The organism is Neobacillus niacini (genome assembly GCF_031457145.1).
Lineage (GTDB): Bacteria > Bacillota > Bacilli > Bacillales > Cytobacillaceae > Neobacillus > Neobacillus niacini_J.
In genome coordinates, this window is sequence record NZ_JAVDVZ010000001.1 from 576716 (window position 1) to 634386 (window position 57671).

The following is a 57671-nucleotide window of genomic DNA, read 5'->3' on the forward strand; positions in this document are numbered from 1 at the left end:
GCGTCGAAATCTGCTCTGAGACCAATTGTTTTTCCTGGTTTCCCGCCTTTAATGGTGACAATAATTCCATAGCCTCCGCCTACCTTTGTCTCAACCTGTACATCTTTGCCTTGATAAAAATCCTCAATATATTTGCTTGTTTTTTCTTCTTTAAAAGAAAGTTCAGGATTTTCATGAAGATGACGGCGTATCTGAATGATTTCATCTTTACGATCTTCAAGCATTTGCATTAATTTACTTTTCATTGTCATTTCCTCCATTCAAACTTATGCGGCATGATCTTCCGTTGCTTCGTCATCTTCTTTCCCTGCATTTTTAGGAACCATAAACATAATAGAAAGAAGTGCTAATACTCCAAAAAGAACATTCGTAATAATACCCCATGTTGCACCAATCTCTAGGCTATTTTTTGACATGATGCCATAAATAGTAGCTGAAATCGCCACCCCAAATGCGCTGCCCAGTGAACTTGCCATTTTATAAATACCAGCCGCTTCACCCACTTTATTTGATGGAGCGTTTGATACTGACGTATCAGTTGATGGTGTGGCATAAATCCCTAGTCCGAGACCGAATAAGGCGTATCCAATAAATACAACAACTGTATATGGTAAATCTGGTAAGAACGTCAAGCCCATGATGGCGACACCAATGGTCGTAATAATGGTTCCCCATATCATCGGTTTTTTAGCACCAATTTTTTGTAAAATCTTCTCTCCTACACGAATCATCGCTAAAACGGCTACTAAGTAACCAAGTGATAACATACCCGATTGGAAGGCACTAAATCCTCGACCTACTTGTACATACGTATTGGCTACAACCATTGTACCTGCAATGGCATTGAGCAAGAAGTTTGAGAAAGTTGCACCTGCATAGGGCTTATTTTTAAATAAAGAGAAATCGATTAGTACCACTTTTTTACTTTTTTCTACTTTCATGAAGGTTATTGCTCCAACAATGGTCACGACTGCCAAAATAATGGTATAGGGACTTGTCCAACCTAAATCAGAGCCGTAGTTAATTAAAACGTTTAATGCCAGCATGACAACAATAAAGATACTTAATCCGGCATAGTCGAATTTGAATTTTCCTGAAGTTTCTGCCTTGCTCTCTGGAGTATCTTTAATTAAAAACAAACCGAGAAGGGCAAAAACAATCGAGAAAATGAAAATCCATCTCCAACCTAAGTAGGTAGCAATTAAACCACCAGCAAATGAACAAACACCAGATCCACCCCAAGACCCGATTGACCAGTAACTAAGTGCACGTTGACGATCTGCACCTTCATAATACGTTTTTACTAATGCAATCGTTGCAGGCATAATACATGCTGCTGAGAAACCTTGGATAATACGGCCAATAATGAGCAGAGCAGCCCCATGTGCTAAAACTAAACATAATGAACCGATGATACTTAAAATCAGCCCAATATTGGTAATCTTTTTTCGCCCTATTTTGTCGGCTAAACCACCCATTGCTACAATAAATATACCTGAGAATAATGCTGTTAAACTGATACCTATATTTAATGTCCCAAGGGAAATTCCCAAATCCTTTTGGACTGCTGGGACGACATTCACTAAAGATTGAGCAAATAGCCAAAACGTGATAACACCAAAGACAATTCCTGTGATTAATTTATTTGTTCCTTTATAACTGTTTTCCATGTTTCCTACCTCCTGAGTAGAACGTATCGGTTATTTTATAATTCCAAATATGAGTAGATATTAGACCATGAAAAGATTGGGAAATTACCGGTGATTTTTCTGTTCGTTAATTATTATAAAAATATGCCTTTTTTGCGAAAACAGCCATTCCTAAAGAGCAGTTACACCTATAGTCATGTCCATTAAATTGATAAATGTTTATTTTTAGAAAGGAATTTCTTCATATTAATGGGATAGAAAGTCACATGGATTTACAAATGAAAGCTTCTTTTGTGTATCAATCTACATTGGATTTTATCCAAACTGAAATGGCTATAAAGCAAGTAGAGGATCATTTTGTAAGGAACTAACATAATTAAACTTGTTTAGGAAATTTTAGTAGTAGGTTACAATTTAAAAAAGAGGGCGGTGATCATATGGCTGGTAGAAAAATAACGGTAATTGGAAGTATTAACATGGATTTAGTGACAAGTACCAACCAAATACCCAAGGTTGGTGAAACGGTGTTAGGTCAATCATTTCATACCATACCGGGTGGAAAGGGTGCTAATCAAGCGGTTGCTGCAGCTAGGCTTGGTGGAGATGTAACAATGATTGGTGCTGTGGGGGATGATTCTTTTGGTAACACGCTAGTAAATCATTTAACGAATCAAGGAATAAATACTGAAAATATCATGAAAGTGAAGGATACTTCCACAGGAATTGCTTCTATTATAGTATCGGAAGGAGACAACAGTATTATTGTCGTATCTGGAGCAAATAGCCATATAACTCCGGAGGTAATTGAAAAAAATGAAGATAAAATATTTGATAGCTATATTCTTTTGGTACAATTAGAAATTCCCCTTGAGAGTGTCATGAGAGCTGTAGAGCTTGCGAAAAAGCATGGGGTCCTGACGATTTTAAATCCGGCACCGATTCAAAAGCTTCCTAATGAATTAATAGAGATGGTGGATTATCTGACACCGAATGAACATGAACAGGCACTATTGTTTGCTTCACTAGAAGGGACGGAACAAGAATTAGAAAAGTTAAAGGAAAAGTGTATTGTAACAAAAGGGTCCAAAGGAGTTATGATTTATAAAAACGGCGGTAAAATAGAAATTCCAAGTATCCGCGTTGAAGCTGTGGATACAACAGGTGCGGGTGATTCATTCAATGGTGCATTGGCCTTTTCTTTGTGTGAAGGGGCAGAAATCGAAGAAGCCTGTCGGTTTGCCAATGTTGTTGGGGCAATCTCCGTTACGAAGCTAGGGGCACAAAGTGGAATGCCAACCAAAAAGGAAGTTAAAGAATTTTTACAAATACATAAAATGGAGTGAGCTTGAATGAAGCCAGTTATATTGGATGTGGATACGGGTATTGATGATGCACTGGCGATTGCCTATGCTTTGAACTCACCGGAGTTAGAGGTCATCGGTTTAACGACATGCTTTGGGAATGCCCCGATTGAATATACCACCCGTAATACATTAGTTGTTTTAGAGAAGCTTGGAAAAATGGTTCCTGTTTATGCTGGAGCAGATAAACAGTTAAAAGGTGGTTTAAAAAAATTCCCCACACATGTTCATGGGGAAGATGGTCTGGGTAACCAATATGATCGAGCTCCTGCCAGTGAAGCGGAGTCTGAGGGGGCAGTGGATTATATCATTCGCCAGGTGAAACAGCGCCCGCACGAGATGACGATTATTGCAGTTGGGCCGCTTACGAATCTTGCGCTTGCTGTTAAAAAGGATCCTGAAATCGTCTCTCTTGTAAAAGAGGTAGTCATCATGGGTGGTGCTGTCTTTACAGCTGGTAATGTCACCCCCTATAGCGAAGCAAATATAATAACCGACCCCGAAGCAGCGGATGTTGTGTTTTCATCAGGTCTGCCAGTAACGATTGTAGGGCTTGATGTTACGATGAAAACACTATTACCGAGTGCAAATTTAGATGATTGGCGGACCTTAGGTACCGATAATGCACATTTTTTTGCAGATATGACCAGTTTTTATATGAAATCATATGAAAGGTTCCACCCAGGTATTGGTGGCTGTGCCCTGCATGACCCACTAGCTGTAGGAGTCGTGATAGATCCTAGTTTCGTTAAGAAAGAAGAATGGAGTGTTAAGGTTGTCTTAGAAGGAGACGAGATTGGGAGAACAATTGCGCACGCTAAAGGTGGTCCGAAAATTCAAGTCTGCACTCAAGTAGAAGCAGAAAATTTTTTAAACCATTTTCTAAGTAGGATTTTTTAGAAGGCCAGCAGCCTAACTACCCATTCACCTTTGTTTTATTCATCGCTTTCTCATATAATAAAAATAAGACTTGGTTTGAAAAATGGTTCTGAAGTCGATGTAGAGACCTTATTTAAATAATGAAGAAGAAAAAGCCGGTCTAATTGATTGGCTTTTTAAGCATTTGCTAAATATTGGGGGATTGGTGCTCCAATAAAATACTAAAGCATGATTAGATAAAAAAGCAGGCTAGGTAGTTATAATGAAGTGTTATGAATTTTTAGAGAGGAAAGTGAAAACAATGGATTTCAATTTAGTAATGAAAGAACTAGAAGCGCTCGGCAAGGAACGAATCAAAAAGACATACATAAGCAATGGAGCAAATGAGCCGCTTTTTGGAGTGGCTACAGGCGCAATGAAGCCACTCTCAAAGATAATTAAGAAAGATCAGCCTTTGGCTGAGCAGCTTTACGCCACTGGGAACTACGATGCCATGTATTTTGCCGGTATTATTGCGGACCCAATGGCTATGTCGGAGGAAGATTTTGAGCGTTGGATCGATGGAGCGTATTTTTATATGCTGTCCGATTATGTGGTTGCCGTAACGTTGGCAGAAGCCGATATTGCACAAGTGGTAGCCGATAAATGGATCGCAAGCGGTGAAGAACTTAAAATGTCAGCAGGCTGGAGCTGTTACTGCTGGCTGTTGGGGAACCGTAAGGACAGTGAATTTAATGCAGACAAGCTTGCCAGTATGCTTAATCAGGTAGAAAATACGATTCACGAATCTCCAGAACGAACGAAATCCGCTATGAATAATTTCATCTACACAGTCGCGATTTCATATGTGCCACTCCATGAAATGGCAGTTGAAACGGCTAAAGCAGTTGGCCCAGTTGAAATGAAGCGGGGCAAGAAAAAAAGCAGCATTCTGCAAGCCTTCGAAAATATTCAAAAGGAACTAGATAGAGGAAAGCTTGGTTTCAAACGCAAATATGTAAGGTGTTAGTATTGATTTCTTCAAAGAAAGAAACATGATAAATTGAAGAAAACGTATAGGTTTAGGAGAGGGATGGAATGAATCTGTATAGAAATGAGTCAATGACCATAGATGATTATTTTAAATTCGAGAGAAGTCAGAACATCGTTTAAAGTATATTGAAGGTTAGGTCCATATTTCACCATCTCCCTCGACAAAACATCAAAGAATTTCTAGAACTTCTTATTAAACTTGGAAATTTTCTTGAAGGAAATTAGCCTATGCAATGAACCAGGTGGAAACGGTGTGGAACTTTATGGGGACCCTGGATACCTTATCTTTAATCCAGATTGGAAACCAGTTAAGTGGACGAAAGATGAAGTAGAGAAAGCCATCATGTTCTTTGGTCTCCCTTACTGAATCTTTCTTTAAAAAAGGAACTCCAGAAGGTAAAACCTTCTTTTTCAACAAAATACGATTGCTAAACTAAAGGCACATTCCAAACGAGAGGATTATTTTAAAAACTCACAAATGTTGGTATATCAATATTTGTGAGTTTTTTTGTATGGATCGTCCTACGTAATCTGGAAATTTTCCTGCCCCTTAAGTTAATAAATTGCTCTCACGTAAATATTTTCCCTCTCTCGGATTTTTAAGCTATTTGAGCAACTTAATTCAAAATAGAATGTTTTTGTTTTATTAATAATTAAACAAAAGTTAAATATTTTATTAAATAAAATTAAGTTTTTATTTAATATTATTAAAGAATATGTTAAACTAATATTAATTAAAGTGAAAGGAGGGGTGACTGTGGATATTAACAATATTCCAAACTGGATTTTAGCTCTGGAAAATGAAGATTTAGAGTTTGTTAAAAACTTAGTACTTCATTCAGGTTCTTTAAAAGAGATTGCAAAGGTTTATGAGGTATCATACCCAACAGTAAGACTTAAACTTGATCGATTAATCGATAAAATAAAAATGAATGATGTCGTAGAAAATGAGGAATTTATTAAATTTATCAAGGGCCTGTCAATTGATGATCGCATAAGTGTAGAAGATGCAAAATTGATTATTGAAAAATATAAAAAAGAAAGGGATGAGAAGTAATGTCATTTGATTTTTATGGGGTTTTTATTAGTGCTGCTATTTTAGCTGTTCAATTCTTCTTTTCTACAAGGAACAATATCTTTTGGGGAGCAATTTTACCAGTAGCGTATATTGTATTTTTGACATGGCAGTTTGTAATGAATCGTATTGAAAGTACTATGGGCTTTATCCTCTATCTATTTTTAGGGGTACTTTTCCTATGTGCAGAATGGAATGGAGGTAGAAAGTATCTTCGTGAGAAAAGAAAAAAGGAATTGGATAAAATGAGAACCCACGACATGAAATAAATGGACTGAAAGCCGTCGGAAAATAAGATATGGACTTTCCTCATACTCAAAGATTGCTCAAAAACCTGTATTAATATTGGCTATAGGGACACTACTCGACAGCATCCACTTTAACCCTGACCCAATTTATGTTTCAATCCCTGAATAAATTCTCTTGTTACAATGGGTACATGCTTTGTTTTTGGCAAGACACTGATTAAATACGAAGTACTATAATCAGTGTCTGTATCCACATATGGAATTGGGACAATATTTCCGTTTAGCACCATTGCGTCATTCCTTATCCAATATTCTGTAAAGATTCCCGTTGCGATGTTGCTAGCAATTAGTTGTTTGATAACGTCGTGATTATTTGAATATAAAACCACGTTGCCTTCGCCGTAATCTAAAAATAATTTGTTCCAAAATCTTTCTGCAAATTTTTCATTTCGAATCACTAATGGTTGTCGTATCAATTCATCAGGACCTATTGTCTTGTTATATGCTAATGTGGAATGTTTGCTAACACAAACCATTACGTTTGATTGCAAGAGCACTTCCAGCGAGATTCTAGGATCATCCACCCTAAGCGTTTCATCCGTTCCTAAAACGAGACCAATATCAAAAAGGTTATTTTTCATTGCTTCAATAATATTATGAGTTTCGTTTTCTTGGATTTCAATTTGTACTTTAGGAAAATCCTTTCTAAAAGAATGAATAAGGTCTGGAAGAAAGGTTGAAAAATAAATCGAAGAAGCTGCTATTTTTAATTCCCCTTTAAGCATTGTATGCTCCTGTCCAAGGTTTCTCATTTCGATTAATTTGCTTACTATCTCAAGAGACAGTTTAATGACTGCTTTTCCCTCTTCAGTACATATACTTCCCGAACGTGACCTTTTAAATATTTTAAGACCTAGTTCCGATTCCAAGCTGGTAATGGCTTGACTAATAGCAGAATGGGATACATGCAGCTTTTCGGCTGCTTTTGCAATCGTTCCTTGCTCTGAAACTTCTATTATATAGTGAAGATGGTCGGTATTCATATTTCATTTCCCTCGCTTAGAAATTCACTTGATATCTTCATTGTAAGTTTTTCTTACTATATTGTAAATATTCTTAACTTTATCTTTATTAAGAATTAACATACTATTTAAATAAGAAGTTTGGATGTTCTCCAAATGAAATCTTAATCCTAGTATTAAAGTGAGGTGAAAATAGCTCAAATGATTACAAAAAAAGTTCGCATTCAATTTGTAGACACAGACATGTCAGAACGTATTCATTACAGTTCAATCTTTCGTTACTTTGAAATCATGGATCACGACTTTTTTAGACGTATTGGTTATCCATACAAGAAAATCTTTACATTAGGTTTGGATATGCCGCGGGTACATGTAGAGTGCAGCTATTTAGGAAATATTCGATACGATGATGAACTAGAGGTTCAAGCTACTATTGCAAAGGTTGGAAATTCATCCTATACTTTACAATTTTGTTTTTACAATAAAGATGAATTGGTTGCGAAAGGTCGTTTGACAAATGTGTTTATTGACACTTCAACAGGTAAATCAGTAAAGATACCAGAGTTTATCAAAGAAGAATTATTAAAGCATCTAAATCCAGTTTCCGTCTAATTTAAAAGTAGGATAGCAAACTACTAAACTTTGAGTTTTAAAAATAAGGAGGATTTTCATTATGGCAAAAAGAAAAATTATTGTTACGGTTGCACCAACTAGCAACTTCCACGGAAAAGAAGCAAATGCTGCACTTCCAGAGCAGCCAAAAGAAATTGCGGAAGAGGTTTACTGTTGTTTAAATGCGGGAGCTTCGATTGCTCATATTCACGCCAGAGATATAAATGGAAGACCAACCAATGATGTGAATGTTTTTAAGGAGATTAAGGCTGAAGTTACTGCAAAAAGTAATATCATTACCCAATTTAGTACAGCTCCTGCCATGGTTCCAGAAAGCCATATTGATGACGGCTTACAAGTATTAGAAGCTGAGCCAGAAATGGCTTCACTTGATTGTGGATTAATGCAGGCGTATACTCCAAATTTTATTAAACCTACTTTATGGGACCGCGATTGGCTGACAAATGCGGCAAAAATCATGAAGGAACGTAATATTAAACCTGAATTGGAAATCTTTAACCATGCACAGCTTGAAGATGTGGTAAATATTTTTATGCCAATGGGCTTATTCGATGCTCCAGCTTCCTTTAACTTTGTTTTTGGAATGCAGAAGATCAATCAGGGATCCATTCAATTTAGTATGGAAAACTTAACCCACATGGTTCGAAAATTACCTTCCGGTGTATTCTTTGGGGCAATGGGAATTGCGCAACAGCAGCATCAAGCGACGATTGCATCCCTTCTACTTGGCGGGAATGTCCGTGTAGGATTTGAAGATAACATTTATTATAGAAAAGGTGAACTTGCAAAGAGCAACGCGCAGCTTGTTGAGAGAATCGTAGGCATTGCCACTGACTTAGGCTACGAGATTGCGTCTCCTGATGAAGCAAGGGAAATGTTAGGAATTAAAAAGGTAGAAGCGACAAAGAGTATTTAACTTCAAGCCAGGGGGACGGTTCTGTTGGTCTTCACTAACGTCATAAAAAAGCCAAGAGAACCGTCCCTTTAGTTTTTTGGAATCTAGGAGGAATCAAGTTGAAATTTTTCGATTTAAGTGTTTATTGGGAAGCGAACCCTATGGCAGAACCATGGCCACCCAAGGTTGAATTTTCAAATAGCGCTGAAGAAGCGGTAAAACTAGCAAATAAGCTTGATATACAACCTGCTGATTTTCAAGATGGCTTAGCTCTAGCTGTAGAGAGTGTCAGTGCGGAAGTCTTTACTCATATTGGAACCCATTGTGATGCTCCTATTCACTTTGGTCCGATTACCGAAGGGAAACCATCTCGCACCATTGACCAACTGCCTCTTGAGGAATTCTATGGTGACGGTGTTATTTTAGATATGCGTCATAAAGAACCAAGAAGTGGGATCACGGTTGAAGATGTACAGAAGGCACTTGCTGATATGGAATACAGTATTAAACCTAAAGACATCGTACTGATCATGACCGGATATGATAAGCATATCTATGATGAAAAGTACCTTAAGGATCAGCCAGGTATGACGGGAGAGGCAACGGAATGGCTGATTGATCAAGGTGTTAAGCTCATGGGTATTGATGCCTACACATTTGATCGTCCATTTGGAGCAATGGTAGAGGATGTAAAAGCCGGAAACAAGAGTGCTTTGTTCCCAGCCCATTTTATCGGACGTAAAAAAGAGTATTACCATATTGAGAAACTAGGCAATCTTGACAAGGTTCCTGTAAAGCATGGTTTTACCTTTTGCGCTTTTCCTATTAAAGTCAAAGGCGGCACAGCTGGTTCTGTACGTGCAGTAGCAATGGTTGACTAAATATATGTATTAGGCATGTTTCTATCGAAGGGATGACAATGAATTCAATTGTTGTCCTAATTTTTTGAGTCAAAATTATAGAGTGAAAATGGTGAAATTATACAAAGTTGAAATTATCCTTAGAATAATATTATTCTATTCTATTAAACATTACTTCATAAGAATAACCTTGAATGCCTATATAATACTATTTCATATCATTATGTTTCATGAACAATCTATCATTACTTTGGAATAATAGTATGCGAATTTTAGTGCAAGAGACCATTGATAAACAAAATTAATAATTGATTAAAAATTCTGAAATAACGTTTGAGAGAACCTTACTGTTCCAATATAATGTAGATTAGCAGGGGTTTAACCCAAAAAAGGCTACTAAACGATGGATAGGTGGAGGTTGTTATGGAAATTAGGCAATTGCGTTATTTCATTTCCGTTGCGGAACATTTGAATTTTACACAGGCAGCCAAAAGACTTTTTGTAGCACAGCCAGCTGTGAGCCAACAAATTGCTAGTTTAGAAAAAGAATTAGGTCTCAAACTCTTTGTTCGTGATAAGCATTCTGTTCAATTGACTCCTGCTGGAAAAGTTTTTTTACATGATGCCATTGAGATGTTAAACAGATCCGAAGAAGCGATTAACAAAGCAAAAAAGGCTGCAATTGGTGAAGTTGGACAATTGAATATTGGTTTTTTATATGCCACAGTTAAAAATTTCTTGCCTGCACTTGTAAGGGATTTTAAAGAAAAATACCCCCATGTTCAATTTAGCTTTAATCATTATCAAACGGCACAAATTATTGAAAAACTTAGAAAAGACGAGGTCGATATTGCCTTTACTTTGTCTTTTAGACCTGAAGATATGGCCGAATGGGAATACAAAACATTAGTTTCACAACCTTATGGTGTGTTTATGAACAAAAGCCATCGTCTTGCCAGTAGAAATTGCATCCCAATCATTGAGTTAGCACATGAACCTCTTGTTATGCTTGATAGAAAAGAAGCGCATCATGGATATGACCATTTAATTACACTCTTTTCTAACCACGGGTTGATACCGAATATTACCACCCAAACGCAGCGGATCGAAACCGTATTAATGCTCGTTGAAGCAGGATTAGGTGTAGCCGTACTCCCTAAGCATCTTGGAGTATATGCCAATCCCTCTCTTCGGTTTATAGAGATTGAAGAGTGGCAGCACACCGTTGAGATTGTGGTTGCATGGAAGAAGACAAATTCAAATCCATCCATTCCATTATTTTTGACTGAACTGGATTCACTAAATTTTAAAGAAGTTCAGAATAATATAGGGCTTGTTTGATAAGCATTCAAAAAAGTAACGGAATATAAGACAAGCCTCTTGTACTCTAAGTTTCTTTATATAAACCAATTATATTAACAATCAGTTGGTAATAAGTCGTGCTTATAACGGAGATAAATTTCAGATATTTCAATTTATTAGAACTTTCAAATAGAATGTTAATATGAAAGCGGTTCCCACGTTGAATAATAATTTGAGAGAAATGAATCTTTATTGATATATTTCTCATTAGATTTAATGGGTACAAAAAGGGGTTGAAAATGGATGGGATGGTTAGAAGGGAAAGTAGCATTAATCACCGGAGGAGGCTCAGGCATCGGCAGAGCGCTAATTGAACGGTTTATTGATGAGGGTGCTAGTATTGGAGTTTTAGAACGATCAGAAGAAAAAGTAAAAGAACTACAAGAGCAGTTTGGTAAAAAGGTTGTTGTGGTTCAAGGGGATGTAACGCTGCTCGAGGATAATGAAAGAGCGGTAGCTGAAACGGTTCGAGTGTTTGGTAAGATTGATACTTTTATCGGTAACGCAGGTATCTTCGATTACTTTGTGAGCTTACTAGATTTGCCAAAGGAGAAGCTTGATACATCATTTGATGAGCTTTTTGGTGTAAATGTAAAAGGGCCACTTTACGGTGCGAAAGCTGTTCTTCCTGAATTACTTAAAACACAAGGAAATATCATTTTCACTGTATCGAATGCAGGATTTTACCCTGCAGGCGGAGGCCCGCTTTACACGGCATCCAAACATGCTGTGGTAGGGCTGGTGCGAGAATTAGCATATGAACTATCACCGAAAATTCGTGTCAATGGAGTTGCTCCTGGTGGTACACTTACTGATCTAAGAGGGCCATCTGCATTAGGTCAAGAAAAACAAACGCAATCAAAAGTAGATAACATAAAAGATTTAATGAAGACAACAAACCCATTACATGTCGTACCTTCTCCTAAACAACATACAAGTGCATATGTCTTGCTGGCTTCTAACAAGGATTCAATGGCGATGACAGGTGTTATCATCAATAGTGACGGCGGGCTAGGTGTACGGGGATTCCATTCTGCTGCAGGTGGAGAACATCTTTAAAATATTGAAAGCGATTTCGTGCTAAGTTCTTTATTATTTTGGATTCATTACTTATCATAAAAAATTTAAAAAGGGGTTGTTTCTATTGATCAATAAGACTCTTAAAGAAACACAGCTCAGTGACGGCACAAAAATTAGTGATCTAGTGGATGCTGAAAAAGGAATTATCTCACCAAGAATATTTTCAGACCAAGAGATTTACGAACTTGAACAGGAAAAAATATTTTCAAAGGTCTGGAATTTTGTCGCCCATGAAACTGAAATCCCAAACCAAGGTGATTATGTTACACGATTTGTTGCCAATGATCCTGTCATAGTTGTTCGTGAAGCTGAAAATAAAATCAATGTTTTATTAAATGTTTGTATGCATAAAGGGATGCACCTTTGCCGTACTGACGCAGGGAATACGAAAAACTTCCGTTGCATTTACCATGGCTGGACATACAAGTCTGATGGGACCTTAATGGGAGCACCTGCAGCGAAAGAAGCTTATAAAGGCGCTTTTGACAAAAATCAATTTAAATTGGTTAACGCTCGAGTAGAAAGATACGCAGGCCTAATTTTCGCCACATTTAATCAAGATGCTCCATCGTTAGATGAATATCTTGGAGATATGAAATGGTATATCGACTTGTACTTCAATCGAACACCGCTAGGGATGGAAGTCCTTGGGGAACCAGCACGGTGGATTATCAAAGCAAACTGGAAATCTGCTGCTGACAATTTTGCTTCAGATTCTTATCACACTGTAATGACGCATTACTCTGGAGTGGAGTTAGGTCAGTTGCCACCGAATCCTATGTTTGCGAGCTTTGGTGTGCAAGTTGCTATGGAAAATGGCCATGGTATTGGGGTTATTGGTGCTCCACCTAATATTCCGTTACCTGAGTATTTAGCTTTACCGCAGGAAATTGTCGAAGCAGCACAGGCCAAGCTGACAGAACCACAGTTGGAAGCGTTAAGAAGATCGAACTTTGTTCCTGGAAATGTATTTCCAAATTTTTCTTTGCTAAATGTTATGCAGCTTCCAGGCTTAGAAGAAAACGAATATCCCATTCCATTTATGTCAATGCGTGTATGGCAGCCGAAAGGTCCAAATGAATTTGAACTTCTCAGCTGGTTCTTAGTTGAAAAAGAAGCACCTCAAGAGTTTAAAGAGGCAAGCAGAGACAATTATATTCGTAATTTTGGTGCGAGTGGAATGTTTGAGGCGGATGATGCGGAAGTATGGAGTGGTATTGCCAGGGTTACTAAAGGCGTAACGGCGAAAAAAGAATTAAAACTTCATTATATTATGGGATTGGACGCAGAACATGAACCAGGAAATTGGCCAGGACCAGGGAAAAAAATTGCTCAAACCACCTATACCGAGCAAAATTCACGTAATTTCTTCGGCTACTGGGCGAAATTGATGTCAGAGGAATCTTAAAATACGAATGGCAATAGGAGGGAAAGAAATGAGCGGTCAAGTTAAACCGACAAGTCTGTTTATTAATTTTAATGATCCTATCTATCTCGAAATCTATGGTTTTTTATTAACAGAAGCGGCGTTGTTAGATGGGAATCAATTCAGGGAATGGACAACTTTGTTAAGTGAAGAATTACAGTATATCATGCCAGTCCGGTCTACACGTGAGAACTTTATTAAATCCCATTTTTCAAAAGAGATGTTTCATTTTAATGAAAACTATAAATCGATGATCTTACGTGTTAGACGTATGGAAACGAACTATGCATGGGCCGAAGACCCAGCCTCAAGAGCACGCCGATTCATTACAAATGTTCGTGTTTCAAGATTGGATGATAACCGATTTGATGTGAAGAGTTATATCCTGATGACGCGGAACCGGCTTGAAGCGGTAGAATATCAACTCCTTTCAGCTGAGCGCTGCGATATTATTGAAAAAACAGAAGATGGGTTGAAATTGGTGAAACGTGAAATTTTTGCTGATTCTACGATTATCGGCATGAAAAATCTACAACTCTTCCTTTAAAACAAGCTTTTTAAAATAATGATAACTTCATCCTATCTGAGCTGCAACATCCTAGGATGAAGCTTGGATAGGATGAAACATACGATAAAATTTAGAGCAAGGAGAGTGTCAGAATGGGTAATTCTATTGCGAGAAAACCTTTACTAGGAACCAATGATATCAATCAAATTGCATTTGTTTTCAAAGATATTGAAAAAGCTTCACTATCTTTTGCAAAACTGCTTGGTACTACGGTTCCTCAATATTTTACGGCTGCACCACAGGAATATTCACAGGTTACATATTATGGGGAACCTACTCCAGCCAGAAACAAATTAGCCTTTTTTGAAACTCCGGGAGTTCAGGTTGAACTAATTGAGCCGGATTCAGTAGCTAACCTAATGCGGGAGTGTCTAGACAAAGGGGAAGGCTTTAATCACATTGCCTTTGACATCGATAAGATTTCATCAACGCTTGAAACCATGGAGGAAAAATATCGAGTCGCACAAACTGGCGAGTTTTATCCTGATAAGGGTCGATATGCATTCCTTGATACATGTGAGAAGTATAAAACGTATATAGAATTGTTGGAGCATGAGGGGCAAAAACGAGATGAACCACTTTCTCCGCTGACAGGCGACAGCCAATATGAAGGAAAACCGTTACTGGGGACAAACAAAATTGCCCAAATTGCTTTTGTTGTACGTGATGTAAAAGAAGCCCAAAAGGCTTGGTGTAAAATGCTTGGAGTGGAGCCAACAACCATCTTCCATTCAGGTTTTGAAGGTGCGAATAAAGTGTCGATATACGATGGGCGTCCTTCGGAAGGAAGAAGTCACTTTACTTTCATTCAAACACCACGGATTCAAGTTGAATTAGTACAGCCGGACAGCGCTTCACCAAGCACATGGCTGGATCACTTAGAAAAACATGGTGAAGGTTTACACCATATAGCATTCTTCGTGGACAGTGTAAAGGAGAAACGAGATTTATTGAACGAGCTAGGTTTTCCAACGCTTCAAGAAGGACTTTTTTACGATGGCTCTGGTAAATACGCGTATATGGATACGACATCTGAATTTTCAGTGATAATCGAACTACTAGAAATGTTCAATGAATAAGGAGGAATAAAAGATGGCAATTGAAAAATTGGCCCATGCCGAGCTTAGGGTACCCGATATTGCAGCGGCTATTGATTATAATGTCAATGTGTTCGGACTTAGAGAAATGGGGAGAGTTGGGGAAACGATCTATCTTGGATGTGGATTTGATAATAACTATGATTTAGCGTTAACACCAGGTGGAACAGGAATTGCCCATTTTGCTTATCAGGTAAGAAACGAAGATGATTTGAAATATTATAAGAAACGCCTTCAAGACCATGGAATTAGAGTGGAAGAGCGTACTGATGCGGAGCCTAGTGAAAAGAAATGTATTGCTTTTGATCTGCCTGCTACGAGAGTTCCTATTCGCATGGAATTGATTACAGTAGAGGATCGTCCAGCCTATTTTAATCCAGCCTCTAGTCCATATCGAACCTTAAAAGGAGTGGGACCTCATGACCTCGATCACCTTGGTCTTAAGGTGCAGGATCCAAAAGAACTAGCGATATTTTTAGAAAAGGTATTGGATTTTAAAATGTCGGATATCTTCATGCCAGCGCCAGGCGTTTATGGTGCTGTATGGTCTCGTGTACAGGAATACCATCACGATTTAGCGTTTATGGGTGGTGTTGGTGGCCCGACTGAATCGTTAGATCATATTGCCTTCTATTTTGAAAATATCGACCATATGAAAAGAGCTTTAGATATGCTCGCACTGCATGATTTGAAACTCGAATTCGGAGTAGGAAGACATGCGCTCGGTGCGAATCTCTATGCGTATTATTGGGCTTGTGGAAATCGCTACGAATTAAGTGCCGAAATGCCGCGAGTGGTAGATGATAGTGCAGAAACCATCATATGGAATGATATCAAAAAGTCAATGAGTTCATGGGGTATCCAGATGCCAGAATCGTTTAAAGTCGGATCTTAATACTCAATGTACTTTCTTACATCAGTGCCTAAGGAAATATCATTCAAATATTCGCTTAGGCACTTTTTACGAGAATTATTTTCTTAAAATTCTGAATTTTATATATTGAATAGGAGGATTAGAAATGATTGAATCTGTTAAGAACGTTTTGATAGTTGGTGGGGGTATCAGTGGATTAACGGCAGCGATTGCACTGGAAAAAGCAGGGGTTAAAACGGAAATTGTAGAGTTAAAAGAAGAGTGGAATGTCTATGGTGTTGGTATTTTTCAACCGCCAAATGCACTTCGAGCGTTGAATGAAATTGGTGTGGCACAAAAATGTATTCAGCAAGGATACTCTTTCTCGGGTACAGCTTTTTGCGATGTAAATGGTAATCAATTCACAGCCCCGAATAATCCTAAAATTGATGGGTATCCAGGTTTAAATATCATTTCTAGAAGAACCTTACATGAAATTCTTTTAGAGGAAGCAGAGACATGTGGTGTCAAGATTCGAATGGGAGAAACAGTGGAGGAGATTGACAATCAGGAAAGTCATGTAAATGTGAAGTTGACGGATGGAAGTACTCTTACAGTTGACTTGGTAATCGGGGCAGACGGAGTTTATTCAAAGGTCCGGAGTTTGCTGTTTGGAAAAGTTGAACATGAGTACGTTGGGCAAGCATGTTGGAGGTATGAACTTCCACGTCCAAAGGAATTAACGAACAGTGTTTTGTATTATGGAAAGAAGGCAAAAGCCGGATTGGTTCCGATGTCAGAAGAAAAAATGTACCTTCTCTTAATGTCCGCAGAACCTGGAAATCCAAGGATGCCTGAAGATCGGATGCATGAATTATTACGTGACAGACTCCAAGAATTCGGAGGAATGGTTGCGGAGGCACGGGAGCTCATAACAGATCCTGCTGCAGTTGTGTATCGACCGATTTTTAGCTTTATCATGCCTTCGCCATGGTACAAAGGTCGGACTTTATTGGTAGGGGATGCTGCCCATGCTTCTACGCCGCATCTTGGTCAAGGGGCTTCCATTGCCATTGAAGATGTTATTGTGTTAGCTGAACTTTTGGAAAAAGAGTCTGATGTCCAACAGGTGTTACAAGCTTTTATGGAAAGACGTTTCGAACGCTGCCGACTTCTTGTAGATAGTTCACACCAATTGGTTAAATGGGAACTTATGGAGTGGGAAGGGCAATCTCTTGATGATGTGAATCCAGGGAAATTTTCACATTTCATTTTCGAAAAAATGAACGAAGCTATTTAATTCAAATAACAAAAATTATCTTAAGGGGTGTTTTATTTGGAAAAAAGAAAGTTTTGGACGTATGAAAATAAGATAGTGGCACTATTTTTCTTCTCAGTAGGATTTGTCTTCTTTGATCGACTAGCAATTAATTACCTGATTCCTTTTATTCAGGAGGATTTTACACTAACCAATACCCAAATCGGATTAATTGGTTCGGCGTTAGCGATTACGTGGGCAATCTCTGGACCATTGGGGGGCTATCTGTCCGATAAGGTTAAAAGTAAAAAAGCGCTCTTAGCTTTTTTCGTTCTTGGTTTTTCTCTCGTGTCTTTATTGCATGGATTAGCAGCGTCTTTTGTTACTCTGTTTGTTTTACGATTGATTATGGGTGTGGTCGAAGGTCCAATCACACCGATTACACAATCCATTTTGGCAGTTGAATCTTCAGAGAAGCGTCGTGGTTTCAACATGGGTCTTACGATGAATACAGGAAATGCTATTTTTGGTAGTTTTCTAGCACCACTTGTCATTGTGGCATTGGCAAATGTGTTTGATTGGCATACGGCTTTTTATTTGACCATCATCCCGGGTATCATTTTAGCTATTTTTATTCAAAAGACTTTGAGAAATCCGCAAAAAACGGTAGATGCAAACAAGTCTACTGCTGCTTCAACTAAGAAAGTGAGCTTTAAAGAAGTAATCAAACACCGAAATATCTGGTTATCAATCATAGTTTTCAGCTTTTTCTTGATTTATGTTATGGCTTTCAATATCTTTGGTCCAGTCTTCCTTGTTAACGTTAAAGGCATGTCCCCGGGCTCAATGAGCTTAGTTATGGCTGCTTTTGGAGCAGGGTTCGCCATCTTTGGAATTTTAGTTCCGATCATTTCAGATCGCATTGGACGGAAACAGGCAACACTCATTTTTGGAATACTTTCCGGATTTACACCACTTGTCGTCCTATATGTGGACTCCATGGCGTTAATTCTTGCTTTAGTTTTTCTATTTTCATCAGGTATGGGTGTAGGGTCATTGGTGATGTCTACCATTCCAGCTGAATCAGTTCCAGTCCAATATGCTGGTGCTGCTGTAGGATTGGTAATTGGTATTGGGGAACTCTTTGGCGGCTTTCTTAACCCAATGTTAAGTGGTATGGCTGCTGATACTTGGGGTCTTGCAGCTCCGCTAATTATTAGCTCTTGTGCTGCATTTTTATCTTTTGCTTTCTCGCTATTTCTCCGTGAAACAGCACCAGTTAAGGTTCGGGTAAACGCAGAAATAGAAACGGTTATATAAGAACAAGGTCTCTCTTTCCGAAGAGAGACTTTTTTTCTAACGTATTCTTTATTGTAATAAGCAATCTTTATCACTGACATAATATTTAGGTATTTCAAATTATTACAAAAATTAAGTAGTATAACATTATAAAGCGTTTACAAAAACATGATTAAGGGAGAGAAGAAAAAGTGGCAAATTATACACGATTAGAAGCTAGACAATGGGCGAAGGAAAATCTACACGGACTTGCAAATGTGGTCATTCCTTCATTTACACAGGATCTATCACGTTTAAACGAAAAAGGCATCCGACATGATATTCGAAGAAATATTGAGTTAGGATTTACCGGGACACTTCTTGTGGCAGAAACGGCTACTACTCTTGAAGAATATATCGAATTTACAAAGATTTCCGTAGACGAGGCGAAAGGGAACATCAAAATTATCCACCATGCGAGTTTTAATACGCTGAAAGAGAACATTCAAGCAGTTAAATTGGCTGAAGAAGCTGGTGCTGAACTAGTCCTGCTTTCATACCCTGCAAATTTTTATCCGAAGGACAGCCAGGAAATCTATGAATATACGAAAAACTTTGCTGAAGCTACAAACTTAGGAATTATCCTTTTCCCTGTTCCACTATGGAACTTTGAACGCCTGCACCCTGCAGCCATTGATCCAAAAATTATTAGACAACTTCTTAATGATGTTCCGAATATTGTTGCCATCAAAGCAGAAGGCGGAATGCCATTAGTTGCCGGTTTCACACAATGTTATCAGCTATTTAAAGATGAAGTCATTGTAATGACACCTTTAGAAAAAGACGCCTTTGCAATAGGTAACTTAGTACCAATCCAATGGATGGCTACTAGTAACTATGAAATGTATGGTGATGTGTTACCAAAACTATTTAACTTAATGCAAGAAGGAAAATTTGAAGAAGTATATGAACAATATTGGAAATTACAGCCTGCTAGATCAACCATTGGAAAATTCATGGCCTCATCGGACGGTGCCGGTTTAGTGAATCGGATGCTTTGGAAATATGCAGCTTGGCTGAACGGCTTTAATGGCGGACCATTACGCCAGCCAACCATGAAAGTTAACCAAGCGCAAATGAGTGCTATCCGTCAAGCTCTTATCAAATCAGGAATTGAAGTAACGAACGATGATGATAGTCAATTCTTCATCGGCCGCAATCCAGAATTATAAACAAAAATCTTACCGGGGTGAATCTTATGACACTGATTTTAAATTTGAAAGATGTTGAGCAGGCCATCAACATGCGAACGATCATTGACCAAATTGAGAAAGGGCTTGTGGAAGAATATAACGGCGGTGTGATCATGCCGCCGCGAATGAATATGGCAACAAATAACCAAGGCTTTTTCCGATTAATGCCGGCTGTAATGAATGAAAGCGGCTATATGGGCTTTAAAGCATTTTTTAAAAGTGGAGGTCAAGTTCGATACCTAATTGGAATCATTGATCAGAAAGAAAACAATTTAGAGGCGATGATGGATTCCTCTTATTTAACAGCCGTTCGAACAGGTGCTACTACTGGATTAGCGACCAAATATTTGGCTAGAGAAAATGCTAGGACAGTTGGCGTGATTGGTTCAGGTCTTGAGGCTCGTACAAATCTCGAGGCAGTGTGTGCGGTAAGGGATATTGAATACGTAAGAGTATTTAGTCCGAATCCACAACGCAGGGAACTTTTTGCGGCTGAAATGAGCGAAAAGCTTGGCATACAAGTGAAAGCCGTCGCTTCACCGTTTATGGCAGTGGAAGGTGCAGACATTGTGAATGTATGTACCAATACGTCTACAAAAGGAAACGGTGTTGCTTTTGAAGGCAAATGGATGAATAGAAGTATGCATGTAAATTCGATTGGGTCAACGATGCCTAGCATGCGAGAAATCGATACAGATTCATTTGAAAAAGCGGATGGCATTGTGATCGATACCATCCATCTTGAAAACGAATCCGGTGATGTATTGCAGGCAATCAAAGCGGGTCAATATGATCGCTCAAAAGTTGTCGAGCTGAAAGAGCTGGTAGCAGGGAAAAAAGTTCGTCTCCATGATGAACAAATTACCCTTTTCAAATCCGTCGGAACAGCGGTTCAGGATATCATGGCTGCTCGTGCTGTATATGAGGAAGCCAAGAAGCTTGGTGTAGGTACCGATGTTGGCGAGTTTTTGGAAGCGAAACTGTTTAACTAAAAAACTTTGTTAAATTCATTGCTGATTCTTTAGGACAGCGGTATAAAAAGGTTGATGAAGGACAAATCAGGAAAGTCTCGAGTGAGATTCGTCCTTTATAAGGTCGATGAAAGACAAATCAGGAGAATTCCGAGTGAGATTCGTCCTTTATAAGGTCGATGAAAGACAAATCAGGAGAATTCCGAGTGAGATTCGTCCTTCATAAGGTCAATGAAGGACAAATCAGGAAAGTCTCAAGTGAGATTTGTCCTTCATAAGGTCAATGAAGGACAAATCAGGAAAGTCTCAAGTGAGATTTGTCCTTCATAAGGTCAATGAAGGACAAATCAGGAGAATTCCGAGTGAGATTCGTCCTTCATAAGGTCGATGAAAGACAAATCAGGAGAATTCCGAGTGAGATTCGTCCTTCATAAGGTCGATGAAAGACAAATCAGGAGAATTCCAAGTGAGATTCGTCCTTTATAAAGATTTTCGTGATAAAAATCGGCATCAGTCTTTAACAAAGCCAATTAGTAAAACCCAAGTTAAAGGAGGAGAAATATTATGAAGAATGTGTCTTCAAAGGCTCAACATGGTACAGGTCTATATATTAATGGGGAATGGTTAGAAGCTATTGAAACTATGAAGGTTTACGACAAGTTTTCCGATGAGGTGATTGGTGAGGTTGCCATTGCCGAACGTCAGGACATTGATGAGGCGGTTCGGGCTGCAAATGAGGCAATGAAAAATCGTCCGCTGCCTGCACATGAAAGATATGAAATACTGAAACGTACTGCGGAACTCGTGAAGAAAAATGCGGATGAAATCGCATTGTTAATTGCCAGGGAAGGTGGAAAACCATTAAAGGATGCCATCGCGGAAGTCAACCGGGCAGTTGCCGTCATTACCACTTCTTCTGAAGAAGCGAAAAGAATTCATGGTGAGACCGTACCTCTCGATGCGGTTCCAGGATCTGAGAACCGGATGGGATTATATATTCGTGTTCCTGTAGGTGTCATTGCAGCGGTTACTCCATTTAACTTTCCAATCAATCTAGTAGTACATAAAGTAGCGCCAGCTATCGCTGCTGGATGTGCTGTTGTCCTAAAGCCGGCATCCACTACTCCGCTAACTGCGATATTCTTATGCAAGCTATTGGAAGAAGCTGGGCTGCCTAAAGGATATATCAATTTGGTTGTGGGTTCTGGACGTACGGTAGGGGATTATTTAGTGGCACATCCAGGGAAAAAGATGATCACCTTTACAGGCAGTCCATCTGTTGGGTTACAAATTAAGAAAAATAGCGGCTTTAACCGTGTGACATTAGAACTTGGAAATAACTCTGGAAATATTGTCCACGAAGATGCTGACATTGATTTAGCGGCAGATTTACTAGCAAAAAGGGCTTTCGGATCAGCTGGTCAATTTTGTGTATCTGTTCAACGTATCTACGTACAAGAAAATGTCTTAGAAGCGTTTACCCAAAAAATGGTGGAAGCCACAAATCGACTTGTAGTCGGTAACCCACTGGATGAAGCTACAGATGTAGGACCGATGATTAGCTTGAAAGAGGCTGCAAGGGTCGAAGAATGGGTTAGAGAAGCAGTTCAAGAAGGTGCAGAGGTTATCGTAGGTGGAAATAGAGAGGGAGCTGTTATGCAACCGACGCTCCTAAAAAATGTAAATCCTAAAATGAAAGTGGTTTGTGAGGAAGTATTTGGTCCACTTGCTTCGATTATTCCATATAAGACATTTGAAGAGGCGATTGAGTTTGTAAACGACTCAGAGTATGGATTACAAGCTGGAGTTTTTACAAACAATATTGAATTGGCTTGGAAAGCGGCAAAAACCATTCGTACGGGCGGGGTGATTATTAATGATACTTCATCCTATCGTGCTGATATCATGCCATACGGCGGTATTGATAAGAGTGGTGCCGGCAGAGAAGGTCCAAGATTTGCAGTGGAAGAAATGACTGAAGTTAGAATGGTCGTTTTCAATCTACAAAAATAGTTAAAAAGTTCCTGATGTCGGTGGTCACTGGTGGATGGTGAGAATTACTGGCGGATGGCAAGAAATACTAGCGGATAGCAAGAAACATAGAATCCTCCCCCCCTCACATGGGGGAGTTTCAGTCAATTATATGAATCGAACTTACAATTTGGGAGTGGGATAACAGATGACAGCAAGTGCTTTCAATAAAGATGATTTTTTTCGTGAACCGATTGAGGTTTTAGTGGTTGGGGGCGGTCCGGTTGGTCTCTCGACAGCAATGGAGCTCGGGCTACGCGGAGTCAAATGTGTCGTGGTAGAACCGCGAAAAGAGGTTTCAAGATTACGGCCTCGTGCCAAAACAACCAATGCCCGTTCAATGGAGCATTTTAGAAGATGGAATATTGCAAAGGATATAAGAGCAGCAGCAGCTTTAACACCTGAATGGTCACAGGAAGTTAGTTTCTGCACGAGCTTGCTAGGAAGAGAGATCACTCGTTTTGATGAAGCGTGGGCAATTACGGCATCACCACGAGAGCTTTATGCTGAGGCTGGGCAATCGATTCCACAATACACCATCGAAGAAGTGCTTCGGAAACAGGTTAGTAAATTGGAAACCGTTCGATTTGCTGTGGGTTGGAGCTTTGTTGGTCTCTCTCAAGATGATGAAAAAGTGATTGCTTCCATACAAAGTGAAACAAATGAGTTGGTATCCGTTGAGTCTAAATTTCTAGTTGGCTGTGATGGTGCGCGCAGCAGGGTTCGAAAAGAAATCGGATTATTTTATGAAGGGGATGTCGAAACAAAGGCTAATTTTAATGTTGTGTTTCGTGCACCAGGATTAGCTGATTTAGTTTCGCAAAGCCCTGCTATCCAATATTGGGTAGTGAATAACGATGCTCCTGGATTAATCGGAAGATTAGACTTAAAGGATACATGGTGGATGATGTGCCTTGGCGTTGACCCTGTAGAAGGAAATGCGAATCCTGAAAAATATATTCAAGGAATGATAGGAGATGAAGTACCGGTAGAAGTATTAGCTACAGATGATTGGTCTGCACGTATGCTGCTTGCTAATTGCTTTCAATCTGGCCGCGTATTTCTTGCAGGAGATGCAGCTCATCTAAATCCACCTTGGGGCGGTCTAGGCTTCAATACAGGATTAGGAGATGCAGTAGATATTGGATGGAAACTAGCAGCTTATTTGCAAGGCTGGGGTGGAGATGAGTTACTAGAATCCTATGAAATCGAAAGGCGTCCGATCAGTGATCGGGTGATTAAAACAGCAACAACGAATATGCAAACACTATCTTCAGAGCTTGCTTCTCTTACCATTAATGCTAGTAATCAAGAAATCTATTACAAAAAATTAGAACAGCATATTCAAAAAACAAAGAAAATGGAGTTTCATAGTTTAGGTCTTGTGTTGGGATATCGTTATGATCATTCACCGGTCATCGTGGATGACGGTGCTCCTTGGCCAGAAGAAAGTGTGGTCCATTATCAGCCAACCTCACATCCAGGGGCAAGGTTACCACATACATGGTTAGATGTTAACCATTCTATCTATGATGAATTAAGTGAAGGGTTTACTTTATTGGTATTGGATAGCTGCATAGACATCAGTCCATTGGAAAATAGTGCTGGTAAAAACAAGATTCCACTTAAAGTAGTAACCCTTGAGAGACAGGACCTTATTGAAAAGTACGAAAAACCTTTGCTATTAGTTCGACCAGATCAGCATGTAGCATGGCGCGGAGATGAATTAACTGAAAATTTAGACTCATTACTCCGTATTGTCTGCGGGATAAAGGAACTTGATAAATCGAAAATTTTATAAACGACTAAAAATAGGAAGAAGGGTGGAATTGAAGTGGATCCATTTCAATATGTAAGCCATGCAAATAGGGTTATTTTTGGACAAGGAAAACGCAATCTTGCGAAAGAGGAATTAGTGAATTTAGGAATAAAAAAAGCGATAGTTCTCTCTACTCCACAACAAGTAGAGTTAGCATACGAGATTGGAGAAGTGATCGGGGAGCTTTGTGGTCATATTTATACAGATGCGGTCCAGCATGTACCGATTGAAACAGTGAAGGATGCACAAAGTATTGTAGAAAAGCTGAATATCGATGGTCTTGTTGCGGTAGGAGGAGGCTCGTCTATCGGCCTTGCGAAAGCCATTGCACTAAACACTTCGTTACCAATTTTGGCCATTCCTACTACGTATGCAGGTTCTGAAATGACACCTGTTTGGGGTATTACCGAAAATAATATCAAGAAAACAGGAACAAATGTCGTTGTAAAACCAAAGGCTGTTATCTATGATCCTAATCTTACTATCACATTGCCTCAGAATTTCGCGGTAACTAGTGGTATGAATGCGATTGCCCATTGTGCAGAGGGATTATATGCAGAAAACGCAAATCCGATTATTTCATTATATGCAGAGGAAGGGGTTCGAGCGCTAAGTAATAGCCTACCTAAGATTATTGAAAATCCAGATGACATGGATGCAAGATCCGAGGCACAATATGGGACTATGCTGGGTGGAATGGTGCTAGGTTCAGTTGGTATGGCCCTTCATCACAAGCTTTGTCATACATTAGGCGGTACGTTTAATCTGCCCCATGCTGAAACGCATACGGTGATATTACCTTATGCGATTCAGTACAATGCGGAACATGCTCCAAAAGCGATAAAAGCATTAGCACGAGCACTTCAAACGACCGAAAAGGATGTACCAGGAGTTTTATTTGATTTAGCTCATTCATTGGGAATCTCGATGTCATTAAAAGATTTAGGGATGAAAGAGAGTGAGTTGAATCAAGCTGCTGAATTAGCAACGAAGAATCCATATTATAATCCGCGTCCAGTTAATAAGGAAGGAATTCAAGAACTCCTTCAATTGGCCTATCAAGGAAAAAGACCAGTACCCGGAATGATATCTGCCACATAGAAGAAAGAAGTTGTGAGGTGAATAACGTGAGTAAATTAATGACTGCGGCTGAGGCGATTCGAAAAGTTAAATCTGGTGACACCATTATGGTTGGCGGATTTGGCTTGGTTGGTGCACCGTTAAGTCTTATTGACCAGTTAACGAAAGAAGAGGTAAATAATTTAACGATAATAAGTAACAACCTGGGAGAACCAGGTAAGGGGTTAGGAATGCTGCTAAGACAAGGGAAAGTGAAGGAAGCAGTGGGCTCCTACTTTACGAGTAATCGTGAAGTAGGAGAAAACTACAATGAAGGAAAAATCAATATTAGACTTATGCCTCAAGGCACCATGGCAGAATGTATTCGGGCTGGCGGTGCCGGAATAGGCGGGTATTATACAAAAACAAGCGTGGGAACAAAATTAGGTGAAGGCAAAGATGTACGTGAAATTGATGGACAAATGTATGTTTTTGAAAAAGCTCTTCATGCAAATGTGTCCATCATAAAAGCAGCAAAAGCCGATACACTTGGTAACCTAGTTTATTACAAAACCGCTCGGAATTTTAATCCAGCTATGGCAACAGCAGGTGATTTTGTCATTGCAGAGGTGGATGAAATCGTAGAAGCAGGTGAGCTTTCCCCTGAAGAAATTGTAACACCGCATTTATTCGTTGATGCTATCGTGCTTAGTCAATATCAATTAACAAGGGATGGAGTTGTTCAGACAAGGTGAGTGTACAAACAGATTCCAAAGAGTTGATTGCTGAACGCGCAGCGAAAGAATTATTTCCTTCATCGGTCGTAAATCTAGGTATTGGAATACCAACCCTAGTAGCAAAATACGCAGATTTAGATAAGGTATACCTGCATACTGAAAATGGAATGTTAGGTGTGAAAGATATCGAATCAGAGGAAGAGATAGATCCTAGTTTGGTGAATGCAGGGAAATTGCCAATCGGCGAAAATATAGGAGCTTCTTATTTTGATAGTGCAGAATCCTTTGCGATGATTCGGGGAGGACATATCGATATTGCTATTTTAGGGGCCTTACAGGTGGATGGACAATGTAACATAGCGAACTGGGCGATCCCAGGACAAAATATTCTTGGGGTCGGAGGGGCGATGGACCTCCTCGCTGGAGTAAAAAAGGTAATTATTACGACCAATCATACGGATAAAAAAGGAAAGTCAAAGATCGTAAGTTCGTGTACCTTTCCTGTAAGTGCGGTTCGTAAGCTAGATATACTCATAACCGATTTAGCATTATTTGAGAATCAAAATAATAGGTTAGTAGTAACGGAACTAATGCCAGGAGTAACCTTAGAAGAAGTGAAGGCAAAGACAGAAGCAAGTTTTGATGTAAGTGATCAACTGATAAGTCACAAGGAAGTGTAAAAAATGATCGATAATCGTGTATATGTAGTGAGTGCTAAGCGAACAGCAGTTGGAAAAATAGGTGGTGCACTAAGAGATGTCCAACCAGATGATTTATTGCTGCCTTTATTTGAGGACCTAAAAGGGAAACAGTTTCTACCGGAAGATGCGATTAACGAGGTCATTATTGGGCAGGCAAAGCAAAGTCAAGATCAATCGAATATAGCGCGCCAAGCATTACTCAAGGCTGATTTTCCGGAAAGTATTCCAGGGTATACTGTCCAACGTCAATGTGGTTCTGGGATGCAGGCGATACACAATGCCTTTCTAGCGATAAAAGCTGGTTATGGAAATGCCTTCATTGTCGGTGGCGTTGAAAGCATGAGTAATGCACCTTACTATATTTCAAATGCGCGGTATGGATTATTGTCTGGCAATGGGGCGATCCTTGATCCCAACAAGGAAAGCCAGCCAGGTTCACAGCCACAAGAGAAGTATGGCCGTCTCATAATGGGTGAAACAGCTGAAAATTTGGCAGAACAGTATTCGATTTCAAGAGAAGAGCAAGATCAATTTGCCTACAAGAGTCAAGTAAAAGCAAACGCAGCAATCGAAACAGGCAAATTTCGAGATGAAATCGTTCCAGTCAAGATCAAGCAAAGAAAAGGGGATCCAATCCTTTTTGAAACAGACGAACACCCAAGGTTAACAAGTTTAGAAAAATTAGCTACCTTAAAGCCAGTTTTTAAAACAAATGGAACGGTGACGGCAGGGAATTCATCTGGATTGAATGATGGTGCTTCTATGCTGTTAGTCGTATCTGGAAAACTAGCAAAAAAATACGATTTACCTATCTTGGCTGAAGTAGTTAGTATTGGTGTTTCAGGCGTAGACCCGCGTGTAATGGGAATCGGTCCTGTGAGTGCTTCGAAAAATGCATTGACTCAAGCGGGGATAGAGGAAAAAGATTTAGATTTAATTGAACTAAATGAGGCGTTTGCAGCTCAATCCTTGGCAGTATTAAAGGAGCTAACGGTGCCATTGGAAAAAGTAAATGTAAATGGCGGTGCCATTGCTTTAGGTCATCCGATAGGAAATAGCGGCGCAAGAATTACCGTTAGCTTAATTCATGAAATGTTAAAAAGAAATGTGAAATGGGGACTTGCTACCCTATGTATCGCAGGGGGACAGGGCATCGCAACGGTTCTGAAAAATGTAAAGAAACATTAGGCTGCTAAACATTGAAATGGTCACTCATAAAGCTGAAGTTAGCACGAAGACCGTACAAAAAAAAGAGAACGGTCACTAATAGAGCCTCAACAATGAAATAAAGATGGAAAGACGTTCGCTTCAAATAATCAGATATAGGGGGAAAGAACATGAATCAAAGATTATCTGAAATTACCGAAAAGATTACGAGGAGTCTTCAAGAGGTCATAAGGGAATATGAAGTGACAGAAGAAGAGTGGATGCAAGCGATTCAATTTTTAACACAGGTCGGTATAAAAGATGAGTTTATATTATTATCGGATGTCTTAGGTATTTCTGTTTTAGTAAATAACTTAACACACTCCCATGACCATGAGGATCATGCAACGGAATATAATGTGGTGGGACCTCTATATAGAGAAAACGCACCACTATTAAAAACACCAGCAAAGCTTTGTTCGATTGAGGAGAGTGACCAGCCTTTAGTCATGTCAGGACAAATCGTTTCAGTAGATGGAAAACCGATTCAGAATGCAATTGTAGATGTCTGGCAGGCAAATGAGAAAGGGGACTATGAAAATGAGGACCCGAATCAAAAAGATTATAATTTAAGAGGAAGAATAGAAGTGGATGAGGACGGTAAATATCAATTTACATCTGTTGTTCCTGGAGGATATGAAATTGGTAAAGGTGGCCCAGTCGGTGAATTATTAAAAAGAATTGGACGTCATGCATGGCGTCCAGGTCACATCCATTTTAAAATCGAAGCGGAAGGATACAAACCATTAACAACCATGCTTTTCATACCGAATGATCCTTGGATCGATTCAGATGCGATCTCGGCTGTTAAAGATTCCTTAATTTTGAATTTGAAAAAGACAGACAGTCCAAGTGATAAGGAAAAATACAGTTTGGATAAAGCATTCTTTATCTGCGAATATGATTTTAAATTAATCGCTAATAATCAGTAAAAACTAAAAGGCACTCATAAATGTTGTTAAATCAACATTTAAGAGTGCTTTTTGTTTAGGAAACGAAATCCTTGTCATAGAAATAAAACAATAATCATCTCCATAACTGAAAATCTTATGTAGACTGTAATCAAAAATATGATGAACCGACTGCTTTTTTCTGCAACTTTTAATGGATGTATTTTTGCAGTATGTTTATCAATCTTTATGAATCATTATTTAAGGTCACCCTAATTATAAGGTAAACTAGATAGCCAGTATTTAGCTCGGCGCTAGCCGCATGAGGAAAGCGTCGAGCATAAGTTTTAATCTAATAACACCTTGACAACGGCCTTTTTAATAGACTGTGGTTTACGATCATAAATTTCCGGACTATGGACTTCTTCCGGTAAAAAGATGGCAAATGATCCTTGTTTCACTAATATTAGATCGCCAGTTCCTTCATAATAGAAATGGTCTTTTTCTTCGTGCCGCTCTATTTCGTTCATTCCGTCAACTATTGAATATCCCATTCTTTCCTGGCCGCTTATCATGTATTGGATATCGACGTATTTTAGATGGGATTCCCAACGTCCTTGTTCTTTTGGTTTCGTCTCGTACTCTTCTATAATAATATAAAGATTCAATCCATCTATATCGTATTTACCTGGTGCGAATGAATTCAAATCATGTTCAATAAGAAACTCTAGTCCTTTTTGTATTCTTGGATGAAGACCGTAATAAAATTTTGCATTAGCTAGCTTATCTATGATCATTGTAATCCCCCAAACTTTCTATTTTTAGAATTTAATTAAGAAAACCTGAGAATTGATACAAAACGAACGTTATTCACACAATTAGCCATAATGTGAAACACTTGTATCATCATGCGGTTAGTTTGAGTATATACACTTTTTAATTATATGTAAAACATATGATTTTGAACTGAAATAGAAGTTAGGGACAATTGTAATAGTTTACAAAGGTGGAATACTCTACTATAATGGCATTTATAACAAAAAAATGAATACTAGACAAATAGGTTTCTTAAATGATTAGAGTAAGATCGTTAAGACTAAGAGGGAAGTTGGTGAAAGTCCAACACGGTCCCGCCACTGTAAGCGAGAAGGAAGGTTATAAAAATCCACTGTGTTTTTAACATGGGAAGGAATAACCAACCGGTGATTCGCAAGTCAGGAGACCTGCCTATTATGTTTTTAAGCTTCTTCGAGGAAAGGAATGTTTAAAGTGCAGGTAGTCGATTATATAAATATTTTATTATTTATAATAGAGATTGCAAGTTATCTTACAGTCCACAAGACTTAGTAGTATAAAACTGCCTTTTTACTTTACGCTTTCCTCCGGAACAGCGTTTTTTTGTGTTCAAAAATTGAAGGAGGAAAAACAGTGATGAAAGAAATGGTAAAAAAATGGGGTCTTTTCGGTGTTGTTCTGCTGTTAAGCATGGGTATCATGGCAGGCTGTGGTACGGAAGGACAAAAGACTAAAGAAGATGCGGTTGCTAAAACGGAAGAAGTGGAGAAGGAAAGTGGAGTACAATTCCCGGTAACCATCACGGATGATGCGAATCGAGAAGTGACAATAGAAGAGGAACCTGAAACAATCGTTTCGATTCAGACAAGTAATACTGAAATAGCATTTGCACTTGGGTTAGGCGATAAAATCATTGGTGTATCCGATTATGATAACTATCCGCCAGAGGTAGAAAAAATAGAAAAGGTTGGAGCACAGGATATCAATTCAGAGCTTGTTCTAACACTCCTTCCAGATATTGCACTTGTTACGGATTATCATTATAAAACACATCCAGAAACCTTAAAACAGTTTGAGGAAGCTGGTATTGACGTGGTGGTGGTTGGAAGTGCTGTATCCTTTGAGGATGTATATAGCAAAATTGAGATGATTGGTACGGCTACCGGAAGTAAGACCGAAGCTGAAGAAATTGTTACAGATATGAAAGAACGTATTCAGGCAATCAAAGACAAAGCAGCAGCTGTCAAGGATAAAAAGAAAGTTTGGGTAGAAGTTTCACCTGCTCCAGATATTTTTACAACAGGACAAAACACCTTTATGCATGAAATGCTGGAGTCCATTCAAGCCGTTAATGCCGCAGGAGATCAAGAGGGTTGGGTAAAGATGACGGAAGAAGAAATTGTCCAATTAGACCCTGAAGTTATTATTACAACGTATGGCTACTATGTAGATAATCCAACAGCAGGAGTGTTAAATCGTGAAGGATGGGCAGAAGTGCCAGCCGTAAAAAGTGGAAATGTGTTCGATGTTGACAGCGATACTGTTACCAGACCTGGTCCTCGTTTAATTGAAGGAGTCGAGACACTTGCGGAACTTATCTATCCGGAAATATTTAAGCAATAAAATAGGTTGGATGTATTTTATAAGCGGAGGGCTTTTACTTAGTACGAGCCTTCTTGGCTTATTTTATAGTAGTGTTCCCGTTCCCGTCCCTACCATTTTACATATCATACTGGAAAAAACGTTTAACATAGGTTGGCTTGAGATGGTACCAAAAAATGAAGAAATGATTATTTGGAATATCCGTCTGCCACGGGTTCTCCTGGCTTTTTGTATAGGAGCGTCCCTTGCATTAGCGGGTGCTGCTTTTCAAGGGCTATTACGCAATCCTTTAGCAGACCCCTATACCATAGGAGTATCATCTGGTGCCTCTCTAGGTGCCGTGTTGGTATTATTTTTTCAATTTACGATTGTTGGTTTAGGCAGTTTTACACTTCCGTTTGTCGCCATCTTATTTGGATTAATCTCTTTACTCATTGTATTTGGACTCGTTCGATTAAGCAGTAAAAGTCTAGCGATAGAAACGATCATATTGGCGGGAATCATAGTAAGTGCCTTTATTGGTTCAATTGTCTCTCTCATTATTTCATTAAGTGACAGAGACTCCATGACACAAATTATCTACTGGTTATATGGCAGTGTGGGAATGAGAGGGTGGAGTCATGTTCAACTTATCCTGCCATTTATGCTCATTGGTTCATTTATATTATTCTATCACTACCGTGAATTAAATGCCCTGGCACTAGGAGAGGATGCAGCAGACCATATTGGGGTAGATGTTAAAAAAGGGAAAACGTTTATCCTCATTGGTGCATCTTTAATAACAGGAGCTGCAGTAGCGGTTTCTGGGTCCATAGGCTTTGTTGGACTTGTTATTCCACACCTAGTCCGACTAGTTACGGGACCGAATCATCGCCATGTCCTTCCGCTTTCCTTGATAATTGGCGGTGCTTTTCTCATATTAGCTGATTTAATGGCTAGAACCATCATTGCTCCTAAAGAGCTGCCAATTGGCGTAATCACTGCCCTCATTGGAGCACCTGTATTTGCCTTTTTATTGATTAGAGAAAGACTTGGGAGGGGGACGAATAAATGATACATGTTCAAAACTTGGTCGGTGGATATAACCATTCCCCCATTATTAAAGATCTAGATTTAGAAATAAAAAAAGGAGAGTTTTTTGCGCTGCTCGGGCCAAATGGGAGTGGGAAAACCACCCTTTTTAAACTTATTACAGGGCAGTTACCGACGATAAGCGGAAAAGTATCAATCTGTGGTAAAGAAATTTCATCTCTCTCAAAACTAGAAAAAGCCCAAAAAATGGCAGTTTTAACACAGGAAGTTCAGGTTTCTTTCGATTATACCGTTGAAGAAATCATTAGTCTTGGACGCTATCCTCATCAAAAGGGGATCTTTAAGCAGCTTTCGAAAGAAGACCGGAAAGTCATTGAGGAGGTTATGGAAATAACCCAAATAAGCGACTTTCGGAAAACTCAATTTCGACTGATTAGTGGCGGTGAGAAGCAAAGAGTCTTATTGGCCAAAGCTTTAGCCCAGGAGCCTGAAATCTTACTTTTAGATGAGCCTACCAACCATCTGGATATTAAACATACCTTTCAAGTGTTGAATCTGCTAAAAGAACGGCAGCAAACAACGGGGCTAACCATTTTTGCTATCCTGCATGATTTGAATGTTGCTTCGCTCTATGCAGATCGTATCGCCTTACTTCATGATGGGAGCTTTTTAGAAGTGGGAGATGTAGACCTTTTAAGGAAAGTGGATCAATTAAAGAAGGTTTACAAGGTAAACGTGAAATCCCAATCACACCCAACTATCCCTAAACCACAGCTTCTCATGACACCAAACTACTCTACATCATTTCAGCATTTACACTTTGAAGACTCTTATAAAATAAACCAAAGTGAAGACTATATTCATGTTCAATTTGATCAGCCATTACGCACGATATCCAATTCGTCCGTCGGTGCTGGTATACAGTGGTTAAAACATTTTTGTCATTTTCAAGGTCCACATCCTGATTTACAGCAGTTGATGGAAAAATACTCCATCCCTCATGAACTAGCAGCCGGAGCCATGACAGCCGTAAAACTCGAGGATAAGGTGATGGTTAAGAAAGTAATAGAAGATAATCACATGCTGATAATCGTAACAGAAGGGGCAGGGAAAACCATCAACATCATGCTATTTATAGATGCACATTTTACAGATGGTGCCTTAGTTGATGGATTTATGGCTGCTACTGAAGCAAAAGTAAAAGCGGTGCAGGATTTTCATATGGTAGATTCTAATTTTCATAGTAGCCCTGCTGACACATCAACCGATACCCTGGTTCTTGCCCTTACACAGCAAGGGACAAAAATATCTTGCGCTGGTTCAGCAACCGTTGTCGGAAAAGGAATCGGCCAAATCGTGTATGGTGCCATAAAGGAAAGTTTCAGCAAGTATATAGAGAAGGTCCACTAAAATCTTAGATCGATTAAAAAGGGGAATGGCAGATGACAGAACGACGAATGGTAATTGCAGGCACTGGAAGCGGTGTGGGGAAAACAACGCTTACCATTGGTTTAATGGCAGCATTAAAGAGGACAGGCTTAACCGTCCAGGGCTTTAAATGTGGACCTGACTATATTGATCCTTCTTATCATACTGCTGTAACAAAGCGAAACTCTCGAAATTTAGACAGCTGGATGCTCACAAAAGAACTTGTGTTGGATATTTTTACGCATGGCAGTCAGGGGTCTGACATATCAATCATCGAAGGGGTGATGGGCTTTTTTGATGGAAAAAATCCAGAAACCAATGAGGGAAGTACCGCTGAGATTAGTATGATCACGAAAAGTCCGGTTTTGCTTGTAGTCAATTGCGAAAGTATGGCGCGAAGTGCAGCAGCGATCGTCAAAGGTTTTCAGCTGTTTGCCGATGGCCCCAATATTGTAGCTGTTATCGCAAATAAAGTGGGGAGCGAAGGCCACTTTCAGCTTGTCAAGAAAGCGATTGAGCAGGAATGTCACGTTCCTGTTATCGGGTATTTGAAACGGGAACCGGATATTGAAATTCCCGAGCGGCATCTTGGACTCATTCCTTCTATGGAAAGAGGGGAACTGGACCCATTCTTTGAACAATTAGGAGCTCTTGTCAGTGAGACTGTCGATATTGATAAACTACTTGAATTAGCTGTTGCTGAGCCGTTACAGGTAAATCGAAAGTCATCTATTTTTGAAAAGAAGAAAGTATGTCTAGTGAAAATCGCAGTAGCAAAAGACAGTGCCTTTAATTTCTATTATCCTGAGAATCTCGAACTCATGGAGGCAAAAGGGATAGAAATTGTTTATTTCTCGCCGCTTGCGGATGAGGAGTTACCTGATGATGTGGACGGACTTTACATAGGCGGCGGCTTCCCTGAAGAATTTGCACATGTCCTTGCTTGTAATGAAAAAGCAAAGCGTTCGGTGAAGAACGCAATTGAAAGCGGATTGCCTACACTTGCTGAATGTGGCGGTTTCATGTTTTTAACGGAGTACATAGAAACAACGGATAAGAAAAAATATGAAATGGCAGGAGTCATTCCAGGCAGCGTTCATATGCAAACAAAATTAGCCGCATTGGGATATCGAGAAATTAATGGGCAAAATGCCAATTTTATACTGGAAAATCTGAGTGCTAGAGGGCATGAATATCATTACTCCACCTTCCTTGCTGCTGAAGAGCATGTCCCTTATGCATATGAAACGAAAGGCATGAGAGGAGTAAGTAAGGAAGGATATTTACTACATCATTTAGTGGCTGGCTATACTCATTTTCATTTTGCCTCTTGCCCTGAAATGGTTGAGAACTGGATTAGAAAATGTTTAGAGAATAGGGGGAAAGCAATATGAGTCAATCAATCAATCGAAATGGCTTAACACTTGTGTATACAGGTCATGGAAAAGGGAAAACAACATCCTCTTTAGGATTAGCGCTACGAGGAATTGGAAGAGGATTTAAAGTGAAAATCTATCAGTTTATCAAATCACCTGAACGTACATATGGCGAACAAATTGCCCTGAAAAAGCTAGGTGTGGAAATGGTTCAACTCGGAATTGGTTTCACCTGGACCAAAACACCAGAGGAACATAGAGAGGCCTTAAAAATAGGATGGCCGAAAGCAAAGGAAGCGGTCATGAGTGGAGAGTACGATTTGGTTATTTTAGATGAACTGAATAATGCATTAGCCATTGATAAATTTCCAATTGATGATGTTTTGCCTCTTAACGAAGTCATAGAATTAATCAAAAATAAACCTTCCCATGTTCATCTTGTCATTACCGGAAGAGATGCCAAACAAGAAATTAAAGACATAGCTGATCTTGTTTCAGTCATTGAAGCGGAAAAACATTATTACAATGAAGGCGTTCCTGCTGTAAAGGGAATAGAATTTTAGAATCATAAAGGAGGTTTTGATATGAGATTAATATCTATTTGTCCAAGTAATACAGAATTAGCAGCTTACTTAGGATTAACTTCTTCGTTGGTAGGAGTGGATAACTACTCGGATTGGCCGGAAGATATTCAAACATTACCAAGACTAGGATCAGATTTGGACATTGATATGGACAAAGTGGAAAAATTAGAACCAGATTTAGTATTAGCCTCGCTTTCTGTACCTGGGATGGAACGAAATATCGAAGAGTTAAAGAAACGAAACATTCCGTATGTCATTGTCCCTAATCCCAAGACATTAACAGAGGTAGGGGAAAGTATTTTATTCGTTGGGGAAGCTACGAATACTTCTGACAAAGCGAACCAATTATTCAAGAAGTACAATCGAATACTCGAAAAATACCAATCTTTATGTAAGCAAGTAGAAAATCCAACAACCCTTTATTGGGAATGGTGGGCTAAACCTATTTTTACTCCTGGAGCAACCAATTGGTTAACCGAAATTAGTAAACTCGCCGGGGGAAGAAACATTTTTGAAGACAAGGCTCAAGCAAGTGTTAAAACGGATTGGGAAGAGATCGTGCAAAGAAATCCTGATGTGATTTGCGTTATTTGGGTGGGGGTACACAAAGAAAAAGTGAATCCTAAGGTGATTCTAAAGCGACCTGGGGCGGAACAGATGGAGGCTATAAGAAATAATCAATTGTATATATTGGATGAACCATTATTTTGCAGACCTTCACCAAAATTATTACTTGGTTTAAATAAAATAGGGAGTATCCTTCACCCTACAATTTATCCAGTATTTAACGAAAATAAAGATCCATTATTAGATGAAGATGTTGAATTTCATTTTTAATTTAGGCTCTTTTCTAAAAGTTTGTTGCTTTAAGTAGATGACTTTGGGATTTATTGGAATAAGATGGTCCCTCTGATTACTGTAGAACCTGAAAAATCATGCTAGTGGGAATCAAAGATTCCTTTGGTTACCGTTGAACCCGAAAAACCTTGCTAAAGGGAATCAAAAGATCCCTTTGGTTACCGTTGAACATGAAAAATCAAGCTAAAGGGAATCAAAAGAACCTTTTGGTTACCGTTGAACCTGAAGAATCATGCTAACGGGAATCAAAGATTCCTCTAGTTACCTATGAACCTGAAATTTCATGTTAGAGGGAATTAGAATAGTACTAATCCGCATTTGAACCAGATTTACCAAAATATCAAAGTTTACGAAAACATCCTTAATTTAAAATAAAGTTTTGGTAATTTAAGTTTTGTAAAAGCCAGGAAAGCATCCCCTTCATATGAAGAGGATGCCTTTTGGTTTATAGGAACATTTTTTCTAATTCTAAAGGTTCAATGTACTCTACATCTTTATAAGCTCGCATGTTATTACCCCCTGAGATTTCATCAATAAAAACAATTTGTTTGTTCCCACCAGTTCGTCCAAATTCAAATTTAATGTCGTATAACTAGATGTCTTTCTTAGCAAGTTCCTCTTTGACTATATTTCGGTTTTGTTGAGTGAGCTCTTTTAACACTATGTATTCATCCTTAGATAAAATACCAAGCATATCAAAGGCATCTTGATTAATTGGAGGATCTTCGCGGTCATCATCCTTTATGGTAACTTCTACGAAAACATCAAGCTGTTGCCCTTCTTTTGCAAACAAGCCATATCTGCGTAAAAAACTCCCTACTGCACGATATCTGTAAATGACTTCTAGACCTTTTCCAAACTTCAGCAGGTTTAACTGTCATAGAAATACAACATTAAACAACTGCATAACAGAAAATCTTATGTAGAATGCAATCAAAAATATGATGAACCGAATAAAACTTATAGGTGCGTAAGTTCCACTTGAATGTTCTTAATTGAGAACATATAATTATTATGAATTCTTTAATAAATGGAGGTGGGATGTATTCATGAAACGTCAGGAAGTTGTTATTTATGCTCAAACATATGATTTAAAGAATGATGATGGAAAATTAGTTCAAGTTGGAGAAATTCATATTCTTTGCAAAAAACAAGCTATTACTAATGAAAATGGTGTTTCTAACGGTCACAAAATCGCTCAGGTAGAAGTACCATTTGAAGTGGCTCAAAAGATTATTGGTCAAGTACCGGCTGTCTGTAATATTGAATATGAAATAACTGTTGTAAATAATGCGCTTGTACTTCTTCCAAGAAATGTTCAAGTTATTAACGAGATTGAAAGTTTAAATATATTAGCGGAAACAGATTATATTAGTGCATTTGGATGAAAAAGCTAATGAAAGTATAGTATGAGAACAAAGCACGTCTGAGCAAGTGTGCTTTGTTTTTTGTTTAGGAATCGAAATCTTTGTTCTTATTAACAAATATCTTGAACAGCTGTTTTATCGTTACTTCGTAACATGCTCTTAATTTTTTCAATAATAGCGTCTGGAGAAGTATTGAGTGAAATGGCCAATTCTTTAAACAAGATATTTTGTATAGTGGTTAAAATTCTACTATCTTGTTGATAAAACTTCCTGCTAGCCATTTCAATTTCATGTTTTTTCCGCAGCAGGGTATTAGCTACTTTCGCAATATCCATCCGATTTCCAGTATGCACAATATTATTAAACACCTGGCTTCGCAATTGCGGCTTTTCAATCCAATTAATTCCTGCCGAATTGAACGATTCTAAAATAGTTTCTGCTTCCTCTTGATCCATTAATTTAACTATTACGATTTTGTCATTATCTACAGGGATACTAATCGTTAATTTCTGATTATTTTCAATGGGATGTAATACATAATAAGCTTTAGTAATCCCGGCATATGTCTTATCAGAGATATCATCTACTCTGCATATACCATGTCCTGAATAGACGATTAAATCACCAATCTTAAACATAGTGTTACCTCCTTTTAAAGCAAATCATCAACCAGGTTGACTAAATATATTATACACTCTTTCTTTAAAAAATGTCAACTAAGTTGACAATTTTGATTTATTTTTAGACGACAAATGGAGAGTGCCTGGCACTTTTTTTCAAAAATAATAAATTTGAGTAGAAAAAAATCTGTAAAACCTTGTACTTTTAGGTTTTACAGATTTTTTTAAAAAACTAAAATATTAATTCCCAGCCCCACGATATTTCTTTACTCCCGTATTCCAGAGAAAAATCGCAATACCAAAAAAAAGGATTCCCATGACTGGTGTAAAGTAGGCGTAGCCAACCCATTCTTCTCTATTTAAAAAATAGGAAGCTGGATACACACCGACAAAGGCGAAAGGTAAAATCCAAGTTAACACAAATTGAATCACTTTGTTGTAAATATTAACGGGGTATCGGCCGTAATTGCTGATATTGTACATCATTGGCATAATATCGGTACGGCTGTCCGACCAAAATCCAATCGTTGCAATCGAAATAAAAATCCCAGCATAAATAAAAGCTCCGCCAATCACCATGACGATAAAGATCAAAATATCATACCAAGCAAAGGCTAATCCTTGGTTCACAGCGGCATAACCCATAATCACTAAGCCAGTAATGACACCGAATAAAGATTCCAGCTCCATTCGTTCCATGATAATTTGGAAAAGGCTGTGAACGGGGCGGGTTAAGACACGGTCCATTTCTCCTTTGACAATATAGCGTTCATTAAAGTCCCAAATGTTAAAAAAGGATGAAAATAAGGCATAAGGAACAAGGAAAAATCCATATATAAAAATGATTTCATCCCGGTTCCAACCACCTAATGCGGCTGTATGGCGAAATACAATTAAAATGAAAATTAAATTGACGGCTTGAGACAATAAATCAGAAAAAATCTCAATCACTGTATCGACCCGATAAGTAAATCTTGTTTTTAAATATTGAGAGGCATATTGAAAGAACAATGATAGATAAAACATTGGTCAGCCTCCTTGTACAATTAAGTGTTTTTTTGCGAGCAGCCATAATAGGTAGATCGGGATAAGTAAGATGAAAACCCAGAAAGCTTGTAGGAGCATAGCGTTATAAATCTCTTGACCGACAAAGCCCCCTGTAAAAATCATACTAGGAACATAGCTAATCGCTTGAAATGGTAAATAAGACATCAGCCCTTGAGCCCAGTCTGGATAAAAAGAGATAGGGAGAAGTAAACCTGAGAACAAATCAATCACGACACGCTTTGCTCGAATCAATCCTGAGTTATTAAATAAAAAGAACGTCATCATTCCAGTTAATAGGTTGATATGCGTATTCACAATAAAACTAAAAACAAGCGAGAAAAAGAAAAACATCCACGTTGTCAAACTAGCATCGAACCTGACTGGAAAAATCAACGCTACGATGATCATACCCGGGACAGAGAAAAACAATAAGCGAAAGATTCCTTCTCCAAGTGCCTGCATGGTTTTCATCCCTAAATAGTTATATGGACGAATCATTTCAATGGCGACTTTGCCATCTTTGATTTCAGCCGCAATTTCACGATCAATATTGTTATAATAAAACGCTCTTGCCATCCAGGCGACTGCCACATAAGTGGTCATTTGAATGACTGACAATCCTTGAATCTGTTCTTTCCCGCCATAAATCGCAGACCATAAAAAATAGTAGGCTCCAATATTAATACTATAAATTAAAATCCCACTATAATAGTTGGTCCGATAGGCGAGCATCATTAAAAAACGAACCCGAATCATTTCTATATACATACTCATGTGAGGGCCATTCCTTCTTCATAAATCTTCCGGACAATCTCTTCAGTAGAAACCTCATTGATTCGAACATTCTTAATCGGATTCCTTTGTACGACATCACTAATTAATTGAGAGACCAGTTGTTCATCCCCTTTGAAAACCCCTCGCCAGGTGGTTGCGTCCTTTTGTTCCCATTGCATATTTTCGATACTAGGCAGGCTGCTGCGAGCGGTTTCTGACAAAAATTCAAATTCTATTTGTTTTCCTTCAACCACATGTGATTGAAGCTGGTTCAGCTTGCCATCATAGATGATTTTTCCTTCATCTAATAGCACGACCCGTTCACAAAGGGCTTCGATATCGGTTAAGTCATGTGTCGTCAATAAAATGGTTGTTTTATATTGCTCATTAATTTCTTTTAGAAACTCACGAATTTTTAATTTTACTAATACATCCAGTCCAATCGTCGGCTCGTCTAAAAAGAGGAGAGGTGGATTGTGTATAAGAGCGGCGGCTAATTCGCAGCGCATCCGTTGTCCAAGAGACAGCTTTCGTACCGGTTTATTTAATAATGGGCCGATTTCCAGCGTTTCAATCACATGGCCCATATGACGGTTATAGTCCTCATCCGAAACACGGTATACTTTTTTTAATAACCGGAAACTCTCTTGAACCGCAATATCCCACCATAGCTGTGACCGCTGACCGAACACCACGCCAATGGTTCGCACGAATTCTTCCCGCTGCTTATGGGGATTCATCCCATTGACAATAATGGAACCGGATGTGGGCGTCAAAATACCAGTTAACATTTTAATCGTCGTTGATTTGCCGGCACCGTTCTCTCCAATATAGCCAACCATTTCTCCTTGTTTAATCGTTAAGGAAATATTGTCAACAGCCGCATGGACTTTATAATTTCTTGTAAATAAGTCGCGAAAAGCTCCAGCCAAACCAGGCCGGCTTGAATAGGAGTTAAATTCTTTTCGTAAATTTTGGACCTCAATGACATTCATTTCGTTGCCCCCTAATGTTATAAAAAGAAAAACATAATCACGAAAAATGTTTTTACCAACTTTAAATGATAACGTGAGTGAGTTATTCCTGCAAGTATGGTGCACTTATAAGTATCTTAAAAATCCTTATGTATCAATTCTACCATTGCAAATATCAAAATGAGTTAAGGAAGATTTTATTAAAGTTGGAAAAATCCCTTTTCTTAAAAGTGTTACCAAATTATAATGGAAAAAATGAAGTTGTACTTTTTTCTTCTTATGTAATCTTCCTATAAAAATTGTAATTAAACTATACTGAAACGGGGAAATCACTTCATGGACGTGAGTATTAGAGATTCAAATGAATCAGATATAAAATCAATCCAAACAATCTACAATCAGGGCATTGAAGATAAAATCGCTACTTTAGAAACTGAAATAAAAGATGACACTTACATGAGAAATTGGTTTGATAAGCATAGGGGCCGTTATAAGGTGATAGTCGCTGAAGATAAAGGACAAATTGTAGGTTGGGCATCTTTAAACCAATATAACAACCGAAGTGCATATGACGGGGTGGCCGATCTATCAGTCTATATTTCAAGAGGTTATAGAGGTAAAGGTGTTGGAAAGAAGCTTCTAGCAAAACTTGAATCCCTTGCCAAAGAAAATGGATTTCATAAAATGATTCTTTTTACATTTCCTATTAATCAGTTAGGGCAAGGATTGTATAGAAGAATTGGATTTCGTGAATTAGGGGTATTCAAAAATCAGGGGAAAATAGATGGTAAGTTTGTTGATGTAATGGCTATGGAGAAAATATTACAGATTAAAGATTAGATTGATAGTTGAGGCTTTCAATCTTTTTTTCTTTACATTAACTTTACATTTATCATGTTGAATTTGACACATTAGTGATTTATTATATAAGCAATTAATTATATCCGAATGCAATGTTGGATAGGTAATATACACTATGCCTGGATAAAACTGCTGTTATATCAGAAATTAAAACACTTCAATTAAGTACGAAATTCTAATAAGTATATCATTATTTACTTATTAATCCGGTTGTCAGGAGGTGTTTAAAAGTGTCAGAATCAACCGTTGAATTAGAAAGCGCAGCTAGCATATTAAAGTTGTTAGGTGATAAAACTCGTTTAACTATGATCAAAATGCTCGATACCCACGATGCATGTGTATGCGAATTCGTTGCAATATTTAAAACAAGTCAGCCAGCAATTAGCCAGCACATTCGCAAGCTAAAAGATGCTGGGTTAGTGCGGGAAACAAGAAGAGGACAATGGATTATTTATTCCTTGAATAAAGAAAGTCTTTTTTATCCATTGGTTCAAGATGTACTTCATCATCTTCCAAATCAAGATTTTAGATTAAAAGAATTAGAAGAACAAGGTTTAAGAATTTCATGTGAATAATTGGAGGTTTCAACTTTGGTATCAACCATACTTGCATCATTGATTTTTTTAATTACGCTTATTCTCGTTATATGGCAACCAAGAAATCTATCCATCGGTTGGTCCGCTTGTGGAGGTGCGATTCTCGCACTAATCGTTGGAGTGGTTGACTTCCATGACGTTCTGGAGGTGACCAATATTGTATGGAATGCAACTTTTTCATTTATTGCCATTATCATTATTTCATTAATATTAGATGAAATTGGGTTCTTTGAATGGTCAGCTCTCCATATGGCAAGAGCGGCTAAAGGAAATGGAATTAAAATGTTTGTTTATGTGAGCATTCTTGGTGCTCTAGTGGCAGCATTCTTTGCAAATGACGGGGCTGCACTTATCTTAACGCCAATCGTTTTAGCCATGGTTCGAAATTTAAAGTTGGAAGAAAAAATGATATTTCCGTTCATTATTGCTAGTGGTTTTATAGCTGATACAACTTCATTGCCGTTAGTGGTAAGTAATCTTGTAAATATCGTTTCTGCTGACTTTTTCGGAATTGGGTTTGCAGAGTTTGCCTCAAGAATGTTTGTACCAAATTTATTTTCTTTAGTGGCAAGTATTTTAGTCTTATACCTTTACTTCAGAAGGAACATCCCTAAAAAATATGATTTAGCTCATTTAAAGAAACCTGTAGAAGCCATTCGGGATCAAAAAATGTTTCGATTATCCTGGCTAGTCCTCGCTATATTATTGGCAGGATACTTTATAAGTGAATTACTAAATGTTCCAGTATCTATCATTGCAGGCATAGTAGCTATATTCTTCTTATTCATGGGAAGAAGAAGCCATGCTGTTGAAACAAAAAGAGTCATTAAAGGGGCACCATGGAATATTGTATTTTTCTCAATTGGAATGTATGTGGTGGTTTATGGCTTACGAAACGTGGGATTAACCAATGTTTTAGCTGACCTAATCCAGCTAACGGCCAATCAAGGATTATTTGTAGCAACCATTGGAATGGGTTTTATTGCAGCTATTCTATCTTCGATTATGAATAATATGCCTACTGTAATGATCGATGCTTTAGCAATTGCAGATACCAATACAAGTGGTGTAATTAGAGAAGCCCTAATTTATGCCAATGTAATTGGTTCTGACTTAGGTCCCAAAATTACCCCGATTGGCTCTCTTGCAACATTATTATGGTTACATGTTTTATCACAAAAAGGAGTTAAGATTTCATGGGGAACCTATTTTAAAACAGGTATCGTTTTAACCATACCAACTTTGTTCATTACTTTAATTGGTCTCTATATATGGTTGTTAATTATTTAAACAAAATTTTAAAGACAAAAAGGAGAAGTCATCATGGAAAACAAAAAGAAACTTTACTTTTTATGTACAGGAAATTCTTGCAGAAGCCAAATGGCAGAAGGATGGGCTAAAAAGCATCTAGGTGATGAGTGGGAAGTACGCAGTGCTGGGATTGAAGCACATGGTTTAAATCCAAATGCAGTAAAGGCGATGAAAGAAACAGGAATTGATATTTCAACTCACACCTCTGACATTATTGATTCTGAGTATTTGAACAATGCTGATTTAGTTGTAACTCTCTGTGGAGATGCGGCTGATAAGTGTCCAATTACACCGCCAAAGGTAAAACGAGTTCACTGGGGATTTGATGATCCTGCCAAAGCTCAAGGAACAGATGAAGAGAAATGGGCATTTTTCCAGCGTGTCCGTGATGAAATTGGAAATCGCATTGAGCGTTTTTCAAAAACTGGCGAGTAAGCAGGTGGTTCATCGCCTTTGACACGATGAACCACCCTATTATTTCTCTTTTTCGTGAGTCTCATCCATGATCCCTTTGGTTGATTGTTTAAATTCTCTAAGTGTAGTCCCAACTGCACGACCGAGTTCTGGGAGTTTTTTTGGTCCAAAGACAATTAAGGCTATTACAAATATGATTATCCCACCACTTAATCCGATATTTCCCATTTCAAGCACCCCTTAAAATTTTACAAAGAAAGCTGTAAAATACATGATTAAAATTCCAATTGTAAAGCCCGTAAAATTCATCCATGACACGAAAGGTTCATTATTCTTTTTATGATCTTCCATCAGCATCTTAGAGATAACAAAGATTACCTGCAAAATGGCACCCGCACCAATACCTAAAAATACTGCTCCCCATATGGGTGAAAAGATAAAGCCCCCGAACCAAGTTCCCAATATGGCAGGTGCACCGGCAATCGAACCTAATAACACAAACTGGCTAATCTTTGGTTTAGTTTTCAATAATGGTGCAGCAATTCCAATTCCCTCTGTAATATTATGCAGGGTAAACCCAATGATTAAAAACGTACCCAATGCAGCTTCACCAAGGGCAAATGAGGAACCAATTGCCAATCCTTCACCAAAATTGTGAAGTCCGATTCCTGTTGCCATTAAAAAGGAGATTCCTAGTGGCGAATACCCGTTGCTTTTTTGTCTTTTTTGTTGATATTGGTCGAATCCAATTAAGAGAAGAAAGGTAAGTATGGTACTAATGATAACAACCATATTCCCTTGAAATACGGAAGGGGCTTCGGCTCCAATTTCGAATCCATCGAATAATGTCCCAAAAAATAAGAATAATAAGAGCCCAACAGTAAGTGCAAGAATCGCATTAATCCAGCTTTTTTTCAAACGCTTCATAAATGGATACCACAATAATCCTAAGGTAATCGGTACTATTCCTACATAGAAACCAATAAATCCATAATTTAATACATTATCCCATGAAAATTCGGGGGTTAAAGTAGCTGCATCAATTACTGCTTCCGTAATAATTCCATTTTCGGAGATTAATAGAATCGTATGGGGGTCACCTTCAACCCATGGATAATTAATGGTTACCTTTCCATCTTCAAACCGTTTTAGTGTTGTATTAGGTGTCAATGAAAAATTCCATACCGAATCATCCACAATTACTTGAGAAATGGTCAAAGTCTCTGGACCAGTATTACTGACAGCTAATTCAAATCCTGACGGCACAATTTTTATTTGTTCAACATTTAGCACTTCAATTGGAGCAGCAGGTTCTCGTTCTACTCCAGCTCCATTTTTAAATACCCATCCCAAGACCAGCAGTAAAAGAACAAAGGGTATAAGACCTGTCATCAGCCATTTTGATTTCATTATTTACACTCCTTCCTATTCAACCTCAAAGAATCCCATCCAACCAAGCTCGGCAAATTCACTTACATGAGCGTGGAACATATATTTTCCTTTGTATGGAAAACGAACTTCAAGTATCCCACGTTCACCCTGGCCTTGCATTATGGTGTCTGTAAATTGAGAGGGGTTATCGTTTCTACCTGTTGGAATATAGGTGAAATAGTTGGCGTGTAAATGGAATGAGTTTAATAGGTCAAATTCGGTTAAATTGCTTAAATAAATACGGACAAGCTCATCCTTCTTGATTTTAATGGGATGATTCATAAAGGCAAATGCGTACCCATTCACCGTATAAAATTCGTTTGCACCATCTAAATCCAAATCAAATGCATTCATGACCATATTTAATTCTTTGGCTGGTTCCCTTGGTGTTTTTGGATCAATAATAAAATTTCCGTATAACCCTTTATGAATATGTCCGCGTAAAGGTAAAACATGGCAATGATAAATTTGTAAGCCATACGGCTTTGCTTCAAATCTATAAGTAAATGATTGACCTGGAGCAATAGGTTCAATTCCATCCATTTCTGGCGGATGAATCCCGTGAAAATGAATAGAGTGGGGATGGCTTCCTTGATTAGTAAAATGAAACTCTAATATATCCCCTTCGGTACAACGAAATGTTGGTCCTGGAATCGTTCCATTATAGGTCCAGCCTGGAAACTTTATTCCTTTTGCAATTTCAATTTCCTTGTCAATCGCTATTACTTCATATTTACGTGTCGTCCGACCATTTGAAAGTTCCGTAACTCCATAATCAAACTCGGTTAGAAGACGTGCAGCCATTTCATAACCTTCTGTTATCTCAGGATCAGTCATAGTGGTGTGACTTACATTATGACTATTGTGACTCGATGAATGATTCTCTGCTTTAACAACTTTGGAAAACGGTGCCACTTTATTTAAATAAATACTTCCTGCTATCCCCAGTGCTCCAGTCGTTCCTATTTTTAAAATATCCCGTCGAGAAATTTTTTTGTCTGACATCCTTTTACCTCCCCTTAAAAAGTTTCCTTAATGCAAATTTATTTGCGCTTGACAATACTTTATGACAAGGACAATCTTTTTGTCAATCACCAAGTGATGATTTTATATAAAAACATTCAAATAAATGTTTGACCATTGAGTGAACATTTGTATAAACTATAATCAAATGAACATTTGAATGAAGAGGGGTAATATCATGAGTAATGTTGGTTTAGAAAAAGTCAATGAGAAAACCGTTTACCGTGTACAGGGATTCACCTGAGCAGGCTGTGCGACAAAGTTCGAAAAGAACGTAAAACACCTGGATGGTGTTTTGGATGCAAGTGTAAACTTTGGTGCTGCTAAACTTACCGTTTATGGTGAAACAACAATCGAGGAACTTGAAAAAGCAGGAGCTTTTGAAAATATAAAGGTAGTACCAGAAAAACAAAAAATGGAAGAGAAAAAAGAGCCGTTCTTCCAAAAACATTCAACGGTCATAGCCTCGCTTGTTTTCTTACTGATTGGGTGGGTATCAGCGGAAATGAAGGGGGAAGAGAGTATTTCTTCCATTTTGGCCTATGGGGCATCAATGGTAGTTGGTGGTTACCGACTCTTTAGTACAGGGCTAAAGAATTTAGTTCGTTTAGAGTTTGATATGAAAACCTTGATGACCATTGCTGTTATTGGTGCGGCTTTTATTGGGGAATGGGGTGAAGGGGCAACTGTTGTTATCCTATTTGCCATAAGTGAAGCTCTTGAGTCTTACTCGATGGATAAAGCTCGTCAGTCGATTCGTTCTTTAATGGATATTGCTCCTAAAGAAGCGTTGATTCGAAGAGGGAATAAAGAGATAACGGTTGAAGTCGACGATATTCAAATTGGCGACATTATGATTGTCAAACCTGGGCAAAAAATTGCGATGGATGGAATTGTTGTAAAAGGGTTATCAGCCGTTAATCAAGCAGCGATTACAGGTGAATCAGTCCCTGTTGCCAAAACAGTTGACGATGAAGTGTTTGCAGGAACGTTAAATGCAGAAGGTTTACTAGAAGTTATAGTAACCAAACATGTTGACGATACAACGATTGCAAAGATTATTCATTTAGTCGAGGAGGCTCAGGCAGAAAGAGCACCTTCTCAGGCATTTGTGGATCGATTTGCAAAATATTACACGCCACTTATCATGCTGGTAGCATTTGGCGTAGCAGTGGTACCACCTATGTTCTTTGGAGCAGATTGGGACAAATGGATTTATCAAGGTTTGGCTGCTCTAGTAGTTGGATGTCCTTGTGCGTTAGTAATTTCAACTCCCGTTGCAATCGTAACGGCTATAGGTAATGCCGCTAGAAACGGGGTTTTAATTAAAGGCGGAATTCATTTAGAAGAAATGGGGGCAATTAAAGCCATTGCTTTTGATAAAACAGGGACTTTAACAAAAGGAATTCCTGTTGTTACAGATTACCTTCCACAGCAAAATAAAGATTCAAATGAGCTTCTTACTATTATCGCTGCATTAGAAAAAGGTTCTCAACACCCATTGGCTTCTGCCATCATGAAAAAAGCGGAACAAGAAAACTTACATTATCAAAGTGTTTTAGTTGAAGACTTTTCATCTATAACTGGAAAAGGGATTAAAGGAATCATTAATGGTGAGACCTATTATGTTGGTAATCCTAATTTTTTTGATGAAATCTTAACAAAGGGAATTCCCAATGACCTTAGATTCCAAATTTCTGAAATGCAAAATCAAGGAAAAACCGTTATGGTAGCAGGGACAACAACCGAAGTCATGGGGTTGATAGCAGTTGCGGATGTGTTAAGAGAAAACAGTAAAGGTGTAATAAAAAAGCTTCACACATTAGGTATACAAAAAACAATTATGTTAACAGGTGATAACGCTGGAACTGCAAATGCCATTGGAAAACAAGTAGGTGTTTCTGATATACAAGCAGAACTACTCCCACAAGATAAATTAACATTCATTAAAGAACTCAGAGGAAAATATGACCGTGTAGCAATGGTTGGAGATGGTGTAAATGATGCACCTGCACTTGCCGCTTCCACAGTGGGTATTGCAATGGGAGGAGCTGGAACAGACACAGCTCTTGAAACGGCAGATATTGCTTTAATGGCAGATGACCTTGGAAAACTTCCGTTTACGGTAAAGCTAAGTAGAAAAGCCTTAACAATCATAAAACAAAACATTACGTTCGCGTTGGGAATTAAACTCGTGGCCTTGCTGTTAGTCATTCCAGGATGGCTAACATTATGGATTGCTATATTCGCTGATATGGGTGCAACACTTATTGTCACATTAAATGGCTTACGACTTCTTAGGGTAAAAGACAAATAAGAAAGGCTTCCCGACCGTTTGGGAAGCCTTTTGTCATTTTTTAAGGGGGAAGAATATGCTTTATATGTTGTTGTTATTGGTGCAGGTTAAGCAGGGCTTACAATAATAAATTACTAAAACAAATGAAATTCAATTCTATTTAGGGTATTATTAAGGATATATTTAAAACAATATATTAAATGTTCCTAGGGGGTTGTAAATGTTAGAAATCCTATTTGCTGGAATTGCCCCTGGTTTAGCTTTATTAAGTTACTTTTATTTAAAAGATAAGTATGAACCAGAACCTGTGTCGATGGTATTTTTCACGTTTTTTTCTGGTGCATTGCTAATAATTCCAATAGCATTCATTGATTATGTACTTAAAGCTGAAAATGTTGTTAAATATGATTCTATTTATGCCATTTTTTCTTCAGGATTGATAGAAGAATTTTTTAAATGGTCCATTTTATTTGTCATTGCATACAGAAGTGTGGAATTTGATGAGCCTTTTGATGGCATTGTCTATGGAACCTCCGTATCTTTGGGGTTTGCAACTGTCGAAAATATCATGTATTTAATGACGAATGGGATGGAATTCGCTCTAACACGTGCATTACTGCCTGTTTCTAGTCATGCCTTGTTTGGAGTTATTATGGGATATTATATTAGCAAAGCCAAGTTTACAAAAGAATCGAGATGGCCATTATCCTTGTTATCTCTATTGCTTCCAGCCTTGCTACATGGGATATTTAATTTTTTATTGTTAAACCAAGGATCTTGGTTGTCCATGTCTCCTTATATGGTGTTTTTATGGTGGTTCGGTTTGAAAAAAGTACAATTAGCGGAAATTTCAAGTTATAACCATTTCCAAAAGAACTACATAATCAAACCAGGATCAAATCTAAAATCAGGAATGAAAATACTCCTTCCTATGAGTAGATAAATAAATATTGTTTTTGAGAGAGACTTAAGGATGAAGGGTTGAATAATATGAAAAAATTTCCCGTTACAATTCCGATTATGCTGATTGTAGTGGTGATAGCGATGTGGATGCTTGAAAAGGACTACTCCGAAATTAACTTTATGACGAGAATAATGATTTCTGTTGGTGCAGGCATTTTCTCGGGGTTAATTTCGTTCTTTTTATTCAGGTTTGACAAAATTAATAACAAATAAATACTACCGCCTATTGTTAAAATATGGACACAAAAAAGAGTATTTCTTAAAAGGAAAACTCTTTTTTGTGTTGAACAAGTATGATTAGTTTGGTTCTACATGAACATTGACATCAAAGACACTATGTTCTTTCATTAATTCATCCTCAACCTCGGTCGCAATATCATGAGCTTCTTTTAAATCCAAGTCGGAATTGACAAGAATCACTGTGTCCACTACCACGTTGTTTCCATAATTCCTTGCTTTAATATCTTTTACACCTTTAACACCGTAACAATTGATAATTGTGTCCTTATAGGAATCCAATAGTTTCTGATCAAATCCATCGGTTAAGTGATGAGAAGCATCACGAAAAATCTCCCAAGCGGTCTTGCAAATAATGAATCCAACTATAATTGCTGTAATCGGATCGAGCCAAGGAAGACCAAATTGAGCACCGATAATTCCCACGAAAGTACCGATACTGACCCATGCATCTGAAAGATTATCCTTTGCAGCAGCCATCACAGATTGGCTATTTATTTTACGTGCAAGTTTTTGATTGTAGCGATAAACAAAATACATAACAATGGCACTAAAAAGTCCTGTCCATGCTGCAATTAAATCTGGAGCTTCTTCTAATCTATTAAAGACGCTAGAAATTGCCTGATATGTAACCTGTATTCCAACCCCCATCATGATAAAAGAAGCTGCCATTGAGGCAACGGTCTCTGACTTCCAATGTCCATAGGGATGGTCATCATCTGGTGGACGCTGGGATAATTTTAGTCCAATTAATACAGCGATTGAGGCAATTATATCAGTGGCATTGTTAAAGCCATCTGCTTTTAAAGCTTCAGAATTTGCGATATATCCAATGATTAATTTTAATGAGGACAAACATAGATAAGCAATAATGCTTATTATTGCACCACGTTCTCCTCTTTTTAAATCGAGATATGCTTGTTCTTCCATTATTTTTCCCCCGTTAATTTATTACCCTTTTCATTATGTAACAAAAATATCTAGTGGGTCTAGAGAAACCTTTTGTCTTCTTCCTAACAAAGTAAAAGGGATGAAAAAAAGTTTCTCGAGGTAAACATATCGTTGTTATGCTTGAGATGGTACTGTTCCTATCAGTTGAAAAATTTAGTAAATCATTACTAAGAGTACATTTGTAATGGTAGGAAACACTATTCTAAAAAAGGAGTTCAAAAATGAAAAAAACACATGACCCGAAAGTTCTTGAAGTCTTAGGAGACAAAATTCAATTAATAAAAACAAATAAAGGTGCTATTTATTTAGTAGGTCCGATAAAACTTCCCGTTAATTTATATGGGGAAACAGTTGTCTTCCAATGGTATTGTTGGCTGAATTGTGATGAAGTAACAGAGGATTTTGAAAGGATCATTGATAAATTATCCTCTGTGAATCTTGCTGAGTTTCAACAATCCAGCGTCCTAGTTTATGGTGATTTTGAATTTGATGATAATGCTATTATTAGATTTCATTCCATTTGTCATACAGGAGATATATTTGGTAGTAAACGGTGTGACTGTGGTTTTCAATTAAAGCAGTCCATGAAAATAATTTCAGAACATGGGTCTGGTGCGTTATTTTATCTAGCGAACCACGAAGGAAGAGGTATAGGTTTATTCAGTAAAGCGCTGGCTTATCTTCTCCAAGAGAACGGCTATGATACAGTAGAAGCAAATGAAGCCCTCGGTTTTGTGGATGATTCTAGAAATTATGGGGATGCAATTCTAGTCCTGAAAGCATTACGGTCTAAACCTATAACACTAATAACAAATAACCCCAAAAAACTGCAAGCGTTAAAAAACGCTGGTCTAGAGGTTTCAGGAAGAGAACCATTATGGGGCGACATTTCTGAATATAACGAGAAGTACTTGAAGACAAAAGTAAATAAGTCTGGTCATTTAGAGGATGAGGGGATCTGTTGTAATGATTAATTTACAAATAACTCTTATCGAATAAGCCTTACAGTTGATAAAATCTGATTGAGGATGTCCAGACACTGTAAAATATCAAGCTAACTGGAAGGTACAGTTGCTGAATGGGTTAAAAAGGCGAATCAATAAAAGAAAAACTAATTGGAAATTCTCCGATTAGTTTTTTTCGATGCGGATAACTAAGTATGGACACGTTCTATGTCATTTTTTAGATATATGCCCATATTTTTTTGATTTCATAGTAAAATAGAGTAAATGTAGGGATATTATGGAATTGGACAAAGATGAAGTAATATTAATGCAATTAAATAATAAGGGCATAAGGTTTTTAAGACCAAAACTTTTTGCATAAATTCCACTATTTCAATCTAATAGTAAGGGTCATTACTGAGAAGAAATCAGGAAAAAGGGGGGAACACTTTTATGATCCCAGCAAAAATAGAGTCCATTTCTATTACAACAATAAGAGAAAAAGGCGTGGAATCCATCTTCGATTGGTTCAATCAACATAAACAATCGTTCTATACTCTTGGCTGGTGCTATCTTAGTAATCAGCAGCAAATGGAAGAGCTTTTTTACCGGTCCATTGTAAAAGTCCACAAGGAATTGCCTCGATTTAAAAGTGAAACATCCTTCGAAACGTGGGCTACATCGATTTTCATACATATCTGCCGGGAACTTTCTGATGATAGAAGTTTACTAGCTAGAGTGGAAAGTGAACCTCGTCAGGATATATTTAAAGCATTTGATCATTTGAAAGAGGACGAGAAAGAAGCGATAGTCCTTACATATGTAAAAGGACTCTCTCGGGAGGAAGTTGCACATCTTCTCCAAGTTAAAGTGGAAAAGGTAAAAGAGCTTTTGTTTTCCGGAATCCAGTCACTTAGAAATGAAATGGAGTACGGATCAACCTTTAATGGCTGTAAGGAGTATTATCAGGATTACATCGATTACTTGGAAAGATCAATGAATCGGCCGAAAAAAATTGATTTAGAGAAACATATTTATCATTGTCAAGACTGTCAGGAGGATCTAGCTACCTTTCAGGATGTCATGTTAACCATGGTTAATCTTACTGATAAGATGGAGGATTTGCATATGCCATCAGGTTTCATAGAGAACATCAAAGATAGACTGGCAGAAAAGGAAAAGCAAAGGCAACAGAAGAAGAAGAAACGTATTAGAATAGGACTTGTTTTTGTAGGTGTATTCGCATTTTTAATATTAATCGATTTTTTTACCGGGGCGTTTTCCAGCCTCTACTATTCATGGACAGAAGAAGATCAGGAGTTGAGTGCCTATCTGCAACAGGACCTGGGTGAAAGGCTGAACCTGGAAGCGGAAAGCGATGGGGTGAAAATTAGGATCAAGAGTGCCATTGCAGATGATGTTCAGACGCTTATTTTTTATGAAATAGAAGATATTAATGATGACAAACAATTTATGGTGAATTATGATGATGGGGTTTTTGTAGAGAACGAGCATGAAATTATGAGCGCTGTAAACTATCCATTGTACTATCCTCCTGACCTTGAAACAGATTTAAATAAACAAGAAAAGAACGTGTATCACGGGAAGATTAGTCTCCTGCCACTCACAAAGGATAACGGGACAATCAAACTCAAAATCACAAAGCTACTGAAATTGATTCAAGATTCCTCTGATCAAAATGGTATTAGGGTTAACGAAAACTTGGGGTATGAAACAGGGGAGTGGAACTTCGAAATCCCTGTATCAAAACAGGCTTCCAGCGAATATGCATTGAATGAAGAAACTGTAGTTGAGGGAATCCCGGTTCGATTTGATAAATTAATCATTGCGCCAACAGCCACGGTTCTGCAATATGGTATTAATGTTGAAGAGCACAAGAAGCGGATTGATGCTCTTAATTTTGACCATTTAGAAGTAAACAATAAAAAATTGAAAGCTAATATGTATGGCAGCTCTTTTTTGGATTTACAGCAAGACGTGAATTGGTATACGTTTCAAACACATTTTGGACCGCTTTTTGTTGAAAAACCAAAAGAAGTTAAGGTACAATTCGAATCTGTTTATGTAACGTTTGAAGATCAAAAAGTCATCGAACTGGATGGGTCTAGTGGATATCCTCAAACCTTTGAATATGCAGGCAGTACAATTTCTATCGACACGGTGGAAGTTGGACAGCCTACCAAAGTTGTCATTAGCAATCATGATATTAAGAATCGAGCCTATCAGTCGCTTCACTTCAATATTGTGGGTGAGGATGAAGATGAATCAAGGTCAATGGAGATGGAATCCGAAGCGCTGCTAGTTGATAAAAACGGAATTCAATACGATATGAATCAACCTGTCTCCCATGAGGAAATTGAGCAGCCTCGTTATTTCGAAACAGTTTATAGATTGACATTACACGGTGACAAAGTAATTCCTAAAAGTCTCGAAATTTTTGGATATAATACAATGAAATATTTGGATGATGTTGTAAAGATAACGTTGGATTAACAATGTGTACCTTCATCCTTCTATTTATCCGCAAAAAATTAAGAACCTTTATTAGATGAAGATGTTGAATTCCTTTTGTAAATCTAAAATGGGGTGCTGGGAATTTACGTGGTGTATAAGCAAGGGAGGCATCCCTTTCATATGAACATTTTTCCATATGAAGGGGATGCCTTTTAGTTTATAGGAACATTTTTTCTAATACTAATGGTTCGATGTACTCTCCATCTTTATAAGCGCGCATGTTACCCCCGGAGATTTCATCAATAAGAACAATTTGTTTGTCCTCGCCAGTTCGTCCAAATTCAAATTTAATGTCGTATAACTCGATGTCTTTCTTAGCAAGTTCCTCTTTGACTACATTTCCGATTTGTTGAGTGAGCTCTTTTAACACTATGTATTCATCCTTAGTTAAAATACCAAGCATATCTAAGGCATCCTGATTAATTGGAGGATCTTCACGGTCATCATCCTTTATGGTAACTTCTACGAAAGCATCAAGCGGTTGTCCTTCTATAGCGTACAAGCCATATCTGCGTAAAAAACTCCCTACGGCACGATATCTGCAAATGACTTCTAGACCTTTTCCAAATACTTCAGCAGGTTTAACCGTCATGGTTGCTTGTTCGATGTCAGCATCAATATAATGGGTTGGAATTCCTTTTTCTTTTAAAACCTCAAAAAAGTATTTCGTTAGTCTTAATCCCGCACGTCCAGCCCCTTCAATGGTTAGACCCACTGTATTTGCACCTGGGTCAAAAACTCCATCTACACCTGTAACATCATCTTTAAATTGAAGTAGATAATTTCCATCTTCCAATGCATATACATCTTTTGTTTTTCCTGAGTACGTAAGCTTCATGTCAAATCCCCTTTATGAAATTAAAATTTACTTTAGCTATAGCGCTGTATCATTATAATAATGTTAAAATTATCGTAGGACAAGGTAAACATGATGAAACTAAAAAGGTTTTGATTCGTAACACTGAATAGAAGAAAATAAAGGGGGATTTAAGTATGGGATTTTATTTTTACCTAACAATCATTATAGGCTTTTCTCTAATTTATTATGGATATGTTAAGAAAAAAGATAATGAACTAAAGATAAAAGAAATAGAGTTAGAGGAAAAAAAGGTAGAGCTAGAGATGAAAAAATTAGATTATGATAAAACGAATAGCATCCTATAAGGAAAGGCTGGATCAGACTAAAGGTATTCAGACTAGCATGAACCAACATGACTATAAACAAGTTTCCTTGTTTGCAATTGAAAACCCAAGTAAGAATAATCGAAACAGAAAAACACAACATGAGAAAAATCGGCAAATGAGTAAGAATAGTAGAAGGGTCAGAATCAGGCACCCCTTTTTGAGCAGTCGTTAAGAAATGTGGCAGATGCCAAAAAGCCCACAATATTGCTAGAAGCAGGGTTGCCTTTAACGGACCAAATTTGGATTGCATACGAGGTAAAGCAAAGCCTCTCCAACCGATTTCCTCGGGAAATGGACCACCACCAAAGAAAAAGGCAATTAGATAGAAAGGATATGTAATAAAAAATGCTGCGGTAAACCTTCGAATTTCGGAATTCCTCCATTTATTATCAACATCCCCACATACAAAGTATGGGAATCCTTATCATAAGTAAATGAGGTTTTATAGAAATCTTTTCATTAAGCTATAAAGTTAGAAAATTTCTGAATCCATAAGATTAAATTGATTAATAATAAAACAAAATTATTAATTTATGGAGGATTGGAACACATTGACTGTCAATGGATTAAATCAAACCTACCTTAAAGTAGCTGATATCAACTTGTACTGTGAATACATATTGAATAATAAACCACCGATTCTTCTGATCCACGGTTTTGCATCTTCGACCTATACATTTCGTCGGATCATTCCTTTTCTGCAAAAGCAGTATTCTGTCATCGCCGTCGACCTCCCCGGCTTTGGAAAAAGTGAGAAGTCGACTTCGTTTATATATAGTTTTCAAAACTATGCGAAGCTAATGATAGAATGCATCCATCAGTTTGGGTATTCTAATACTCATATTGTTGCGCATTCAATGGGGGGACAAATTGCCCTAAATATGGCACTAATCGCTCCTGAGAAAATTAACAAATTAGTTTTGTTATGTAGTTCAGGATATTTGAAGCGAGCAAAAAAGTTTCTCATTTTCACTTCCTATTTACCTTACTTTGAAAAATTTGTTCATTATTATATTCAAAGAAAAGGCATCAAACTTCACTTGAGAAATGTCTTTTTTGACCAAACATTGATCAATGATGAATTGATTCAAGAATTCGGTAAACCGCTGAATGAAAAAGGATTTTATAAGGCTTTAATCCGACTGCTGCGTCATCGTGAGGGTGATTTACTGCCAAAGCAGCTTTGGGATATTCATGTCCCAACATTATTAATATGGGGAGAGG

At 38.0% G+C, this 57671-nt stretch carries 56 protein-coding genes, 2 pseudogenes and 1 riboswitch (2 of these 59 running past the window's edge); of the genes and pseudogenes, 43 read left to right on the forward strand and 15 right to left on the reverse strand.

Annotated elements, in window-relative coordinates; genetic code table 11:
- Together J2Y03_RS03125 and J2Y03_RS03130 are read right to left on the reverse strand one after the other, a co-directional pair.
- Positions 1-245, reverse strand: the start of a protein-coding gene (locus J2Y03_RS03125; protein ID WP_310190556.1) for an amidohydrolase. The gene continues 943 nt to the left of window position 1, outside the view; 245 of the gene's 1188 nt are visible here — the first part of the coding sequence; its start codon is at positions 243-245; its stop codon lies off the left edge, out of view.
- A 21-nt stretch (positions 246-266) separates the two neighbouring features.
- On the reverse strand, positions 267-1670 hold the full coding sequence (locus J2Y03_RS03130) for an MFS transporter (RefSeq protein WP_132090215.1): 1404 nt from the start codon (positions 1668-1670) through the stop codon (positions 267-269).
- A gap of 416 nt (positions 1671-2086) precedes the next feature.
- Between J2Y03_RS03130 and rbsK the strand changes: the two genes are divergently transcribed.
- From rbsK to J2Y03_RS03155, 5 genes are all read left to right on the forward strand, one after another.
- Positions 2087-2992, forward strand: a complete 906-nt coding sequence (gene rbsK, locus J2Y03_RS03135) for a ribokinase (protein ID WP_310190559.1) — start codon at positions 2087-2089, stop codon at positions 2990-2992.
- A 6-nt stretch (positions 2993-2998) separates the two neighbouring features.
- Complete coding sequence (locus J2Y03_RS03140) at positions 2999-3910, forward strand: nucleoside hydrolase (RefSeq protein ID WP_310190562.1); 912 nt, start codon at positions 2999-3001, stop codon at positions 3908-3910.
- Between the two features lie 280 nt (positions 3911-4190).
- Positions 4191-4898 carry a DNA alkylation repair protein gene (locus J2Y03_RS03145; protein WP_310190564.1) on the forward strand — a complete coding sequence of 236 codons (708 nt, stop codon included), beginning with the start codon at positions 4191-4193 and terminating at the stop codon, positions 4896-4898.
- Positions 4899-5678: 780 nt separating this feature from the next.
- Positions 5679-5978 carry a DUF2089 family protein gene (locus J2Y03_RS03150; protein WP_310190566.1) on the forward strand — a complete coding sequence of 100 codons (300 nt, stop codon included), beginning with the start codon at positions 5679-5681 and terminating at the stop codon, positions 5976-5978.
- A complete protein-coding gene (locus J2Y03_RS03155; RefSeq protein ID WP_310190567.1) occupies positions 5978-6265 on the forward strand; it encodes a hypothetical protein in 288 nt (95 codons plus the stop codon). Before J2Y03_RS03150 ends, J2Y03_RS03155 begins: the two co-directional genes overlap by 1 nt.
- A 110-nt stretch (positions 6266-6375) precedes the next feature.
- Here J2Y03_RS03155 and J2Y03_RS03160 read toward each other — a convergent pair whose 3' ends face one another.
- Positions 6376-7287, reverse strand: coding sequence for a LysR family transcriptional regulator (locus J2Y03_RS03160; RefSeq protein WP_132090265.1), 912 nt, complete (start codon positions 7285-7287; stop codon positions 6376-6378).
- A gap of 180 nt (positions 7288-7467) precedes the next feature.
- Here J2Y03_RS03160 and J2Y03_RS03165 point away from each other — a divergent pair, with 180 nt between their 5' ends.
- The 20 genes from J2Y03_RS03165 to J2Y03_RS03260 all read left to right on the forward strand — a co-directional run bounded on the left by J2Y03_RS03165 (position 7468) and on the right by J2Y03_RS03260 (position 29285).
- Complete coding sequence (locus tag J2Y03_RS03165) at positions 7468-7878, forward strand: acyl-CoA thioesterase (RefSeq protein ID WP_310190570.1); 411 nt, start codon at positions 7468-7470, stop codon at positions 7876-7878.
- A 61-nt stretch (positions 7879-7939) separates the two neighbouring features.
- Complete coding sequence (locus J2Y03_RS03170; RefSeq protein WP_310190573.1) at positions 7940-8815, forward strand: beta-keto acid cleavage family enzyme; 876 nt, start codon at positions 7940-7942, stop codon at positions 8813-8815.
- Between the two features lie 98 nt (positions 8816-8913).
- Complete coding sequence (locus tag J2Y03_RS03175) at positions 8914-9675, forward strand: cyclase family protein (RefSeq protein WP_207909423.1); 762 nt, start codon at positions 8914-8916, stop codon at positions 9673-9675.
- Between the two features lie 402 nt (positions 9676-10077).
- Entirely contained in the window at positions 10078-10995 is a 918-nt protein-coding gene (locus J2Y03_RS03180; protein ID WP_310190577.1) for a LysR family transcriptional regulator, read from the forward strand.
- A gap of 264 nt (positions 10996-11259) precedes the next feature.
- A complete protein-coding gene (gene hcaB / locus J2Y03_RS03185) occupies positions 11260-12075 on the forward strand; it encodes a 3-(cis-5,6-dihydroxycyclohexa-1,3-dien-1-yl)propanoate dehydrogenase (RefSeq protein ID WP_310190579.1) in 816 nt (271 codons plus the stop codon).
- Positions 12076-12160: 85 nt separating this feature from the next.
- Positions 12161-13504, forward strand: coding sequence for an aromatic ring-hydroxylating oxygenase subunit alpha (locus J2Y03_RS03190; RefSeq protein ID WP_310190582.1), 1344 nt, complete (start codon positions 12161-12163; stop codon positions 13502-13504).
- A gap of 28 nt (positions 13505-13532) precedes the next feature.
- On the forward strand, positions 13533-14069 hold the full coding sequence (locus J2Y03_RS03195; RefSeq protein WP_310190585.1) for an aromatic-ring-hydroxylating dioxygenase subunit beta: 537 nt from the start codon (positions 13533-13535) through the stop codon (positions 14067-14069).
- A 113-nt stretch (positions 14070-14182) separates the two neighbouring features.
- Positions 14183-15169 carry a VOC family protein gene (locus tag J2Y03_RS03200; RefSeq protein ID WP_310190588.1) on the forward strand — a complete coding sequence of 329 codons (987 nt, stop codon included), beginning with the start codon at positions 14183-14185 and terminating at the stop codon, positions 15167-15169.
- A 13-nt stretch (positions 15170-15182) separates the two neighbouring features.
- Entirely contained in the window at positions 15183-16082 is a 900-nt protein-coding gene (locus J2Y03_RS03205) for a VOC family protein (RefSeq protein WP_310190590.1), read from the forward strand.
- Positions 16083-16206: 124 nt separating this feature from the next.
- Positions 16207-17340, forward strand: coding sequence for an FAD-dependent oxidoreductase (locus tag J2Y03_RS03210; RefSeq protein ID WP_310190591.1), 1134 nt, complete (start codon positions 16207-16209; stop codon positions 17338-17340).
- A gap of 36 nt (positions 17341-17376) precedes the next feature.
- Positions 17377-18618, forward strand: a complete 1242-nt coding sequence (locus J2Y03_RS03215) for an MFS transporter (RefSeq protein ID WP_310190593.1) — start codon at positions 17377-17379, stop codon at positions 18616-18618.
- Between the two features lie 170 nt (positions 18619-18788).
- Positions 18789-19808 (forward strand): dihydrodipicolinate synthase family protein, encoded by a 1020-nt coding sequence (locus tag J2Y03_RS03220; protein ID WP_310190595.1) that lies wholly within the window; start codon positions 18789-18791, stop codon positions 19806-19808.
- Positions 19809-19834: 26 nt separating this feature from the next.
- On the forward strand, positions 19835-20821 hold the full coding sequence (locus tag J2Y03_RS03225; protein WP_310190597.1) for an ornithine cyclodeaminase family protein: 987 nt from the start codon (positions 19835-19837) through the stop codon (positions 20819-20821).
- Between the two features lie 543 nt (positions 20822-21364).
- Entirely contained in the window at positions 21365-22813 is a 1449-nt protein-coding gene (locus tag J2Y03_RS03230; RefSeq protein WP_310190600.1) for an aldehyde dehydrogenase family protein, read from the forward strand.
- Between the two features lie 166 nt (positions 22814-22979).
- On the forward strand, positions 22980-24632 hold the full coding sequence (locus J2Y03_RS03235; protein WP_310190602.1) for an FAD-dependent monooxygenase: 1653 nt from the start codon (positions 22980-22982) through the stop codon (positions 24630-24632).
- Between the two features lie 33 nt (positions 24633-24665).
- Positions 24666-25751 carry a maleylacetate reductase gene (locus J2Y03_RS03240; protein WP_310190604.1) on the forward strand — a complete coding sequence of 362 codons (1086 nt, stop codon included), beginning with the start codon at positions 24666-24668 and terminating at the stop codon, positions 25749-25751.
- Positions 25752-25777: 26 nt separating this feature from the next.
- Positions 25778-26464 (forward strand): CoA transferase subunit A, encoded by a 687-nt coding sequence (locus J2Y03_RS03245; RefSeq protein WP_310190607.1) that lies wholly within the window; start codon positions 25778-25780, stop codon positions 26462-26464.
- Complete coding sequence (locus J2Y03_RS03250) at positions 26461-27126, forward strand: 3-oxoacid CoA-transferase subunit B (protein WP_310190609.1); 666 nt, start codon at positions 26461-26463, stop codon at positions 27124-27126. Before J2Y03_RS03245 ends, J2Y03_RS03250 begins: the two co-directional genes overlap by 4 nt.
- 3 nt (positions 27127-27129) lie before the next feature.
- Entirely contained in the window at positions 27130-28335 is a 1206-nt protein-coding gene (locus J2Y03_RS03255) for a thiolase family protein (RefSeq protein ID WP_310190612.1), read from the forward strand.
- Between the two features lie 149 nt (positions 28336-28484).
- Positions 28485-29285 carry a dioxygenase family protein gene (locus J2Y03_RS03260; protein WP_132090322.1) on the forward strand — a complete coding sequence of 267 codons (801 nt, stop codon included), beginning with the start codon at positions 28485-28487 and terminating at the stop codon, positions 29283-29285.
- 305 nt (positions 29286-29590) lie between these two features.
- Here the strand turns inward: J2Y03_RS03260 and J2Y03_RS03265 are convergent, their stop codons facing one another.
- Entirely contained in the window at positions 29591-30040 is a 450-nt protein-coding gene (locus tag J2Y03_RS03265; RefSeq protein WP_310190616.1) for a NanQ anomerase/TabA/YiaL family protein, read from the reverse strand.
- Between the two features lie 248 nt (positions 30041-30288).
- Positions 30289-30488: riboswitch (cobalamin riboswitch) on the forward strand.
- A 186-nt stretch (positions 30489-30674) separates the two neighbouring features.
- On the opposite strand from J2Y03_RS03265, the gene J2Y03_RS03270 reads away from it, so the two are divergent.
- From J2Y03_RS03270 to J2Y03_RS03295, 6 genes are read left to right on the forward strand one after another with little or no spacing between them, the layout of a single operon-like run.
- Positions 30675-31661 (forward strand): ABC transporter substrate-binding protein, encoded by a 987-nt coding sequence (locus tag J2Y03_RS03270; RefSeq protein ID WP_310191359.1) that lies wholly within the window; start codon positions 30675-30677, stop codon positions 31659-31661.
- Positions 31624-32694, forward strand: coding sequence for a FecCD family ABC transporter permease (locus J2Y03_RS03275; protein ID WP_310190617.1), 1071 nt, complete (start codon positions 31624-31626; stop codon positions 32692-32694). The genes J2Y03_RS03270 and J2Y03_RS03275 overlap by 38 nt, the downstream gene beginning before the upstream one ends.
- Positions 32691-34082: an ATP-binding cassette domain-containing protein gene (locus J2Y03_RS03280; protein WP_310190619.1), complete on the forward strand. Its 1392-nt coding sequence runs from the start codon at positions 32691-32693 to the stop codon at positions 34080-34082. Before J2Y03_RS03275 ends, J2Y03_RS03280 begins: the two co-directional genes overlap by 4 nt.
- 32 nt (positions 34083-34114) lie before the next feature.
- On the forward strand, positions 34115-35494 hold the full coding sequence (locus J2Y03_RS03285) for a cobyrinate a,c-diamide synthase (RefSeq protein WP_310190620.1): 1380 nt from the start codon (positions 34115-34117) through the stop codon (positions 35492-35494).
- Positions 35491-36039: a cob(I)yrinic acid a,c-diamide adenosyltransferase gene (locus J2Y03_RS03290; protein ID WP_310190622.1), complete on the forward strand. Its 549-nt coding sequence runs from the start codon at positions 35491-35493 to the stop codon at positions 36037-36039. The genes J2Y03_RS03285 and J2Y03_RS03290 overlap by 4 nt, the downstream gene beginning before the upstream one ends.
- A gap of 21 nt (positions 36040-36060) precedes the next feature.
- Entirely contained in the window at positions 36061-36897 is an 837-nt protein-coding gene (locus J2Y03_RS03295) for a cobalamin-binding protein (RefSeq protein ID WP_310190623.1), read from the forward strand.
- 466 nt (positions 36898-37363) lie between these two features.
- Here J2Y03_RS03295 and J2Y03_RS03300 read toward each other — a convergent pair.
- Positions 37364-37802 (reverse strand): annotated as a pseudogene (locus tag J2Y03_RS03300) (phosphoribosylaminoimidazolesuccinocarboxamide synthase); the annotation flags it as partial.
- A gap of 165 nt (positions 37803-37967) precedes the next feature.
- Here J2Y03_RS03300 and J2Y03_RS03305 point away from each other — a divergent pair.
- Positions 37968-38306, forward strand: coding sequence for a hypothetical protein (locus J2Y03_RS03305; protein WP_132090343.1), 339 nt, complete (start codon positions 37968-37970; stop codon positions 38304-38306).
- A gap of 89 nt (positions 38307-38395) precedes the next feature.
- Here the strand turns inward: J2Y03_RS03305 and J2Y03_RS03310 are convergent, their stop codons facing one another.
- From J2Y03_RS03310 to J2Y03_RS03325, 4 genes are all read right to left on the reverse strand, one after another.
- Complete coding sequence (locus J2Y03_RS03310; protein ID WP_310190625.1) at positions 38396-38923, reverse strand: CarD family transcriptional regulator; 528 nt, start codon at positions 38921-38923, stop codon at positions 38396-38398.
- A gap of 222 nt (positions 38924-39145) precedes the next feature.
- Complete coding sequence (locus J2Y03_RS03315; RefSeq protein WP_310190628.1) at positions 39146-39931, reverse strand: ABC transporter permease; 786 nt, start codon at positions 39929-39931, stop codon at positions 39146-39148.
- A 3-nt stretch (positions 39932-39934) separates the two neighbouring features.
- A complete protein-coding gene (locus tag J2Y03_RS03320) occupies positions 39935-40726 on the reverse strand; it encodes an ABC transporter permease (RefSeq protein ID WP_310190630.1) in 792 nt (263 codons plus the stop codon).
- Positions 40723-41721: an ABC transporter ATP-binding protein gene (locus J2Y03_RS03325; protein WP_310190633.1), complete on the reverse strand. Its 999-nt coding sequence runs from the start codon at positions 41719-41721 to the stop codon at positions 40723-40725. The genes J2Y03_RS03320 and J2Y03_RS03325 overlap by 4 nt, the downstream gene beginning before the upstream one ends.
- Positions 41722-42036: 315 nt before the next feature.
- Between J2Y03_RS03325 and J2Y03_RS03330 the strand changes: the two genes are divergently transcribed.
- From J2Y03_RS03330 to arsC, 4 genes are all read left to right on the forward strand, one after another.
- Complete coding sequence (locus tag J2Y03_RS03330) at positions 42037-42540, forward strand: arsinothricin resistance N-acetyltransferase ArsN1 family A (protein WP_310190634.1); 504 nt, start codon at positions 42037-42039, stop codon at positions 42538-42540.
- 251 nt (positions 42541-42791) lie between these two features.
- Positions 42792-43136, forward strand: coding sequence for an ArsR/SmtB family transcription factor (locus J2Y03_RS03335; RefSeq protein ID WP_310190637.1), 345 nt, complete (start codon positions 42792-42794; stop codon positions 43134-43136).
- 15 nt (positions 43137-43151) lie between these two features.
- Positions 43152-44447 carry an arsenic transporter gene (locus tag J2Y03_RS03340; protein ID WP_310190638.1) on the forward strand — a complete coding sequence of 432 codons (1296 nt, stop codon included), beginning with the start codon at positions 43152-43154 and terminating at the stop codon, positions 44445-44447.
- Between the two features lie 33 nt (positions 44448-44480).
- Positions 44481-44903, forward strand: coding sequence for an arsenate reductase (thioredoxin) (gene arsC, locus J2Y03_RS03345; protein WP_310190641.1), 423 nt, complete (start codon positions 44481-44483; stop codon positions 44901-44903).
- 39 nt (positions 44904-44942) lie between these two features.
- On the opposite strand, the gene J2Y03_RS03350 is transcribed toward arsC, so the two are convergent.
- The 3 genes from J2Y03_RS03350 to J2Y03_RS03360 are packed head-to-tail and all read right to left on the reverse strand — an operon-like array spanning position 44943 to position 47318.
- The gene (locus tag J2Y03_RS03350) at positions 44943-45110 is read right to left on the reverse strand and encodes a twin-arginine translocase TatA/TatE family subunit (protein ID WP_310190643.1); all 168 of its coding nucleotides are present in this window, start codon (positions 45108-45110) and stop codon (positions 44943-44945) included.
- A 12-nt stretch (positions 45111-45122) separates the two neighbouring features.
- Positions 45123-46292, reverse strand: a complete 1170-nt coding sequence (locus J2Y03_RS03355) for a ZIP family metal transporter (RefSeq protein ID WP_310190645.1) — start codon at positions 46290-46292, stop codon at positions 45123-45125.
- A 15-nt stretch (positions 46293-46307) separates the two neighbouring features.
- The gene (locus tag J2Y03_RS03360; RefSeq protein WP_310190647.1) at positions 46308-47318 is read right to left on the reverse strand and encodes a multicopper oxidase domain-containing protein; all 1011 of its coding nucleotides are present in this window, start codon (positions 47316-47318) and stop codon (positions 46308-46310) included.
- A gap of 196 nt (positions 47319-47514) precedes the next feature.
- On the opposite strand from J2Y03_RS03360, the gene J2Y03_RS03365 reads away from it, so the two are divergent.
- The 3 genes from J2Y03_RS03365 (at position 47515) to J2Y03_RS03375 (ending at position 50808) form a co-directional block, all read left to right on the forward strand.
- Positions 47515-49653 carry a heavy metal translocating P-type ATPase gene (locus J2Y03_RS03365; protein ID WP_310190649.1) on the forward strand — a complete coding sequence of 713 codons (2139 nt, stop codon included), beginning with the start codon at positions 47515-47517 and terminating at the stop codon, positions 49651-49653.
- 199 nt (positions 49654-49852) lie between these two features.
- Complete coding sequence (gene prsW, locus J2Y03_RS03370) at positions 49853-50575, forward strand: glutamic-type intramembrane protease PrsW (RefSeq protein WP_310190650.1); 723 nt, start codon at positions 49853-49855, stop codon at positions 50573-50575.
- A 47-nt stretch (positions 50576-50622) separates the two neighbouring features.
- Positions 50623-50808: a histidine kinase gene (locus J2Y03_RS03375; protein ID WP_310190651.1), complete on the forward strand. Its 186-nt coding sequence runs from the start codon at positions 50623-50625 to the stop codon at positions 50806-50808.
- Between the two features lie 84 nt (positions 50809-50892).
- On the opposite strand, the gene J2Y03_RS03380 is transcribed toward J2Y03_RS03375, so the two are convergent.
- On the reverse strand, positions 50893-51762 hold the full coding sequence (locus J2Y03_RS03380) for a cation diffusion facilitator family transporter (protein WP_132090412.1): 870 nt from the start codon (positions 51760-51762) through the stop codon (positions 50893-50895).
- A gap of 242 nt (positions 51763-52004) precedes the next feature.
- Between J2Y03_RS03380 and J2Y03_RS03385 the strand changes: the two genes are divergently transcribed.
- Positions 52005-52757 carry a GTP cyclohydrolase II gene (locus tag J2Y03_RS03385; protein ID WP_310190655.1) on the forward strand — a complete coding sequence of 251 codons (753 nt, stop codon included), beginning with the start codon at positions 52005-52007 and terminating at the stop codon, positions 52755-52757.
- A 423-nt stretch (positions 52758-53180) separates the two neighbouring features.
- Entirely contained in the window at positions 53181-55241 is a 2061-nt protein-coding gene (locus tag J2Y03_RS03390; protein ID WP_310190657.1) for a sigma-70 family RNA polymerase sigma factor, read from the forward strand.
- Positions 55242-55419: 178 nt separating this feature from the next.
- Here J2Y03_RS03390 and J2Y03_RS03395 read toward each other — a convergent pair whose 3' ends face one another.
- Positions 55420-56100, reverse strand: a complete 681-nt coding sequence (locus tag J2Y03_RS03395) for a phosphoribosylaminoimidazolesuccinocarboxamide synthase (RefSeq protein WP_310190658.1) — start codon at positions 56098-56100, stop codon at positions 55420-55422.
- Between the two features lie 155 nt (positions 56101-56255).
- Between J2Y03_RS03395 and J2Y03_RS03400 the strand changes: the two genes are divergently transcribed.
- Positions 56256-56426 carry a hypothetical protein gene (locus J2Y03_RS03400; RefSeq protein ID WP_310190659.1) on the forward strand — a complete coding sequence of 57 codons (171 nt, stop codon included), beginning with the start codon at positions 56256-56258 and terminating at the stop codon, positions 56424-56426.
- A 7-nt stretch (positions 56427-56433) separates the two neighbouring features.
- On the opposite strand, the pseudogene J2Y03_RS03405 reads toward J2Y03_RS03400, so the two are convergent.
- Positions 56434-56855, reverse strand: a pseudogene (locus J2Y03_RS03405) (CPBP family intramembrane glutamic endopeptidase); the annotation flags it as partial.
- A gap of 143 nt (positions 56856-56998) precedes the next feature.
- On the opposite strand from J2Y03_RS03405, the gene J2Y03_RS03410 reads away from it, so the two are divergent.
- Positions 56999-57671: the 5' portion of an alpha/beta fold hydrolase gene (locus J2Y03_RS03410; RefSeq protein ID WP_310190660.1), read on the forward strand. It continues 149 nt past the right edge of the window; the window shows 673 of its 822 coding nt (coding positions 1-673); the start codon lies at positions 56999-57001; its stop codon lies beyond the right edge, outside the window.

Excerpts from the sequence above, each read along its gene's own strand:
- J2Y03_RS03130 (WP_132090215.1), bottom strand. The coding sequence starts at position 1,670 with ATGGAAAACAGTTATAAAGGAACAAATAAATTAATCACAGGAATTGTC.
- rbsK (WP_310190559.1), top strand. The coding sequence starts at position 2,087 with ATGGCTGGTAGAAAAATAACGGTAATTGGAAGTATTAACATGGATTTA.
- J2Y03_RS03140 (WP_310190562.1), top strand. The coding sequence starts at position 2,999 with ATGAAGCCAGTTATATTGGATGTGGATACGGGTATTGATGATGCACTG.
- J2Y03_RS03145 (WP_310190564.1), top strand. The coding sequence starts at position 4,191 with ATGGATTTCAATTTAGTAATGAAAGAACTAGAAGCGCTCGGCAAGGAA.
- J2Y03_RS03155 (WP_310190567.1), top strand. The coding sequence starts at position 5,978 with ATGTCATTTGATTTTTATGGGGTTTTTATTAGTGCTGCTATTTTAGCT.
- J2Y03_RS03160 (WP_132090265.1), bottom strand. The coding sequence starts at position 7,287 with ATGAATACCGACCATCTTCACTATATAATAGAAGTTTCAGAGCAAGGA.
- J2Y03_RS03165 (WP_310190570.1), top strand. The coding sequence starts at position 7,468 with ATGATTACAAAAAAAGTTCGCATTCAATTTGTAGACACAGACATGTCA.
- J2Y03_RS03170 (WP_310190573.1), top strand. The coding sequence starts at position 7,940 with ATGGCAAAAAGAAAAATTATTGTTACGGTTGCACCAACTAGCAACTTC.
- J2Y03_RS03180 (WP_310190577.1), top strand. The coding sequence starts at position 10,078 with ATGGAAATTAGGCAATTGCGTTATTTCATTTCCGTTGCGGAACATTTG.
- hcaB (WP_310190579.1), top strand. The coding sequence starts at position 11,260 with ATGGGATGGTTAGAAGGGAAAGTAGCATTAATCACCGGAGGAGGCTCA.
- J2Y03_RS03195 (WP_310190585.1), top strand. The coding sequence starts at position 13,533 with ATGAGCGGTCAAGTTAAACCGACAAGTCTGTTTATTAATTTTAATGAT.
- J2Y03_RS03200 (WP_310190588.1), top strand. The coding sequence starts at position 14,183 with ATGGGTAATTCTATTGCGAGAAAACCTTTACTAGGAACCAATGATATC.
- J2Y03_RS03205 (WP_310190590.1), top strand. The coding sequence starts at position 15,183 with ATGGCAATTGAAAAATTGGCCCATGCCGAGCTTAGGGTACCCGATATT.
- J2Y03_RS03210 (WP_310190591.1), top strand. The coding sequence starts at position 16,207 with ATGATTGAATCTGTTAAGAACGTTTTGATAGTTGGTGGGGGTATCAGT.
- J2Y03_RS03225 (WP_310190597.1), top strand. The coding sequence starts at position 19,835 with ATGACACTGATTTTAAATTTGAAAGATGTTGAGCAGGCCATCAACATG.
- J2Y03_RS03230 (WP_310190600.1), top strand. The coding sequence starts at position 21,365 with ATGAAGAATGTGTCTTCAAAGGCTCAACATGGTACAGGTCTATATATT.
- J2Y03_RS03235 (WP_310190602.1), top strand. The coding sequence starts at position 22,980 with ATGACAGCAAGTGCTTTCAATAAAGATGATTTTTTTCGTGAACCGATT.
- J2Y03_RS03255 (WP_310190612.1), top strand. The coding sequence starts at position 27,130 with ATGATCGATAATCGTGTATATGTAGTGAGTGCTAAGCGAACAGCAGTT.
- J2Y03_RS03260 (WP_132090322.1), top strand. The coding sequence starts at position 28,485 with ATGAATCAAAGATTATCTGAAATTACCGAAAAGATTACGAGGAGTCTT.
- J2Y03_RS03265 (WP_310190616.1), bottom strand. The coding sequence starts at position 30,040 with ATGATCATAGATAAGCTAGCTAATGCAAAATTTTATTACGGTCTTCAT.
- J2Y03_RS03270 (WP_310191359.1), top strand. The coding sequence starts at position 30,675 with ATGAAAGAAATGGTAAAAAAATGGGGTCTTTTCGGTGTTGTTCTGCTG.
- J2Y03_RS03280 (WP_310190619.1), top strand. The coding sequence starts at position 32,691 with ATGATACATGTTCAAAACTTGGTCGGTGGATATAACCATTCCCCCATT.
- J2Y03_RS03285 (WP_310190620.1), top strand. The coding sequence starts at position 34,115 with ATGACAGAACGACGAATGGTAATTGCAGGCACTGGAAGCGGTGTGGGG.
- J2Y03_RS03290 (WP_310190622.1), top strand. The coding sequence starts at position 35,491 with ATGAGTCAATCAATCAATCGAAATGGCTTAACACTTGTGTATACAGGT.
- J2Y03_RS03295 (WP_310190623.1), top strand. The coding sequence starts at position 36,061 with ATGAGATTAATATCTATTTGTCCAAGTAATACAGAATTAGCAGCTTAC.
- J2Y03_RS03305 (WP_132090343.1), top strand. The coding sequence starts at position 37,968 with ATGAAACGTCAGGAAGTTGTTATTTATGCTCAAACATATGATTTAAAG.
- J2Y03_RS03310 (WP_310190625.1), bottom strand. The coding sequence starts at position 38,923 with ATGTTTAAGATTGGTGATTTAATCGTCTATTCAGGACATGGTATATGC.
- J2Y03_RS03315 (WP_310190628.1), bottom strand. The coding sequence starts at position 39,931 with ATGTTTTATCTATCATTGTTCTTTCAATATGCCTCTCAATATTTAAAA.
- J2Y03_RS03320 (WP_310190630.1), bottom strand. The coding sequence starts at position 40,726 with ATGAGTATGTATATAGAAATGATTCGGGTTCGTTTTTTAATGATGCTC.
- J2Y03_RS03325 (WP_310190633.1), bottom strand. The coding sequence starts at position 41,721 with ATGAATGTCATTGAGGTCCAAAATTTACGAAAAGAATTTAACTCCTAT.
- J2Y03_RS03330 (WP_310190634.1), top strand. The coding sequence starts at position 42,037 with ATGGACGTGAGTATTAGAGATTCAAATGAATCAGATATAAAATCAATC.
- arsC (WP_310190641.1), top strand. The coding sequence starts at position 44,481 with ATGGAAAACAAAAAGAAACTTTACTTTTTATGTACAGGAAATTCTTGC.
- J2Y03_RS03350 (WP_310190643.1), bottom strand. The coding sequence starts at position 45,110 with ATGGGAAATATCGGATTAAGTGGTGGGATAATCATATTTGTAATAGCC.
- J2Y03_RS03355 (WP_310190645.1), bottom strand. The coding sequence starts at position 46,292 with ATGAAATCAAAATGGCTGATGACAGGTCTTATACCCTTTGTTCTTTTA.
- J2Y03_RS03360 (WP_310190647.1), bottom strand. The coding sequence starts at position 47,318 with ATGTCAGACAAAAAAATTTCTCGACGGGATATTTTAAAAATAGGAACG.
- prsW (WP_310190650.1), top strand. The coding sequence starts at position 49,853 with ATGTTAGAAATCCTATTTGCTGGAATTGCCCCTGGTTTAGCTTTATTA.
- J2Y03_RS03375 (WP_310190651.1), top strand. The coding sequence starts at position 50,623 with ATGAAAAAATTTCCCGTTACAATTCCGATTATGCTGATTGTAGTGGTG.
- J2Y03_RS03380 (WP_132090412.1), bottom strand. The coding sequence starts at position 51,762 with ATGGAAGAACAAGCATATCTCGATTTAAAAAGAGGAGAACGTGGTGCA.
- J2Y03_RS03385 (WP_310190655.1), top strand. The coding sequence starts at position 52,005 with ATGAAAAAAACACATGACCCGAAAGTTCTTGAAGTCTTAGGAGACAAA.
- J2Y03_RS03390 (WP_310190657.1), top strand. The coding sequence starts at position 53,181 with ATGATCCCAGCAAAAATAGAGTCCATTTCTATTACAACAATAAGAGAA.
- J2Y03_RS03395 (WP_310190658.1), bottom strand. The coding sequence starts at position 56,100 with ATGAAGCTTACGTACTCAGGAAAAACAAAAGATGTATATGCATTGGAA.
- J2Y03_RS03400 (WP_310190659.1), top strand. The coding sequence starts at position 56,256 with ATGGGATTTTATTTTTACCTAACAATCATTATAGGCTTTTCTCTAATT.